Annotated in this window: 53 protein-coding genes, 3 tRNA genes and 1 riboswitch (1 of these 57 cut by a window edge); of the genes, 19 read left to right on the forward strand and 37 right to left on the reverse strand. The window is 61.5% G+C overall.

Going from position 1 to position 56,523, the window contains the following annotated elements; all coding sequences use genetic code 11:
* A protein-coding gene (locus D460_RS0119000) for a metal-dependent hydrolase (RefSeq protein ID WP_018900165.1) crosses the window boundary here: on the reverse strand, positions 1 to 14 show its 5' end (the start). The gene continues 691 nt to the left of window position 1, outside the view; the window shows 14 of its 705 coding nt (coding positions 1-14); it begins with the start codon at positions 12 to 14; the stop codon falls past the left edge of the window.
* Between the two features lie 119 nt (positions 15 to 133).
* Between D460_RS0119000 and ruvX the strand changes: the two genes are divergently transcribed.
* Positions 134 to 628, forward strand: a complete 495-nt coding sequence (ruvX, locus tag D460_RS0119005; RefSeq protein WP_018900166.1) for a Holliday junction resolvase RuvX — start codon at positions 134 to 136, stop codon at positions 626 to 628.
* Here ruvX and D460_RS0119010 read toward each other — a convergent pair.
* The 5 genes from D460_RS0119010 to D460_RS0119030 all read right to left on the reverse strand — a co-directional run bounded on the left by D460_RS0119010 (position 565) and on the right by D460_RS0119030 (position 4,266).
* Positions 565 to 897, reverse strand: a complete 333-nt coding sequence (locus tag D460_RS0119010) for a DUF6105 family protein (RefSeq protein ID WP_018900167.1) — start codon at positions 895 to 897, stop codon at positions 565 to 567. The genes ruvX and D460_RS0119010 overlap by 64 nt on opposite strands.
* Positions 894 to 1,067, reverse strand: a complete 174-nt coding sequence (locus tag D460_RS36440; RefSeq protein ID WP_210162758.1) for a hypothetical protein — start codon at positions 1,065 to 1,067, stop codon at positions 894 to 896. The genes D460_RS0119010 and D460_RS36440 overlap by 4 nt, the downstream gene beginning before the upstream one ends.
* Before the next feature lie 124 nt (positions 1,068 to 1,191).
* Positions 1,192 to 1,854: a TetR/AcrR family transcriptional regulator gene (locus D460_RS0119020; protein ID WP_026283304.1), complete on the reverse strand. Its 663-nt coding sequence runs from the start codon at positions 1,852 to 1,854 to the stop codon at positions 1,192 to 1,194.
* A gap of 142 nt (positions 1,855 to 1,996) precedes the next feature.
* Complete coding sequence (locus D460_RS0119025; RefSeq protein WP_018900170.1) at positions 1,997 to 2,617, reverse strand: GNAT family N-acetyltransferase; 621 nt, start codon at positions 2,615 to 2,617, stop codon at positions 1,997 to 1,999.
* A complete protein-coding gene (locus D460_RS0119030) occupies positions 2,617 to 4,266 on the reverse strand; it encodes an acyl-CoA dehydrogenase family protein (RefSeq protein ID WP_018900171.1) in 1,650 nt (549 codons plus the stop codon). The genes D460_RS0119025 and D460_RS0119030 overlap by 1 nt, the downstream gene beginning before the upstream one ends.
* A gap of 176 nt (positions 4,267 to 4,442) precedes the next feature.
* On the opposite strand from D460_RS0119030, the gene D460_RS0119035 reads away from it, so the two are divergent.
* The 4 genes from D460_RS0119035 to dprA are packed head-to-tail and all read left to right on the forward strand — an operon-like array spanning position 4,443 to position 8,498.
* Positions 4,443 to 5,399, forward strand: coding sequence for an aspartate carbamoyltransferase catalytic subunit (locus D460_RS0119035; RefSeq protein WP_018900172.1), 957 nt, complete (start codon positions 4,443 to 4,445; stop codon positions 5,397 to 5,399).
* The gene (locus D460_RS0119040) at positions 5,396 to 6,685 is read left to right on the forward strand and encodes a dihydroorotase (RefSeq protein WP_018900173.1); all 1,290 of its coding nucleotides are present in this window, start codon (positions 5,396 to 5,398) and stop codon (positions 6,683 to 6,685) included. Before D460_RS0119035 ends, D460_RS0119040 begins: the two co-directional genes overlap by 4 nt.
* Positions 6,686 to 6,723: 38 nt before the next feature.
* A complete protein-coding gene (plsY, locus tag D460_RS0119045) occupies positions 6,724 to 7,344 on the forward strand; it encodes a glycerol-3-phosphate 1-O-acyltransferase PlsY (protein WP_018900174.1) in 621 nt (206 codons plus the stop codon).
* A gap of 5 nt (positions 7,345 to 7,349) precedes the next feature.
* Positions 7,350 to 8,498, forward strand: coding sequence for a DNA-processing protein DprA (gene dprA, locus D460_RS0119050; protein WP_026283305.1), 1,149 nt, complete (start codon positions 7,350 to 7,352; stop codon positions 8,496 to 8,498).
* 38 nt (positions 8,499 to 8,536) lie between these two features.
* On the opposite strand, the gene D460_RS0119055 is transcribed toward dprA, so the two are convergent.
* Positions 8,537 to 8,716, reverse strand: a complete 180-nt coding sequence (locus D460_RS0119055; RefSeq protein ID WP_018900176.1) for a hypothetical protein — start codon at positions 8,714 to 8,716, stop codon at positions 8,537 to 8,539.
* Between the two features lie 257 nt (positions 8,717 to 8,973).
* On the opposite strand from D460_RS0119055, the gene topA reads away from it, so the two are divergent.
* The 5 genes from topA to rpmG all read left to right on the forward strand — a co-directional run bounded on the left by topA (position 8,974) and on the right by rpmG (position 16,245).
* The gene (topA, locus tag D460_RS0119060; RefSeq protein ID WP_026283306.1) at positions 8,974 to 11,661 is read left to right on the forward strand and encodes a type I DNA topoisomerase; all 2,688 of its coding nucleotides are present in this window, start codon (positions 8,974 to 8,976) and stop codon (positions 11,659 to 11,661) included.
* The gene (gene rnr / locus D460_RS0119065; RefSeq protein ID WP_026283307.1) at positions 11,658 to 14,027 is read left to right on the forward strand and encodes a ribonuclease R; all 2,370 of its coding nucleotides are present in this window, start codon (positions 11,658 to 11,660) and stop codon (positions 14,025 to 14,027) included. The genes topA and rnr overlap by 4 nt, the downstream gene beginning before the upstream one ends.
* A 32-nt stretch (positions 14,028 to 14,059) precedes the next feature.
* Positions 14,060 to 14,521, forward strand: a complete 462-nt coding sequence (locus tag D460_RS0119070) for a DUF983 domain-containing protein (protein WP_018900179.1) — start codon at positions 14,060 to 14,062, stop codon at positions 14,519 to 14,521.
* 278 nt (positions 14,522 to 14,799) lie between these two features.
* Positions 14,800 to 15,984, forward strand: a complete 1,185-nt coding sequence (locus tag D460_RS0119080; protein WP_018900181.1) for an MFS transporter — start codon at positions 14,800 to 14,802, stop codon at positions 15,982 to 15,984.
* Between the two features lie 93 nt (positions 15,985 to 16,077).
* Positions 16,078 to 16,245, forward strand: a complete 168-nt coding sequence (gene rpmG / locus D460_RS0119085) for a 50S ribosomal protein L33 (RefSeq protein ID WP_018900182.1) — start codon at positions 16,078 to 16,080, stop codon at positions 16,243 to 16,245.
* Between the two features lie 739 nt (positions 16,246 to 16,984).
* Here the strand turns inward: rpmG and D460_RS0119090 are convergent.
* Together D460_RS0119090 and D460_RS0119095 are read right to left on the reverse strand one after the other, a co-directional pair.
* Positions 16,985 to 18,352, reverse strand: a complete 1,368-nt coding sequence (locus tag D460_RS0119090; RefSeq protein WP_018900183.1) for a PleD family two-component system response regulator — start codon at positions 18,350 to 18,352, stop codon at positions 16,985 to 16,987.
* Positions 18,353 to 18,370: 18 nt separating this feature from the next.
* Complete coding sequence (locus tag D460_RS0119095; protein ID WP_018900184.1) at positions 18,371 to 18,742, reverse strand: response regulator; 372 nt, start codon at positions 18,740 to 18,742, stop codon at positions 18,371 to 18,373.
* Between the two features lie 135 nt (positions 18,743 to 18,877).
* Between D460_RS0119095 and D460_RS0119100 the strand changes: the two genes are divergently transcribed.
* From D460_RS0119100 to D460_RS0119115, 4 genes are all read left to right on the forward strand, one after another.
* Positions 18,878 to 19,186 (forward strand): DUF3572 domain-containing protein, encoded by a 309-nt coding sequence (locus tag D460_RS0119100; RefSeq protein ID WP_018900185.1) that lies wholly within the window; start codon positions 18,878 to 18,880, stop codon positions 19,184 to 19,186.
* Between the two features lie 2 nt (positions 19,187 to 19,188).
* On the forward strand, positions 19,189 to 19,857 hold the full coding sequence (locus tag D460_RS0119105) for a hypothetical protein (protein ID WP_026283308.1): 669 nt from the start codon (positions 19,189 to 19,191) through the stop codon (positions 19,855 to 19,857).
* A gap of 70 nt (positions 19,858 to 19,927) precedes the next feature.
* Positions 19,928 to 21,217 (forward strand): DNA polymerase IV, encoded by a 1,290-nt coding sequence (locus tag D460_RS0119110; protein WP_026283309.1) that lies wholly within the window; start codon positions 19,928 to 19,930, stop codon positions 21,215 to 21,217.
* Between the two features lie 95 nt (positions 21,218 to 21,312).
* On the forward strand, positions 21,313 to 22,548 hold the full coding sequence (locus D460_RS0119115) for a L,D-transpeptidase family protein (protein WP_018900188.1): 1,236 nt from the start codon (positions 21,313 to 21,315) through the stop codon (positions 22,546 to 22,548).
* On the opposite strand, the gene dnaE is transcribed toward D460_RS0119115, so the two are convergent.
* Complete coding sequence (gene dnaE / locus D460_RS0119120) at positions 22,545 to 26,042, reverse strand: DNA polymerase III subunit alpha (protein ID WP_018900189.1); 3,498 nt, start codon at positions 26,040 to 26,042, stop codon at positions 22,545 to 22,547. The genes D460_RS0119115 and dnaE overlap by 4 nt on opposite strands.
* A gap of 302 nt (positions 26,043 to 26,344) precedes the next feature.
* Between dnaE and D460_RS0119125 the strand changes: the two genes are divergently transcribed.
* Complete coding sequence (locus D460_RS0119125) at positions 26,345 to 26,920, forward strand: hypothetical protein (RefSeq protein ID WP_018900191.1); 576 nt, start codon at positions 26,345 to 26,347, stop codon at positions 26,918 to 26,920.
* Between the two features lie 26 nt (positions 26,921 to 26,946).
* On the opposite strand, the gene D460_RS0119130 is transcribed toward D460_RS0119125, so the two are convergent.
* From D460_RS0119130 to D460_RS0119250, 25 genes are all read right to left on the reverse strand, one after another.
* Complete coding sequence (locus D460_RS0119130; RefSeq protein WP_018900192.1) at positions 26,947 to 27,630, reverse strand: ABC transporter ATP-binding protein; 684 nt, start codon at positions 27,628 to 27,630, stop codon at positions 26,947 to 26,949.
* A gap of 14 nt (positions 27,631 to 27,644) precedes the next feature.
* Complete coding sequence (locus tag D460_RS0119135) at positions 27,645 to 28,952, reverse strand: lipoprotein-releasing ABC transporter permease subunit (protein ID WP_018900193.1); 1,308 nt, start codon at positions 28,950 to 28,952, stop codon at positions 27,645 to 27,647.
* 19 nt (positions 28,953 to 28,971) lie between these two features.
* Complete coding sequence (proS, locus tag D460_RS0119140) at positions 28,972 to 30,294, reverse strand: proline--tRNA ligase (protein ID WP_018900194.1); 1,323 nt, start codon at positions 30,292 to 30,294, stop codon at positions 28,972 to 28,974.
* Positions 30,295 to 30,870: 576 nt separating this feature from the next.
* Entirely contained in the window at positions 30,871 to 31,152 is a 282-nt protein-coding gene (locus D460_RS0119145; RefSeq protein WP_018900195.1) for a DUF1467 family protein, read from the reverse strand.
* Between the two features lie 124 nt (positions 31,153 to 31,276).
* On the reverse strand, positions 31,277 to 31,681 hold the full coding sequence (mce, locus tag D460_RS0119150; protein WP_018900196.1) for a methylmalonyl-CoA epimerase: 405 nt from the start codon (positions 31,679 to 31,681) through the stop codon (positions 31,277 to 31,279).
* 4 nt (positions 31,682 to 31,685) lie between these two features.
* Complete coding sequence (locus tag D460_RS0119155; RefSeq protein WP_018900197.1) at positions 31,686 to 33,356, reverse strand: ribonuclease J; 1,671 nt, start codon at positions 33,354 to 33,356, stop codon at positions 31,686 to 31,688.
* A 17-nt stretch (positions 33,357 to 33,373) separates the two neighbouring features.
* The gene (locus D460_RS0119160) at positions 33,374 to 34,138 is read right to left on the reverse strand and encodes a biotin--[acetyl-CoA-carboxylase] ligase (protein WP_018900198.1); all 765 of its coding nucleotides are present in this window, start codon (positions 34,136 to 34,138) and stop codon (positions 33,374 to 33,376) included.
* Positions 34,138 to 35,583, reverse strand: a complete 1,446-nt coding sequence (gene nuoN, locus D460_RS0119165) for an NADH-quinone oxidoreductase subunit NuoN (RefSeq protein ID WP_018900199.1) — start codon at positions 35,581 to 35,583, stop codon at positions 34,138 to 34,140. The genes D460_RS0119160 and nuoN overlap by 1 nt, the downstream gene beginning before the upstream one ends.
* An 18-nt stretch (positions 35,584 to 35,601) precedes the next feature.
* Positions 35,602 to 37,113, reverse strand: coding sequence for an NADH-quinone oxidoreductase subunit M (locus D460_RS0119170; protein WP_018900200.1), 1,512 nt, complete (start codon positions 37,111 to 37,113; stop codon positions 35,602 to 35,604).
* Positions 37,113 to 39,107: an NADH-quinone oxidoreductase subunit L gene (gene nuoL, locus D460_RS0119175; protein ID WP_018900201.1), complete on the reverse strand. Its 1,995-nt coding sequence runs from the start codon at positions 39,105 to 39,107 to the stop codon at positions 37,113 to 37,115. The genes D460_RS0119170 and nuoL overlap by 1 nt, the downstream gene beginning before the upstream one ends.
* A 7-nt stretch (positions 39,108 to 39,114) precedes the next feature.
* Entirely contained in the window at positions 39,115 to 39,423 is a 309-nt protein-coding gene (gene nuoK, locus D460_RS0119180; RefSeq protein ID WP_018900202.1) for an NADH-quinone oxidoreductase subunit NuoK, read from the reverse strand.
* Positions 39,424 to 39,452: 29 nt separating this feature from the next.
* Positions 39,453 to 40,067 carry an NADH-quinone oxidoreductase subunit J gene (locus D460_RS0119185; protein ID WP_018900203.1) on the reverse strand — a complete coding sequence of 205 codons (615 nt, stop codon included), beginning with the start codon at positions 40,065 to 40,067 and terminating at the stop codon, positions 39,453 to 39,455.
* 136 nt (positions 40,068 to 40,203) lie between these two features.
* Complete coding sequence (gene nuoI / locus D460_RS0119190; RefSeq protein ID WP_018900204.1) at positions 40,204 to 40,695, reverse strand: NADH-quinone oxidoreductase subunit NuoI; 492 nt, start codon at positions 40,693 to 40,695, stop codon at positions 40,204 to 40,206.
* A 40-nt stretch (positions 40,696 to 40,735) separates the two neighbouring features.
* On the reverse strand, positions 40,736 to 41,779 hold the full coding sequence (gene nuoH, locus D460_RS0119195; protein ID WP_018900205.1) for an NADH-quinone oxidoreductase subunit NuoH: 1,044 nt from the start codon (positions 41,777 to 41,779) through the stop codon (positions 40,736 to 40,738).
* A gap of 12 nt (positions 41,780 to 41,791) precedes the next feature.
* Positions 41,792 to 43,873, reverse strand: a complete 2,082-nt coding sequence (nuoG, locus tag D460_RS0119200; RefSeq protein WP_018900206.1) for an NADH-quinone oxidoreductase subunit NuoG — start codon at positions 43,871 to 43,873, stop codon at positions 41,792 to 41,794.
* Positions 43,874 to 44,099: 226 nt separating this feature from the next.
* A complete protein-coding gene (locus D460_RS0119205) occupies positions 44,100 to 44,741 on the reverse strand; it encodes a 5' DNA nuclease (protein WP_018900207.1) in 642 nt (213 codons plus the stop codon).
* A 4-nt stretch (positions 44,742 to 44,745) separates the two neighbouring features.
* Positions 44,746 to 46,050: an NADH-quinone oxidoreductase subunit NuoF gene (gene nuoF / locus D460_RS0119210; RefSeq protein WP_018900208.1), complete on the reverse strand. Its 1,305-nt coding sequence runs from the start codon at positions 46,048 to 46,050 to the stop codon at positions 44,746 to 44,748.
* A gap of 10 nt (positions 46,051 to 46,060) precedes the next feature.
* On the reverse strand, positions 46,061 to 47,188 hold the full coding sequence (locus D460_RS0119215; protein ID WP_018900209.1) for an NADH-quinone oxidoreductase subunit E: 1,128 nt from the start codon (positions 47,186 to 47,188) through the stop codon (positions 46,061 to 46,063).
* Between the two features lie 16 nt (positions 47,189 to 47,204).
* On the reverse strand, positions 47,205 to 47,480 hold the full coding sequence (locus tag D460_RS0119220; protein ID WP_018900210.1) for a hypothetical protein: 276 nt from the start codon (positions 47,478 to 47,480) through the stop codon (positions 47,205 to 47,207).
* The gene (locus tag D460_RS0119225; RefSeq protein ID WP_018900211.1) at positions 47,480 to 48,670 is read right to left on the reverse strand and encodes an NADH-quinone oxidoreductase subunit D; all 1,191 of its coding nucleotides are present in this window, start codon (positions 48,668 to 48,670) and stop codon (positions 47,480 to 47,482) included. Before D460_RS0119225 ends, D460_RS0119220 begins: the two co-directional genes overlap by 1 nt.
* Before the next feature lie 72 nt (positions 48,671 to 48,742).
* Positions 48,743 to 49,345, reverse strand: coding sequence for an NADH-quinone oxidoreductase subunit C (locus D460_RS0119230; RefSeq protein ID WP_018900212.1), 603 nt, complete (start codon positions 49,343 to 49,345; stop codon positions 48,743 to 48,745).
* 15 nt (positions 49,346 to 49,360) lie between these two features.
* Positions 49,361 to 49,945: an NADH-quinone oxidoreductase subunit B gene (locus D460_RS0119235; RefSeq protein WP_018900213.1), complete on the reverse strand. Its 585-nt coding sequence runs from the start codon at positions 49,943 to 49,945 to the stop codon at positions 49,361 to 49,363.
* Positions 49,936 to 50,301 (reverse strand): NADH-quinone oxidoreductase subunit A, encoded by a 366-nt coding sequence (locus D460_RS0119240; protein WP_026283310.1) that lies wholly within the window; start codon positions 50,299 to 50,301, stop codon positions 49,936 to 49,938. Before D460_RS0119240 ends, D460_RS0119235 begins: the two co-directional genes overlap by 10 nt.
* 1,092 nt (positions 50,302 to 51,393) lie before the next feature.
* Positions 51,394 to 51,470: transfer RNA gene (locus D460_RS0119245), tRNA-Asp, on the reverse strand.
* Between the two features lie 52 nt (positions 51,471 to 51,522).
* Positions 51,523 to 51,599, reverse strand: a tRNA-Asp gene (locus D460_RS0119250).
* Positions 51,600 to 52,013: 414 nt separating this feature from the next.
* On the opposite strand from D460_RS0119250, the gene D460_RS0119255 reads away from it, so the two are divergent.
* The 4 genes from D460_RS0119255 (at position 52,014) to D460_RS0119270 (ending at position 54,509) form a co-directional block, all read left to right on the forward strand.
* Positions 52,014 to 52,089, forward strand: a tRNA-Val gene (locus tag D460_RS0119255).
* 130 nt (positions 52,090 to 52,219) lie between these two features.
* Entirely contained in the window at positions 52,220 to 52,825 is a 606-nt protein-coding gene (locus D460_RS0119260; RefSeq protein WP_018900215.1) for a class I SAM-dependent methyltransferase, read from the forward strand.
* Positions 52,826 to 52,915: 90 nt separating this feature from the next.
* Positions 52,916 to 53,422 carry a DUF3833 family protein gene (locus D460_RS0119265; protein WP_018900216.1) on the forward strand — a complete coding sequence of 169 codons (507 nt, stop codon included), beginning with the start codon at positions 52,916 to 52,918 and terminating at the stop codon, positions 53,420 to 53,422.
* 100 nt (positions 53,423 to 53,522) lie between these two features.
* Complete coding sequence (locus D460_RS0119270; RefSeq protein ID WP_018900217.1) at positions 53,523 to 54,509, forward strand: aldo/keto reductase; 987 nt, start codon at positions 53,523 to 53,525, stop codon at positions 54,507 to 54,509.
* Positions 54,510 to 54,584: 75 nt separating this feature from the next.
* Here D460_RS0119270 and D460_RS0119275 read toward each other — a convergent pair whose 3' ends face one another.
* Complete coding sequence (locus D460_RS0119275; protein WP_018900218.1) at positions 54,585 to 55,187, reverse strand: inorganic diphosphatase; 603 nt, start codon at positions 55,185 to 55,187, stop codon at positions 54,585 to 54,587.
* A 131-nt stretch (positions 55,188 to 55,318) separates the two neighbouring features.
* Entirely contained in the window at positions 55,319 to 56,221 is a 903-nt protein-coding gene (locus tag D460_RS0119280) for a DMT family transporter (RefSeq protein ID WP_018900219.1), read from the reverse strand.
* Between the two features lie 87 nt (positions 56,222 to 56,308).
* Positions 56,309 to 56,458: riboswitch (FMN riboswitch) on the reverse strand.
* Positions 56,459 to 56,523 lie beyond the last annotated feature (65 nt).

The following is a 56,523-nucleotide window of genomic DNA, read 5'->3' on the forward strand; positions in this document are numbered from 1 at the left end:
CAAGTGATCTTCATGAAATCTGTCCTTTTATTAAGTGATGCAAAAGCCTGTTTCGATGGGTATGGAGATAACCGATAGCGCCGCAAAGAAAAGCGGTCGAGGCTTCAATTTCTTTTGACGGGATGAAACGACGATGACGGTGCTGACGATCGAGGAACTGGCGGCCGCACTTCAGCCGGGACAGGCAATCGCCGGACTCGATCTCGGCACCAAGACGATCGGACTTTCCATGTCGGATCTCGGCCGGCGATTCTCGACGCCGCGGCCGGTCATCAAACGCGAGAAATTCACGATCGACGCCGAGGTGCTTCTGAGCTTCGCGGAGAAGGAAAAGGTCGCGGCCTTCGTCATCGGCCTGCCCATGAATATGGACGGGTCGGCCGGCCCGCGCGTCCAGGCCACACGGGCCTTCGTGCGCAACATGGAGCAGAAAACGACCCTGCCCTTCGTCTATTGGGATGAGCGGCTGTCGACGGTTGCCGCCGAGCGGGCGCTTCTGGAGATGGACGTGTCGCGCGCCAAGCGGGCCGAACGCATCGATTCGGCAGCCGCGAGCTTCATTCTTCAAGGCGCTCTGGACAGGCTGTCCTTGCTTGGAAGGGCAGCACTCGACGAACCGGACGCCTGACGTCCCCGCCACCAGGCGGCGATCTTCTTGCGTCGGCGGAAGGCCATGATGGCGAAGACGACGAGACTGTCGACCACGACGGCGCGAGCCACCAGGGGCGGAATGGTTTCGGCGGGGATGCCGAGAATATTGGCGTAGACCTGGAAGGTCAGGTCATGGGCCTGGCGCGTGAGCATGAAGATGCCGAAGCTCATGTCGTAGTAGGAAAGCCAGTACCAGCCTGCCAGAAACACGATCGGACCGGCCCAGAAGATCAGGAACCACTTCATGCGGTCGCCCCTCTTTGTCGCTTTGCGAATGGCAGATCAAGCGAGACCAGCCATGTCGATAATGCCATCAAACCCAGCACCAGGGCCGGCACCGCGATATCGAGCGCGAGCACGGCAAAGAACATCATCGCGGCAACGAGGAACATGATTCTCGCGATTTTGGTTCGCATGGTTCCAGACAACTCAAACTTTGAAACTGTCTGGTAACCTGACTTCTTAAACACTCTGGCGCAACGTAAACCATTTGTTAAGGTTAACAGGCGAGCGGGAGGCTGTGGGAAAGTCTAGCGCCGATCAGCCGTAAACGCCGCGAACGATGCGTTTCAGGGCCTGCTCCGCCTTTTCCCAATCCTTCGATGCCTTCAGCGCCAGACCGGCGCACTGCCCACCGGCCGACGCCGAAAGGACGATATGCTGGATGGCGGCGATCAGAATCGCGTTGACGGCGACGGCGTCGACGCCCTTGGGTGGCGTCAGCGAGCCGCGCATGCGCTCAAGCCATGTGGCCAGTGCTTTCGAGCGCGCCTCCGAGAGGCGGCGGACCTGTTCGGTGTTTTCGGACACCTCCCAGGCGACGATGCGGCGCATCAGCGGATCGTCGCGCAGCGCCTGGAGGAAGAGCAGCGACAGGCGTTCCATCAGGTCGCCATAGGTCAGCAGGAACATGCCACCGGTGTCCTCGGGAATGCGGTCCTTGACCCACGTGCCGAGATCGGCGCCGATCGCGTCGACCAGGCCATTCAGGCCGCCGTAGTAGCGGTAGATCAGTTGCTTGTCGCAGCCGGCCTTACGCGCCACCGCGTTGATGCCGAAGTTCTGGAACCCCTCTTCCGCGAGCAGCGCCTTGGCGGCGTTGAGGATCGCCTTTTCCGTCGCGCCACGGTCACGCACACGCTTTTCCGGTTCGGCCTGCGGCGCGCTCGCGATGGGGGTCAAAGGCATGGGGTCATTCAGCATCAGGGACTCGGATTTCATGTGTCACTCATCGGTGAGTAACAACACCGCCCCCAACCGGCAACGGCGAACCCCTTGAAAGATTGTGGATTGTTTTCAGGCCATTCGCGGCGGGCAATCAAATGTCGCCGAGCGGCGACATCGATCAGAGCGTCTGGCCGAACCAGACGGTGCGCTCGGATGGCTCGACGAGCGGCGGCCCGAGGCGCGTGAAGCCGCGCGAGCCCCAGAAGCTGATACCATTGGCATTCGTTGTGCTGGCGCCGAGATGCACGGACTTCACGCCGGCATCCCTTGCCTGCGAGAGCCACATGTCGAGGAGCTTCGTTCCCATCCCCTGCCCGCGCAGACGCGATAGCAGGTTCATATGGATATGAGCCGGAAACGCCTCGATGATGGCCGATGGCGCCGACGAGGGATGATGGATCGCGGCGATGCGTTTCTCGTCGGCATTCCAGAGGTCGGGATCGCCTTGCGGGTCTGGGTAGGCGCTGCGCAGCGCCGGCCACCAGTCGCGCTCAAGCTGGGCCTGAAACGCAAGCGTATCGTATACACCGACGATATAGCCGGCAACGCCTTCGGCATCCTCGGCCACGAAGGCCGTGTCAGGGCTGAGCGTCACGTAAGGCGCGGAATAGATGTGGCCGATGAGCTTTCCGTCACCATGCAGTGATGTTGCATCCTGGCCGGCGTCACCCGTGACCAGTGAGATGTTGTATATCTGATCGAGATCGTCGAGCCGTGCACGGCGCAGCGTTGTCGTCATCAGGATGCCGGCGGATAGAGGAGGTCGACGATGTAGCTGGCGTCGAAGCGGCTATCGAGCATGCCGTAGGTGGAGCGCCAGCCGCCGGCGAGACGGGTTTCGATGAAGGCATCGGCGATACGCCCTGCCCCCAGACGATAAAGTTCGGCAGCACCCGCCGCGAGCGCCAGCTGCTCGACGAGCAGGCGGGCAGCGCCCTCATCGCGTTCGCAGAGCGCCATGGCGGCGCGGAGCACGTCGATGGTCTTCTTGCCGGCCGGGCCGAGATCCCTCGCAAGGCCTGCGAAGACGGTCTCGAAGAGATCCTTGCCACGGTTCAGGATACGCAAGACGTCGAGCGCCATGACGTTGCCCGAGCCTTCCCAGATCGCATTGACAGGCGCTTCGCGGTAATGGCGGGCGATCGGGCGTTCCTCGATATAGCCGCTGCCGCCGATGCACTCCATCGCTTCATAGATGAGCGCGGGCGCGATCTTGCAGCACCAGTATTTGGCGACCGGCGTCATAACGCGGGCGTAGGCGGCCTCCTCGGCGCTGCCGCGCGCGCGGTCGAAGGCGTCGGCGAGACGGAAAGAGAGCGCTGTGGCGGCGGCGACGTCGAGCGCCATATCGGCAAGCACGCGGGTCATGATCGGCTGGCTGACCAGCATCTTGCCGAAGACACTGCGGCCACGCGTGTGGTGCACGGCCTCGGCCAGCGAGGCGCGCATGATGCCAGAGGATGCCAGCGCGCAATCGAGGCGCGTCAGCGTGACCATGTCGAGGATGGTGCGAACGCCGGCATCCGGGCCGCCAAGCAGGAAGCCGAAGGTATCGCTGAACTCGACCTCGGACGAGGCGTTCGAGCGGTTGCCGACCTTGTCCTTCAGCCGCTGGAACTGCAGTCCGTTGGCGGATCCGTCCTCGAGCAGGCGCGGCACCAGGAAGCAGCCCATGCCCTCCTTGGTCTGCGCCAGCATGATGAAGGCATCGCTCATCGGCGCCGACATGAACCACTTGTGGCCAGACAGACGGTAGATGCCCTCGCTAACCTTTTCGGCGGACGTCGTGTTGGAGCGGACATCGGTGCCGCCCTGCTTCTCGGTCATGCCCATGCCGATGGTCACGGCGGATTTCTGCATGGCCGGCTTGTTCGCCGAATCGTATTTGCGCGACAGGATCCTCGGCGCCCAGTCCTTCTGGACGGCGGGCGATGCGGAGAGAGCTGCGACGGACGCGCTCGTCATGGTGATCGGGCAGAGATGGCCGGTCTCGAGCTGCGAGGACAGATAGAAGCGTGCGGCGCGGATCTTGTGCGCCTGGTCCTTCGCCTCGGCATCGGCCTGCGGATCCCAGACGGACGAGTGAAGACCGACGGACATGGAGCGGCGCATCAGCGCGTGCCAGGCCGGGTGAAATTCCACAACATCGAGCCGTTCGCCGCGCGGTCCGTGAGTGCGCAGCTGCGGCACGCCCTGGTTTGCCATGCGCGCCAGCTCCTGCGCTTCCGGCGAGGTGACATAGCGGCCCATATTGTCGAGATCATCGCGAATGCCGCGCGGCAACGCACCAGTGAGGTCGACGATCAGCGGATCGGACCTGTAGGCGTTGATGCCGGACCACAGGCTCGGCTGGTTGAGTTCGGCGAGTTTTTCTTCAGCGGGTGTCATGAATCGCTTCTAGAGTATGAGGCGGGCAAAGGGAAACCGGAAGTTTGGCACTCCTTGTGCTTTAGCCCAATTGCGACAAAATTGCAGGGGGAGAGCGCGGTTTGCCCACAGCGCATGCTTGCCGCCGCCGCACGCACTCTTTATAGAGCCGCTGACGACAGCATAGAGGCAGGTTCATGGTCTTCTTTCCCCACCGCCACCTCATCGGTATCAAAGGGCTCACAGAGCAGGATATCACCTTTCTCCTCGACAAGGCCGACGAGGCCGTCAAGATCAGTCGACAGCGAGAGAAAAAGACGTCGACCCTGAGGGGACTGACGCAGATCAATCTGTTTTTCGAAGCATCCACCCGCACGCAGGCCTCCTTCGAGCTTGCCGGCAAGCGCCTCGGCGCCGACGTGATGAACATGTCGGTCGGCAATTCCTCGGTGAAGAAGGGCGAAACGCTGATCGATACGGCGATGACGCTGAACGCGATGCGCCCCGACGTGCTGGTCATCCGGCACTCCAGCGCGGGCGCCGCGGCACTTCTCGCGCAGAAGGTTTCCTGCTCCGTGGTCAATGCCGGCGACGGCCAGCACGAGCATCCGACGCAGGCGCTGCTCGACGCGCTGACCATTCGCCGCGCCAAGGGCAAGCTGTCGCGCATCATCGTCGCCATCTGCGGTGACGTGCTGCACTCGCGTGTGGCGCGCTCGAACATCCTGCTTCTCAACGCCATGGGTGCCAGGGTTCGCGTCGTGGCGCCGGCGACGCTGCTTCCGGCGGGGATCGCCGACATGGGCGTCGAGGTCTTCCATTCGATGAAGGAAGGCCTGAAGGACGCCGACGTCGTGATGATGCTCCGTCTGCAGCGCGAGCGCATGTCCGGCGCCTTCGTGCCGTCGGTGCGCGAATATTTCCACTTCTATGGCCTCGACGCGGAAACGCTGAAGGCGGCGAAGGAGGATGCGCTGGTCATGCACCCCGGGCCGATGAACCGCGGGGTGGAAATCGCCTCGGAGGTCGCGGACGGGCCGCAGAGCGTGATCGCCGAACAGGTCGAAATGGGTGTCGCTGTACGCATGGCTGTCATGGAAACGCTGCTGATCTCGCAGAACCAGGGTCCCCGCAGCGAAGGAGCCGGCGCATGAGCAACTCGATCGTCTTCAAGAACGTTCGCATCATCGACCCCTCTCGCAATCTGGACGAGCTCGGTGCGATCGTCGTCAAGGACGGCGTGATCGTCGCTTCCGGCAAGGATGCGCTGAACGAAGCTGTGCCCGCAGGCGCGACGGTGCGCGATTGCAACGGGCTTGTCGCGGCACCCGGTCTCGTGGATGCGCGCGTCCATATCGGCGAACCTGGAGCCGAGCATCGCGAGACGATCGAATCCGCCAGCCGGGCTGCGGCCGCGGGCGGCGTGACCTCGATCATCATGATGCCCGATACCGATCCGGTGATCGACGACATCGCGCTGGTGGAGTTCGTGAAGAAGACCGCGCGCGACAAGGCGCTGGTCAACGTTTATCCGGCAGCGGCGATCACCAAGGGTCTCGCCGGCGAGGAGATGAGCGAGATCGGCATGCTGATGGAAGCGGGCGCGGTCGCCTTCACCGACGGCCGCTCCAGCATCCACGACGCGCAGGTTCTGCGCCGGGTGATGACCTATGCGCGCGAATTCGGCGCTGTGATCTCCTGCGAGACGCGCGACCAGCATCTGGCCGCCGGCGGCGTCATGAACGAGGGGCTGTTTGCAAGCTGGCTCGGCCTCAGCGGCATTCCGCGCGAAACCGAACTGATCCCGCTGGAGCGCGACCTGCGCATCGCCAAGCTGACACGCGGCAAATACCACGCGGCGATGATCTCGGTGCCCGAATCCGTCGAGGCGATCGAGCTGGCCAAGAGCCGTGGCGCAACCGTTACCTGCGGCATCTCGATCAACAATCTGGCGCTCAACGAAAACGACATCGGCGAGTACCGCACCTTCTTCAAGCTCTATCCGCCGCTGCGCTCGGAAGACGATCGCGTGGCGATGGTGGATGCGCTGGCGCGCGGGGCGATCGACATCATCGTCTCCTCGCACGACCCGCAGGACGTCGACACCAAGCGCCTGCCCTTCGGCGAAGCCGCCGACGGTGCCGTCGGGCTCGAGACCATGCTGGCGGCAGCCCTTCGCCTCCACCACAGCGGGCATGTGACGCTGATGCGCCTGATCGATGCCATGTCGACGCGTCCGGCGCAGATCTTTGGCCTCGATGCCGGTACGCTGAAGCCCGGCGCCAAGGCGGATATCGTGCTGATCGATCTCGAAGAGCCTTGGATTGTCGCCAAGGACATGCTTCTCTCGCGCTCGAAGAACACGCCTTTCGAAGACGCGCGCTTCAGCGGACGTGCGGTCGCGACCTATGTCGCGGGCCAGTGCGTGCATACGTCATAAACTGCGTGCATACATTATAAGAAGACAAGTGGGGGAACATGGGCGCTGATCTCATGACGTGGCAGATCACCTGGCAAATCGCGCTGGCGGCCGCCGCCATCGGCTATCTGCTGGGCTCCATTCCGTTCGGGCTGATTTTGACGCGTGCGGCCGGCCTCGGCGACGTGCGCAGCATCGGCTCCGGCAATATCGGCGCGACCAATGTTCTTCGAACCGGCAACAAGAAGCTGGCGGCGGCGACGCTGCTCCTTGATGCGCTGAAGGCATCGGCGGCGGCGTGGATCGTCTCCTACTTCTTCGGCCCGGAAGCAGCCGTCATCGCCGGCTTCTTCGCCTTCATCGGTCACCTCTTCCCGGTCTGGATCGGCTTCAAGGGCGGCAAGGGCGTCGCCACCTATATCGGCACGCTGCTTGGCGTTGCACCGCTGATGGTTCTCGCCTTCGCTGCGGTCTGGCTCGGCGTTGCCTTCATCACCCGCTATTCTTCTCTTTCCGCACTGGTTGCAATGCTTGTCATTCCGGTTGCATTGTGGATACTGGGTGCAGAGAAGGTTGCAGCGATCATGGCGATCATGACCGTGATCTCCTACTGGAAGCACAAGGCCAATATCAGCCGCCTCATCAGCGGCACTGAAAGCAAGATCGGGGCAAAGGGATAGGATAGATGGACGCACGCAGCGCAAGGCCAAAAGGAATTGCGCTGACGGACAGGCAAAGGATTGCCTGGTTGCGTCTCATCCGCTCCGACAATGTCGGCCCCGCCACCTTTCGCGATCTCATCAATCATTTCGGCTCTGCGGAAGCAGCGCTTGCTGCCCTGCCCGGCCTTTCGGTACGTGGCGGCGCAACCCGCGCGATCCGGATCGCCACAGAGAGTGAAGCGCTGAAAGAGCTCGACGCGGCGCACAGGTTCGGCGCCCGCTTTGTCGGCATCGGCGAGCCGGAATATCCGCAGGTGCTGAAGCAGATCGATGGGGCGCCGCCACTGCTCGCAGTGAAGGGAAATCTCGCGGCGACCGCGCAGCCGACCGTCGGCATCGTCGGCTCGCGCAATGCCTCGATATCAGGCGCGAAGTTTGCAGCGATGATCGCGCGCGAATGCGGACGTGTCGGCTATGCTGTTATCTCCGGTCTTGCCCGTGGCATCGATACCGCCGCCCACCGCGCCAGCCTCGACACTGGCACGATCGCCGCCATGGCCGGTGGGCTCGATCAGCCCTACCCTCCCGAAAACGCCGGACTGCTTGAGGAAATCTGGAACGGCAACGGCCTGGCCGTCAGTGAAATGCCGTTCGGCTGGGAACCGCGAGCGCGTGATTTTCCGAGGCGCAACAGACTGATCGCCGGCATTTCGCTTGGGACGGTGGTGGTGGAAGCGGCGACGCGATCGGGCTCGCTGATCACAGCGCGGCTCGCCGGCGAGTTCGGCAGGCTGGTCTTTGCGGTGCCAGGCTCACCGCTCGATCCGCGATGCCACGGCACCAACGGGTTGCTGAAGGACGGCGCGATGATCGTCACCGCGGCTGATGACGTGATCAGCGCGCTTGCGCCGCTATCGCAACTCGACGTGTTTACGGCACCGCTTGCCGAGGAGCCGGAACGCGGCGGCGGATCGTCGCTGCTGCCCCCTGATGAGACAGACAGGGCGCGTATCGTCGATGCGCTCGGGCCGACACCCGTGGAGATCGACGATATCATCCGGCACACGGGGCTCAGCGCCTCGGCCGTCTATCTCGTCCTTTTGGAGCTCGACATCGCCGGGCGGCTGCACCGACATCCCGGCGGCATGGTGTCCATTGCAATGGAGGTGTGACGACTTACATATGGGCGAGTTACATCCGGGCCAGCCAATTACATACGAGCCTGGAGATCGCCGGCTTCGACATATGCCATCTCGATCAGATAGCAGAGCATGTCGGCCTTTTCCTTTTCCGCCACCTGACGCAACTCGGCGAGCATCTGGCGGATGAAGGCAATGTTCTCGCGGGAGCCGGATCGGCCGGTATCCTTCTTTGCGTACTTAGCCGTCATGAAAGCACTCGCGCCCCAATTGGGAAGGGTTGATCGTCGCAGCCTGAACCACACGCGAAAAACGATATCGCAATAATCAGAAATTGCAATATGCGCTATATCGTCTTTTGGTTGCAACGCGTTGCAATGCGTAAAAATGCACTCAAAGTACTTGACCGAAACGAATTCCCTGTCCATGTCGGAGAACCGGCGACCGTGACACGGCAGGTCCTCTGCCCTGATATAGGCCGGCTGGCATCCATTTTTAGAGAATCATCATGAATGTTGTAGTGGTGGAATCGCCCTCGAAGGCCAAGACGATCAACAAGTATCTGGGACCCGGATACAAGGTGCTCGCCTCCTTTGGCCACGTCCGCGATCTCCCCGCCAAGGACGGCTCCGTGCTGCCCGACCAGGATTTCGAAATGCTGTGGGAGGTCGATGGGGCCTCGGCCAAGCGTATGAAGGACATCGCCGACGCGGTGAAGTCCTCCGACGGCCTGTTCCTCGCAACCGACCCTGATCGCGAAGGCGAAGCGATCTCCTGGCATGTGCTCGATATGCTGAACAAGAAGCGCGTGCTCGGCGGCAAGACCGTCAAGCGTGTCGTCTTCAACGCGATTACCAAGAAGGCCGTGCTTGATGCGATGGCCGAGCCGCGCGATATCGACGTGCCGCTGGTCGACGCCTATCTGGCGCGCCGCGCTCTTGACTATCTCGTCGGCTTCAATCTTTCGCCGGTGCTCTGGCGCAAGCTGCCCGGCGCCCGCTCGGCGGGACGTGTTCAGTCTGTGGCGCTACGCCTCGTCTGCGACCGCGAATCCGAGATCGAGCGTTTCGTCTCCGAGGAATACTGGAACATCTCGGCGCTGCTGAAAACACCGCGTGGCGACGAATTCGAAGCCAAGCTGGTTGCGGCGAATGGCAAGCGGTTGCAGGCGCGCGCGATCGGCAACGGCGACGAGGCCGGCAAGCTGAAGGCGCTGCTCGAAGGCGCGTCCTATGTCGTCGATACCGTCGAGGCCAAGCCCGTAAAGCGCAACCCGGGACCACCCTTCACAACCTCCACGCTGCAGCAGGCCGCTTCCTCGAAGCTCGGCTTCTCGGCATCGCGCACCATGCAGGTGGCGCAGAAGCTTTATGAAGGCTTCGACATCGGCGGCGAGACGGTCGGTCTGATCACCTATATGCGTACCGACGGCGTGCAGATGGCGCCCGAGGCGATCGATGCGGCGCGTGGCGCCATCGTCGATCAGTTCGGCCAGCGCTACCTGCCGGAGAAGGCACGCTTCTATTCGACCAAGGCGAAGAACGCCCAGGAAGCGCACGAAGCCATCCGCCCGACGGACTTCAACCGTTCGCCTGACAAGGTTCGCCAGTACCTCGACGCCGACCAGATCAAGCTCTACGACCTGATCTGGAAGCGCGGTATCGCCAGCCAGATGGCCTCGGCCGAGATCGAGCGTACGACCGCCGAGATCATCGCCGACAACAATGGCGAGAAGGCCGGACTGCGCGCAGTTGGTTCCGTCATCCGCTTCGACGGCTTCATCGCCGCCTATACGGACCAGAAGGAAGACGGCGAGCAGAGCGACGACGGCGACGAGGATGGTCGCCTGCCGGAGATCAATGCGCGCGAAAACCTCGCCAAGCAGAAGATCAATTCCAGCCAGCACTTCACCGAACCGCCGCCGCGCTATTCGGAAGCTTCGCTGATCAAGAAGATGGAAGAGCTCGGCATCGGCCGCCCTTCCACCTACGCAGCAACGCTCGCGACCCTTCGCGACCGCGAATACGTCATCATAGACAAGCGCAAGCTGATCCCGCATTCCAAGGGCCGGCTGGTGACGGCGTTCCTCGAAGGCTTCTTCACCAAGTATGTCGAATACGACTTCACGGCTGATCTCGAAGAGAAGCTCGACCGGATTTCGGCCGGCGAGCTGAACTGGAAGCAGGTTCTGCGCGACTTCTGGAAGGATTTCTTCGCGCAGATCGAAGATACCAAGGAGCTGCGTGTCACCAACGTTCTCGATTCGCTGAACGAATCGCTCGCGCCGCTGGTGTTTCCGAAGCGCGAGGACGGCAGCGATCCAAGGATCTGCCAGGTCTGCGGCACGGGCAACCTGTCGCTGAAGCTCGGCAAATACGGCGCCTTCGTCGGCTGCTCGAACTATCCCGAGTGCAATTACACGCGCCAGCTGTCTTCTGAAGGCGGCGCGGAGGCCGAGGGTGCTGCGCTCAACGAGCCGAAGGCGCTCGGCACCGATCCCGTCACCGGCGAAGAACTGACGCTGCGTTCCGGCCGCTTCGGGCCTTACGTCCAGCGTGGCGACGGCAAGGAGGCCAAGCGCTCCTCGCTGCCGAAAGGCTGGAAGCCCGAGGATATCGATTACGAAAAGGCGATGGCGCTGATTTCGCTGCCGCGCGATATCGGCAAGCATCCGGAATCGGGCAAGATGATCTCGGCCGGCATCGGCCGTTATGGACCGTTCCTGCTGCATGATGGCGGCTACGCCAATCTCGAGACAGTCGAGGACGTCTTCAGCATCGGCCTCAACCGCGCGGTCACCGTGATCGCCGAGAAGGCCGCGAAAGGTCCCGGCGGGCGTGGTCGCACGGCAGCGGCTGCACTGAAGGAGCTCGGCGAGCATCCCGATGGCGGCGGCGCAATCACCGTGCGTGACGGCAAGTACGGCCCCTACGTCAACTGGGGCAAGGTCAACGCGACGCTGCCCAAGGGCACCGATCCGCAGGCGCTGACCGTCGAGGAAGCCGTGGCGCTGATCACCGCCAAGGCCGGCAAGGCGCCGGCGGCCAAGAGCAAGGCGAAGCCGAAAGCGAAGGCCAAGGCTGCGGCGAGCGATGACGCGAAGCCGGCAAAGGCAGCAGCCAAGCCGAAGGCAAAAGCCAAGGCGCCCGCCAAGAAAGCTGCGACATCCGCAAAGACGAAAAAGAGCGAAGAGTGACCAGAATTCCGCGGGAACCAAAGGGCATGGGCAAGCGTCCCGACAAGACGGGACGCTCCAGCAGGGCGCCCGCCGTCGAGCCACTCAACATCCAACACGGCGCGCTTCCCTCGCGCGAAGTGATCCTGCGCTTCATCGCCGATCATCCGCAGAAGGCCTCCAAGCGCGAGCTCGCCAAGGCCTTCGGGCTGAAGGGCGATAGCCGGGTCGAACTCAAGCACCTGCTGCGCGATCTAGAGCAGGAAGGCATGCTTCAGAAGACGCGCAAGTCGCTGATCCGCCCTGGTGCTTTGCCGCCGGTCACCGTGCTCGACATCACCACGCGCGACAAGGACGGCGGACTGATCGGCCGTCCGGCGGAATGGTCGGACGAGATGGGCGTCGCGCCTGCCGTCTCCATCCGGCAGTCCTCCTCGCCTGCCGGCCGCAACGGCAAGGGCAAGGCGCCGGTCGCCGGCATGGGCGACCGCATTCTCGCGAAGATTTTTGCCGCCACCGATCGCGGCGGCCCAGCCTACACGGCCCGCATCATCAAGATCCTCGACAAACGCCGCGGCGCACTGCTTGGCGTCTTCAAGGACGCGCCTGGCGGCGGCGGACGGCTGTTGCCGATCGAGCGGCGCGGCGAGGAAATGCTGATCGACCCTGATGACAAGGGCGACGCCAAGGACGGCGATCTGGTCGAGGTCGAAGTCGCGCGCCTGCGCAGCTTCGGGCTGCCGCGCGCCAAGGTGCTCTCGATCGTTGGTTCGGTCGCTTCGGAAAAGGCGATCTCGATGATCGCCATCCATGCCCATGGCATCCCCTATATCTTCCCGCCGGCCGTGGTTGCCGAGGCGGACGACGCCAAGCCCGCGACCATGTCGCACCGCGAGGACTGGCGCGACGTACCGCTGATCACCATCGATCCGGCCGACGCCAAGGACCATGACGACGCCGTCTATGCCGAGCACGACCCCTCGCCCGACAACGAGGGCGGCGTGATCGTTACCGTGGCGATTGCAGATGTCTCCTATTATGTGCGCCCGAACTCGCCGCTCGACCGCGAGGCGCTGAAGCGCGGCAACTCGGTCTACTTCCCCGACCGCGTCGTCCCGATGCTGCCGGAGCGGATTTCGAACGATCTCTGCTCGCTGCGCGAGGGACAGGACCGCCCGGCGCTGGCCGTGCGCATGACGTTCTCGAAAGAAGGCCGCAAGGCCGGGCATACCTTCCACCGCGTGATGATGAAGAGTGCTGCCAAGCTCTCCTACCAGCAGGCGCAGGCTGCGATCGACGGCAATCCTGATGACAAGGCCGGGCCGCTGCTGGAACCGATCCTGAAGCCGCTGTGGCATGCTTATGAAGTGATGAAGCGTGGCCGAGAGCGCCGGCAGCCGCTGGAACTCGACATGCCCGAGCGCAAGATCCAGCTGAAGCCCGACGGCACCGTCGACCGCGTCGTCGTGCCGCCGCGCCTCGATGCGCACAAGCTGATCGAAGAAATGATGATCCAGGCCAACGTCGCGGCCGCCGAGACGCTGGAAAAGAAGAAACAGCCGCTGATCTATCGCGTGCATGACGGCCCGTCGCTCTCCAAGCAGGAAATCCTGCGCGAGTTCCTGGCGACGCTCGGCATTACGCTCGCCAAGGGCGGCAACATGCGCGCCAACAACTTCAACGGCATTCTCGCCAAAGCCGAGGACACGCCGCACCAGACGATGGTCAACGAGATGGTGCTGCGCTCGCAGAGCCAGGCGATCTACAGCCCCGAGAATATCGGGCACTTCGGCCTGAACCTGATGAAGTACGCGCACTTCACCTCGCCGATCCGCCGCTATGCCGACTTGATCGTGCATCGCGCGCTCGTCGGCTCGCTCGGCTTCGGCGAAGGTGGGATCACGCCGGACGAGGAAGCGGCGCTGGACGATATCGCGGCCGAGATCTCCACCTTCGAGCGCCGCGCCATGGCCGCCGAACGCGAGACGGTCGACCGCCTCATCGCCCATCACCTTGCCGGCCGTATCGGCGAGGAATTCGATGGACGCGTGGGAGGTGTGACGAAATCGGGACTATTTGTCGCCCTGCCGGACTATGGAGCGGACGGCTTCGTTCCTATATCTACACTGGGAATGGACTACTTCATCTATGATGAGGCGCATCAGGCACTGTCAGGTGAAAAGACCGGCCTCGGTTACCGCCTGGGAGACAGTGTCACGGTCAAGCTGGTGGAAGCCATTCCGCTAGCCGGCGCGCTTCGGTTCGAGATGGTAAGCGAGGGGCGCAAGATGCCCACTGCGGTGCGTTCATTCCACAAGGGCGGCCGACGCGACGCAAGCCGCGCGCGCAAGCAGGCCGGGACAAGACCCCCGAGAGGGCGTCGATAGGCGTTTTGGGACGCCGGGAAGGAAGTGCAGTCATGACGACCACCTCGAACGGCCAGGCGATCCAATACGGCGATGTCGATGAAGCCAAGCGTCCGCTCGGTCAATCGATCAAGCGCGGCCTTCTCGGCCGTTGCCCGGCTTGCGGCAGCGGCAAGCTGTTCCGCGCCTACCTGAAGCCGGTGGACAATTGCGCCGCCTGTGGCGAAGCCATGCACCACCATCGCGCCGACGACCTGCCGCCCTACATCACCATCGTCATCGTCGGCCACGTGATCATCGCGGGCTACATGATGACCGATCTCATCTGGCCGATGCCGCTCTGGCTCACCTTTGCCATCTGGACGCCGCTGACGCTGCTCGCCACCCTGTTGATCATCCAGCCGATCAAGGGCGGGGTCATCGGGCTGCAATGGGCGCTGAAGATGCATGGTTTCGGCGGGCACAGCGACGAGCAGGATCAGTACGAAATCCCCGGCCGCCGGCATCAAGGCTGAAGACTTTCCTTGAACCTTCACCGTCACGACATATTTGGCGTGTAGCAGCGCCGGATGTGCTGCGAACTCGTTTCAGGCACGATGTCAACGCGCGCGATGGTAGGCTTATTTGACTGAATCTCGTCCACCGCAATCAGATCATTGCAGCCAACCTTGTTCATCTAGTAAAGCACACACGTCATCTGGGTCTGGCCCGTCATCTGAGGCTGGTATGACCATGGTGGCAGATGTGGCTTTCGGGTCGCGTTTGTGCGCAGCAGTTCTGTAGGGGTGGATATATGTCTCAGCCGCGAAACGGCACACCGGGCGATGTCGAAGAGATCCATTGGCCGTCTCTGGTAGCCGCCGTTTCGTCGATCTCAGCGGTCGGCATTGCGATCGGGCTGGGATTGCCGCTTCTGAGCATCATCCTTGAGAAGCGCGGCATACCCTCGACCCTGATCGGCCTCAATACGGCGATGGCCGGTGTCGCGGCGATGGTGGCCGCTCCGATCACGACGAAGCTCGCCCATGCGTACGGCGTGGCGCAGACGATGCTTTGGGCAGTGGTGGTGTCGGCAATCAGCGCCGTCAGCTTCTACTATGCGCAGGACTTCTGGATGTGGTTCCCGCTGCGCTTTGCCTTTCATGGGGCCACGACCACGCTCTTCATTCTCTCCGAGTTCTGGATCAACGCCGCATCACCGCCATCGAAACGCGGCTTCGTGCTCGGCATCTATGCGACCGTGCTCTCGCTCGGCTTCGCGGCGGGTCCCCTGCTCTTCTCCGTTCTCGGCAGCGACGGCATCCTGCCCTTTGCCGTCGGCGCCTGCGCCATTTTGATGGCGGCCATTCCGATCTTTGTCGCGCGCCATGAAAGCCCGGTGCTCGAAGAGAAGCCAGAGCTGCATTTCATGCGCTACGTCTTCCTGGTTCCGAGCGCCACGGCCGCCGTTTTCATCTTCGGCGCGGTGGAAGCCGGCGGGCTGGCGCTGTTTCCGATCTACGCGGTGCGCGCTGCCTTCACCGAGACGCAGGCAGCCCTGCTGTTGACGGTCATGGGGATCGGCAACATGATCTTCCAGATCCCGGTGGGGATGCTGTCCGACAAGATGAAGGACAAGCGCCCCCTGCTCGCCGGCATGGCTTTCATGGGCCTGATCGGCTCACTGATGCTACCCGTGCTCTCGCACAGCTGGGTGCTGATGGCAGGCGTCCTGCTTTTCTGGGGCGGCTGCGTGGCCGGGCTCTATACGGTCGGATTGAGCCATCTGGGCTCGCGTCTCACCGGATCGGACCTTGCCGCCGCCAATGCCGCCTTCGTCTTCTGTTACGCCGTTGGCACCGTTGCAGGCCCGCAGGTCATCGGCGCGGCTATCGATGTGGCCGGAAACAACGGCTTTGCCTGGGCGATTGCCGGCTTCTTCGGCGTTTATGCAGTGCTTTCGGCGGGCAGACTGCTTTTCATTCGAAAGCGGGGTTGACTTTTCAAGCTAGATTCGTAGTTTCGCGCCAGAATTAGCCGAGGCGCCTAGACGGATTCCAACGGCTTTCATTTCATTAAAGGCAGGACGACCATGGCCAAGGCTACAACAATCAAGATCAAGCTGCTGTCGACAGCCGACACAGGTTCTTTCTACGTCACGACGAAGAACAGCCGTACGATGACGGACAAGATGACGAAGACCAAGTACGACCCGATTGCTCGCAAGCACGTCGAGTTCAAGGAAACCAAGATCAAGTAATTTCTTGATCCTGTAGACCGCTTAAAAGCGCGCGCCACCAGGCTGCGCGCTTTTTTGTTGTCTGCGATACGGCCCGCGCTCAACTCGTTCAAAGAGCACCAAATGAAAACGCCGCCCTGCCCGTTTCAACGGAGAGGACGGCGTTTTGCGAAAGGGGGTCGGTCAACAGGCAACGCGGCACGAGGAACCGCAGGTGTTGCTTGCCGACCGACCGACCCCACGACCCAGGAGATGCGGCGGACCTGAGCATCATGGGGTATCGGTGCACCCCACATAGGGAGTGCTTTATTTCTATGTATTGATCATTCGCGCGAAAATGAAAGAAAATCAACAAATTCTTAATGATGAGATTTATTAGCTTGATTTTATGGTTAAAAGTCCCGATTTGGGACGCCGTTTCGCATAATTTTCGGCCACCTCGCGCTAGAATAAGATCCGACACCAAGAATAGACGGACAATATAAGCGAGTAGTCTTCGCGCTTGCAGACCGACGAAACCGCCTGAAAACCATCAAAATCCGCCAATCAAATCAAGAAAAGCGACGAAGTCTCACATTTTCTTCTGAGGTCGACGGCGTCTCTGCTGGCTCAGATCGGCTGTCGCACGCAGCCGCGAGCTCAAAACCCGGCACTACTACTTGCGGCTAATCCGCGCACAGGGCCGGACAGAGCCCTGTTCAACTTTCTGTGGATGATCAATGCGCGGCGGGTCTTGGGCGCTAAACGGCCAGTTCCGGCATCAGGCCGCGGCGACGACTCGGTTGCGACCGCCGTTCTTCGCTTCATAGAGCGCAACGTCGGCCTGCTTCAGCAGATGACCCGGCGTGATGACCTGCGGCGTGCGCGAGGCGATGCCGAAGGACGCCGTCACCTGCAGCTCCTGCCCCGTGCCCTTCACCACGAAGGGTACGCTCTCGATGACACCGCGCAAGCGCTCGGCCACCGAGGCCGCGATTTCCGGCGAGGTGTCCGGCATGACGACGACGAATTCCTCGCCGCCATAGCGGCAGGCAAGATCGGCGCCGCGAACCGTGGAGCGGACGCGGTTGGCGAACTCGCGCAGAATATCGTCGCCGGCATCATGGCCGTGCGTGTCGTTGATCTGCTTGAAGCGATCGATATCGGCGATCAGCACCGACAGCGGGCGACCGCGCGCCATCGAGCGGTTGAAGAGCGTGCTGATATGATTGTCGAGATAGCGGCGATTGCTCAGGCCCGTCAGCGGATCGGTGACCGCGAATTCGATCGTCTGCTGCACATTGGCGCGCAGGCGGTCATTGTAGTTCTTGCGGCGGATCTGCGTGAGGCTGCGGGCGACCAGCTCGTTCGGATCGACGGGGCGGACAATATAGTCGTTGACGCCGAGATCGAGCGCACGCACCACCATCTCGTCATCACCCTGCTCGGTGATGATCAGGATCGGCAGGAAACGGGTGCGCTCCAGCGAGCGGAGCTGCGAGCAAAGCCTGAGCGGGTCGTAGTCGTCGATATTGGAATTGACTATCACGAGATCGAACGGATTTTCGGATGCTTCGAAGACAGCGGCCTGGGCATCGGAAATGGCAAACACATTACCGATCGGCTTCAGCGCCTTGATGATCCGCTCCTGCGAATTGGCGCGGCCATCCACCAGCATGATCTGGCCGCCCTCCTCGCCGCGCTGATCGGCGCGCAGCAATTCGTCGATGCCCATCGTGTGCGCCGTCTGGGCGCGGATGCGCAATTCGTCGCTTAGCGTCTTCAGGCGCAGCAGGCTCTTGACGCGGGCGATCAGCTGCAGGTCGTTGACCGGCTTGGTCAGAAAGTCGTCGGCGCCGGCCTTCAGGCCGCGCACGCGGTCGGCCGGCTGATCGAGCGCGGTGACCATGACGACGGGAATATGGGATGTCTTCGGGTTGGACTTCAGCCGCTCGCAAACTTCGAAGCCGTCCATGCCCGGCATCATGATATCGAGCAGGATGAAATCGACCTGGTTGCGTTCGCAGATCGCCAGAGCCTGATAACCGTCGGACGCGGTCAGCACGTCGAAATACTCGGCGATCAGCCGCGCTTCGAGCAGCTTCACGTTTGCCGGGATATCATCAACGACGAGAATGCGCGCGGTCATAAGCTTCTTTCCGATCTATCAGGCGTCGCCCAGGTAGGTCTTGATCGTCTCGATGAATTTCGGAACGGAGATCGGCTTGGAGACATAAGCCTCGCAGCCGCCCTGGCGGATACGCTCCTCGTCGCCCTTCATCGCGAAGGCGGTGACGGCGATGACGGGAATGACGTGGAGCTCGTCGTCCTCTTTCAGCCACTTGGTGACTTCGAGCCCGGAAACTTCTGGGAGCTGGATGTCCATGAGGATCAGATCGGGGCGATGCTTGCGGGCAAGATCCAGCGCCTCCATACCGTTGCGGGTCTGGATGGTTCTGTAGCCGGACGCCTCTATGAGGTCGCGAAAGAGCTTCATGTTGAGCTCGTTATCCTCTACAATCATCACTTGTTTGGGCATCGAACGCGATCCTAAGTCCGTCATGAAAACCGTTTCGCCGTGCGGAAATAAACCCGCGCGCGCACCGGCCGCCATGAAACCGATTGCGGCACGCTATCGGTATTTGGTTGAAAAATAGGTAATTTACCGCAAGAAATGCAGAGCAACTTCAAGACTTCAAAGCAACACGCCGCCGACCCGCAAGAGACGGCCATCGCAGTTCTCGCCTGGCTCGCAAACGAACCCGATCTGTTCGGCCGATTCTTGGCGCTGACCGGCGTCGAGCCGGCGCAAGTCCGCAATGCGATCAATGACCCAGGGTTCCTATCGGGGATGATGGACTTCCTGATGCAGCATGAGCCGACGGCGCTGGCGTTTTGCCAGGCAAGCGGAACGCCGCCGGAGGTGCTGAATGCAGCCTGGCAGCATTTCTCTCCGGCCGGCCTCGGCTCGGGCGAGTATTGATCATGAGCGTGGTCACCGATCCCTCCCAGGTGCGCCTCGGTGATCGCCCGCTGATCGTCTGCGATATAGACGAGGTGGTGCTGGAATTTCTTTCGCCCCTCACCCGTTTCTTGCGCTCGCATGATTACGATCTCCTGCCGCGCTCCTTTAGGCTGCACGGCAATATCGTGTCGCGTCTTGACGGCGCGGAGATGGACCGGGAGGCGTTCGACCGCTTCCACGAGATATTCTTCGAGACCCAGGACCTGTGGCAGGCGCCGGCGGAGCGTGCCGTCGAGACGCTGCATGCGCTGGCCGCCGATGCCGACATCGTCTTTCTCACGGCCATGCCGCCGCGCCACCACGAGGTGCGCCGCAAGCTTCTCGACCGGTTCGATCTGTGCTTCGACATGATCGCCTCGGAACAGGCCAAAGGGCCGATCGTGGCGGCGCTGCACGACCGCCGGGAGCTGCCCGTCGCCTTTGTCGACGATATCCAACGCAACCTCCTTTCAGTTGCCGACCATGTGCCGGATTGCCTGCTGCTCAACATGATGGCGAATGCCGATTTCAAGCCATTCGCGCCGCCGCCCACCGGCACAATCGTACAGGCGTCCGACTGGACGCATGCGGCCGAGCTGATGCGGCGGCATTTCTCGACCACGACGACGCCCAGCAAAACCAGCGCATAAGCGCCGACATCCTCTTGAGACTCTCGAACTTAGAGCGTAATGTCGCGATGTTCAACCTTTGTTCCCGTCGATGACCGCCAATCCTGCCAAGACACCCGGCTTCTGTCGCGACTGCCTTGCCGAGCAGAAGGCGGAGGGGCGACGCTGTGCCGCCTGCGGCAGCCCTCGCCTCGTGCGCCACGATGAGCTCTATGGCCTGACGCTCGCACATATCGACTGCGATGCCTTCTATGCCTCCGTCGAGAAGCGCGACAATCCCGAACTTGCCGACAAGCCCGTCATTATCGGCGGGGGAAAGCGCGGCGTGGTATCGACCGCCTGCTATGTCGCGCGGATCTACGGCGTGCGTTCGGCAATGCCGATGTTCAAGGCGCTGGAGGCCTGCCCGCAGGCCGTGGTGATCCCTCCCAACATGGAGAAATACGTCAAGGTCGGCCGCGAGGTGCGGGCGATGATGCAAGAGCTGACACCGCTCGTTCAGCCGCTGTCGATCGACGAGGCGTTTCTGGAACTCGGGGGTACCGAGCGGCTGCACAACGACCCGCCGGCGCGCACGCTGGCGAAGTTCGCCCGCCGCGTCGAGAAGGAGATCGGCATCACCGTTTCGATCGGGCTGTCCTACTGCAAGTTCTTGGCCAAGGTGGCCTCCGACCTGCAGAAGCCGCGCGGATTCTCGGTGATCGGCCGCGAGGAAGCGGTTTCATTCCTCGCGCCGCGTCCGGTGACGACGATCTGGGGTGTGGGAAAGGCATTCGCCGCAACGCTTGAGGCTGATGGCATCCGCACCATAGGCCAGCTGCAAACCATGGACGAGACCGACCTGATGCGTCGCTATGGCACCATGGGGCAGCGGCTGTCGCGGCTGTCGCGCGGAATCGATGACCGCGGCGTGCATCTCAACGATCCCGCCAAGAGCGTTTCGGCCGAGACGACCTTCTTCGACGACATTTCGCGATATGAGGAGCTCGTTCCAGTGTTGCGCAATCTCTCCGAGAAGGTCGCCTGGCGGCTGAAGAAGGGCGATATCGCCGGCCACACGGTCGTTCTGAAGATGAAGACGGCGGACTTCAAGTCGCGCACGCGCAACCGCAAGCTCGAGGATCCGACACAGCTTGCCGACCGTATCTTCCGCACCGGCATCGAATTGCTGCAGAAGGAGACCGACGGCACCAAGTTCCGACTGATCGGCATCGGCGTGACCGACCTTTGCGACCCCACGCGCGCCGATCCGCCCGACCTGATCGACGTTCAATCCGGACGCCGAGCGGCGGCCGAAGCCGCAATGGACAAGCTGCGCGACAAGTTCGGCAAGGGCACGGTCGAGACCGGCTATACGTTCGGAAGCAAGCGCAATCAATAATATGTGAGCCCTACTCAAGATCGCTCATTTCAAATCTTCCTTAAGTTTCGAGCATTACCCTCCGGCCCGTAGTATTGCGTATCGGTTGGGTTCAAATGTTCTCGCGTCTCGTCTTCGGGCTCGGCTTGCTGTCGGCCACCGCCCTCGTGCATCCCGCGTTCGCCACGGACGCGCGGGCGCTGCAGATCTTCGTTTCCAAGAGCAAGCAGTCGTTGGCCGTCTATGACGGCGCCGATGTCATCGCCACGTCGAAGATATCGAGCGGGAAATCCGGCCACACCACGCCAAGCGGCATCTTCTCGGTGATCGAGAAGCAGACCTACCACGAATCCAACATCTATTCGGGCGCGCCGATGCCGTTCATGCAGCGGCTGACATGGTCGGGCATCGCGCTCCACCAGTCGAACTCCGTGCCGCGCTATCCCGCCTCGCACGGCTGCGTGCGCATGCCCGATGCATTCGCAAAGCAACTCTACAAGATGACCGAGATGGGCGTGCCCGTGATCATCACCGACGCGCAGCTTGCGCCGGAGCCGGTCGACCATCCGCTGCTGTTCAGCCCGCACGCGCCGGCTCCGGCGCCGCTTTTATCCGATGTCGAACTCAGGCCGGCGATCGGCTCGCTGCCGGTGCAAGTGGCGATGAACGAGGTGGCGATGCCGCGGCTGCAGGTGCAGCCGATCGTGGCGCCCGTCAACGACCAACCGGTGAAGATCCTGATCACCCGCCGGGCGCAGCGCGAAACCATCATCGATCTGCAGACCTATCTCGCGGAGCTTGGATTTGCTGTCGGTAACGCCGACGGCTATCTCGGGCCGGCGACGGTGCAGGCGATCGGCGAGTTCAAGAAGCAGCATCCGATGAGCCCTGATGCCGCCAAGTCACTCATCAGTGACGATCTCTTGCGCGCAGTCTACAGCGCCGCTGGCAAGGGTGAGCCGCCGAACGGCGTGATCATGGTGCGGCAGGGATTCCAGCAGGTGTTCGAGGCGCCGGTGACAATCGCCCAACCGGAACTGGCGCTCGGGACCCATTTCTTCAGCGCGCACGAGGTGAACTTCGAAGACGGCACCACCGAGTGGCTGGGCGTGACGCTGCCCAACACCTTGACCAGCCAGACGATGAAGCGGCTGGGCATCAGCACGATGGAAAGCTCGATCATCTCGGGCACGCCGATCTTGAACGCGCTCGGCCGGATCACCATTCCGGATGACACGAGACAGCGGATCGACTCGATGCTGACGCCAGGATCGACACTGACGATCTCCGACACCGGCGTCGGCCCGGAGACCGGTCAGGGCACCGACTTCATCACGCTGACGCGCGGCTAGACGAGTTCCACATCGATCACGCCGGGTGCCGAGCGCATGGCGGCGGCGATTTCGGGCGTGATCCGGTATTTCTGCGCCAGCTCCACCTCGATCTCGCGCTTGCCATCCTCCTTGATGACGATGAAGGAGACGAGGCCGTCGCCCCTGGCGTTCAGGTGGGCGGCAACCGCGCGCAGCGGGCCGGAATCGCGGACATAGACACGCAGCGCCTTCTGCATCTGCAGCGACTTTTCCTCCAGCGACTGGATCGTCTGGATGCGCAGGCCGATGCCCTCCGGCCGCTCTTCGCCGGTGGCGGTGATGACGAATGACTTTCCCGATTCCAGCATGTCGCGATACTGGTTCAGCATCTCCGAGAAGAGCACCGCTTCGAACTGGCCGGATGAATCCGAGAAGACGATGATGCCCATCTTGTTGCCGGTGCGCGTCTTGCGCTCCTGCTTGGAGATGACCGTTCCGGCAAGGCGCGCATTGCTGGCACCCTGCTTCACGGCTGCCGCGAAATCGCCGAAGGTCTGGACGCGCATCTTCTCCAGCACGCTGCTGTAGCTATCGAGCGGGTGGGCCGTCAGATAGAAGCCGAGGACCTGGAATTCCTTGAGCAGGCGCTCGGAAGGCAGCCAGGGCGAGAAAGGCGGCATCGAGATCTTTTCCGGACCCGATGACAACACGCCGCCGAAGATATCCGACTGGCCGCTCAGCTTGTTTTCCTGGGCGCGCTGGGCATAGCCCATGATGCGATCGATGCCGCCCGAGAGCTGGGCGCGATCGAGCTCGAAGCAATCGAAGGCGCCGGCGAAGATCAGGCTTTCCAGCACGCGCCGGTTGACCTGCTTGGGATCGATGCGCAGGCAGAAATCCTCGAGGCTGGCGAATGGCGTGTCGCCGCGCACCTCGACGATATGATCGACGGCCGATTCGCCGACGCCCTTCAGGGCCGCCAGCGCGTAATAGATGCGGTTGTCTCCGGTCTGGAAGTGGCGGAACGAGGTCTGCACGGAGGGCGCGATGACCTCGATACCGAGGCGCTTGGCATCCTGGCGGAAGTCGTTGACCTTTTCGGTGTTCGACATGTCGAGCGTCATCGAGGCGGCGAGGAACTCGACCGGATAATGCGCCTTCATGTAGGCGGTCTGGTAGGAGACGATGGCGTAGGCTGCGGCGTGCGACTTGTTGAAGCCGTAGTTGGCGAATTTCGCCAGAAGCTCGAAGATGTTGTCTGCCTGCGGCTTCGACACGCCGTTCTTGACGGCGCCGACGACGAAGCGCTCGCGCTGCTGGTCCATCTCCGCCTTGATCTTCTTACCCATGGCGCGGCGCAGAAGATCGGCCTCGCCGAGCGAATAGCCCGACAGCACCTGAGCGATCTGCATGACCTGCTCCTGGTAGACGATAACGCCCTGTGTTTCCTTCAAGAGGTAATCGATGGTCGGATGGATCGACTCGAGCTCTTCTTCGCCATGCTTGCGGGCATTGTAGGTCGGGATGTTTTCCATCGGACCCGGACGATACAGCGCCACGAGCGCGATGATGTCCTCGATGCAGTCGGGCCGCATGCCGATCAGCGCCTTGCGCATGCCGGCACTTTCCACCTGGAACACGCCGACCGTTTCGCCGCGCGAGAGCATCTCGTAGGTCAGCTTGTCATCCAGCGGTATCGCGGCCAGATCAACCTTGATGCCGCGCTTGGCGACGAAGTCGACAGCCACCTTCAGCGTCGTCAACGTCTTCAGGCCGAGGAAGTCGAACTTGACGAGACCAGCCTGCTCGACCCACTTCATGTTGAACTGGGTGACCGGCATGTCGGAGCGCGGATCGCGATACATCGGCACCAGCTTCGACAGCGGGCGGTCGCCGATGACGATGCCGGCGGCGTGGGTCGAGGCGTGGCGGTAGAGGCCTTCAATCTTCTGCGCGATATCGAGCAGGCGGGCGACGACGGGCTCCTTGTCAGCCTCTTCCTGCAGCTTCGGCTCCTCCTCGATCGCCTTCGACAGAGGCGTCGGGTTGGCCGGATTGTTGGGCACCAGCTTGCAGATCTTGTCGACCTGGCCGTAGGGCATTTCAAGCACACGACCGACGTCGCGAAGAGCCGCGCGCGCCTGCAGCGAACCGAAGGTGATGATCTGCGCCACCTGCTCGCGGCCATATTTCTTCTGCACGTAGCGGATCACCTCTTCGCGGCGGTCCTGGCAGAAGTCGATATCGAAGTCGGGCATCGAGACGCGTTCCGGATTGAGGAAGCGTTCGAAAAGCAGCGAGAAGCGCAGCGGATCGACGTCGGTGATCGTCAGCGCATAAGCAACCAGCGAGCCCGCGCCGGATCCACGGCCGGGGCCGACAGGAATATCCTGCAGCTTCGCCCACTTGATGAAGTCGGCAACGATCAGGAAGTAGCCGGGGAATTTCATGCGCTCGATAACGCTGAGTTCGAATTCCAGCCGGTCGCGGTAATCCTTCTCCTCGTAGCCCGCCGACATGCCGAGCGTCTGTAGGCGCATATCCAAACCTTCGACGGCCTGGCGGCGAAGCTCCAGCGATTCGGCGCGCTCCGCCTCCTCGGGGTCCGCCGTGGCACCGGTGAAGCGCGGCAGGATCGGTTTGCGGGTCTTCAGGACGAAGGAGCAGCGGCGGGCGATCTCCACCGTATTTTCAAGCGCTTCGGGCAGATCGGCGAAAAGCTTCACCATCTCGGCGCGGCTCTTCAGATAGTGATCCGGCGTCAGGCGAAAACGCGTGTCGTCGGAGACGATGGCGTTGTGCGCCACGGCCATCAGCGCATCGTGCGCGTCATAATCGTCGCGGGTCGGGAAGAAGGCCTCGTTGGTCGCGACCAGCGGGATCTCGTGTTCATAGGCAAGGCCGATCACGCGTTGCTCATGGCGCTTGTCGTAGGTGCCCTGTCGCTGAAGCTCCATATAGAGCCGATCGCCGAACTTGTCCTTCAGAGACAGCAAGCGCGCGGTCGCCGGCGCGATGTGCCCCTCTTTCAGCGGCATGTCGATCGGGCCGGTCGATGCGCCTGACAGCGCGATCAGGCCCTCGGTGCCGAGTTCATCCAGCCACGACGCCTTGATGTGGACCGCCTGCCCGGCGCCCTCGCCGCTGAGATAGGCACGGCTGACGAGATCCACCAGCCGTTCATAGCCGGCATCGGTGGCGGACAGAAGCACGATCGACGGCAGCTTCGCCAGCTGCTGCTGGCCGCCGCGACGGTCGGTCTCAAGGCCGTCTTCCATATCGATGGAGACCTGGCAGCCGATGATCGGCTGCAGACCTTCGTCCATCGATTTCTGCGCAAATTCCAGTGCGACGAATAGATTGTTGGTGTCGGTGATGGCGATCGCCGGCTGGCTATCGCCCGATGCCTTGTAGAGAATCTTCTTGAGAGGCAACGCCCCCTCAAGCAGCGAGAAGGCGGAGTGCACACGCAGGTGAACGAAGCCCGGCGTACCGCCGATGAAGTCGCTCGCGCCGTTTTCAGTGCCCGCCATGATATGCCTTTCCGCGCATCCGTATGAATCGGATGCATTGTCGGATTTGGGGACGTCGATGTCCAGAGAGGCGGGTACCATCGGACCGCATGACAGCCATGCGGTCCCCGTTATTCTTACATTGCCATGCAGATCAAAGAGAAGCTGGCAATGAACATTGCGATGGAGGTGAATGCTGCGATATCGCGGATCATGTCAGTCATTTGGCTCTCCTGTGCTCTTATGTTTTTATTTTGTTCCGCTCTTGTTCCGTTGTCAACAGGATTGTTTTCTGTTTGGTTAACGGCAAACGGGAGACGAGCATGCGTCGATTCATCTTTGTGGCAGTCCTGTTTTCAGCCAACGCGGCCTTCGGCGCGGATCCTGATCCGGCGCGCATCGTCGATGTGGCGGTCGGCGACTGGAACGGCGATGGCAAGCCGGACCTGGCGTTGCTCGCCGAGGCTCCCGACGATGCCGCCGACGACCAACTCGGCGTCTACATCTATCTGCGGGATGACCACGACCTGTTGCGGCTCGCGACCAGCGCACCCGGCAAGATCTGGGGAACCACCGTGGCTGAGGGGATTTACGGCCAGGAGCCGTCGATCAAGGCGGCCGGCAAGAGCTCGATCGCCATCCGTTCGCAAAACAGCGCCATCGGCCGCGACCGCTGGGAGCAGACGCTGACGCTTGCCTACCGCAACAACCAGTTCGTCGTCGCCGGCTACACCTACAGCCACTACGATACGCTGGATCCGGATGGCGGCGGCTCATGCGATTACAATGCGCTCACCGGCAAGCTGCAGCGCGACGGCAAGGATGCGAAGGCCGAGGCACGCATGATCACGATTGCCGACTGGAAGGACGAAACTGGGCAGTCGATCTGCGGCGGCTAGAGTGGTCCTGACCCGGCCGGGAAATCTCAGAAATCCACGACCTTGCCGTCGGCGATGGTGACACGGCGGTCCATGCGGGCCGCGAGTTCGTGGTTGTGGGTGGCGATCAGGGCCGCGAGGCCGGACTGGCGCACCAAGGCCTCTAGGGCTTCGAAGACGTAGATGGCGGTCTCGGGGTCGAGGTTGCCTGTCGGTTCGTCGGCGAGCAGAAGGCTCGGCGCATTGGCGACGGCGCGGGCGATCGCCACGCGCTGCTGTTCACCGCCAGAGAGTTCGCCGGGGCGGTGGGCGCCGCGGTGGCCGATGCGCATGTAGTCGAGCAGCTGCCCTGCCCGCACCTTGGCTTCGTTGCGCGGCAGGCCGGCGATCATCTGCGGCATCATGATGTTTTCGAGCGCCGAGAACTCGGGAAGCAGGTGGTGGAACTGGTAGACGAAGCCGATCTCGCTGCGGCGGATCGCCGTGCGCTTGTCGTCAGAGAGGCCATTGCAGGCATTGCCGCTGATGGTGACTTCGCCGCCATCGGGATGCTCGAGCAGGCCCGCCAGATGCAGCAGGGTCGACTTGCCGGTGCCTGATGGAGCCACAAGCGCGACGATCTCGCCGCTATTGATCGTCAGGTCAGCTTTCTTCAGGATCGAAAGCTGGGTCTCTCCCTGGCCATAGTGACGCTCGACGCCGGAAAGCTTGAGAACGGTATTCCGCTTCATGTAATCAGCATTCCTTATTCGTAGCGCAGGGCCTGCACGGGATCGAGCTTGGAAGCGCGCCATGCGGGGAAGATTGTCGCGAAGAAAGACAGCGTCAGCGCCATGACCACGACAGAGACCGTTTCGCCGACCTCCATCTTGGCCGGCAGCTGGCTGAGGAAGTAGAGCTGCGGGTCAAACAGCACCGTACCCGACAGCCAGGAGAAGAACGCGCGGATTTTCTCGATGTTGATGCAGACGATAACGCCGAGCAGCACGCCGGCGAAGGTGCCGACCAGGCCGATCGCGGCACCCGTCATGAAGAAAATCCGCATGATGGCGCCGGAACTCGCGCCCATGGTTCTCAGGATCGCGATATCGCTGCCCTTGTCCTTCACCAGCATGATGAGGCCGGAGATGATGTTCAGCGCGGCGACGAGAACGATCAGCGTCAGGATCATGAACATGACGTTGCGCTCGACCTGCAGCGCCGAGAAGAAGGTCTGGTTGCGCTGGCGCCAGTCGGTAATCGCGATCTGGCGGCCGGCTGCCTGCTCCACCTTGGGGCGCAGCTCGTCGATATTGTCGGGATTATCGACATAGAGCTCGATCGATTGCACCAGCCCTTCGGCGTTGAAATAGAGCTGTGCTTCCTCGAGCGGCATGTAGATGATCGTCGCATCATATTCCGACATGCCGATCTCGAAGATGCCCGAGACCTTGTAGGATTTGACGCGCGGATTGATGCCCATCGGCGTCACGTCACCTTCCGGTGATATCAGCGTAATCGTATCGCCTGCCTGCAGTCCGAGCTGGTCGGCCATGCGCGAGCCGATGAGAACGCCCTGGCCGGCCGCAAAGCCGACGAGGTCGCCGGACTTGATGTTGTCGGAGACGGTTTTCACCTTGCTCAGGTCTTCGGCGCGGATGCCGCGAACCAGCGCGCCGGTGCCAGCGCCGCCGGCACCCGAGGCCAGCGTCTGGCCTTCGACGAGCGGCAGCGCCACCTTGATGCCGGGAACGGCGCCCAGGCGATCGGTCAGCGCCGGATAATCCGTGAACGGACCATCGACCGGCTGCACGATCATGTGGCCGTTGATGCCGAGGATGCGCGAGATCAGTTCGGTTCGGAAACCGTTCATCACGGCCATGACGATGATCAGCGTCGCGACGCCGAGCATGATGCCGATGAACGAGAAGCCTGCGATCACCGAGATGAAGGCTTCCTTGCGGCGTGCGCGCAGATAGCGCCACGCCACAAGTCGCTCGAAAGCGGAAAATGGCCTGCTGGCCGCAGCCGAGCCGGATTTGGATCCCTGCTGGCTCACCGCTGCGTCTGCCATTTCGCCTCCCGCCTTCTTCTTAGCCCAAGAGCTTATTGATTGCCGCGTCGATGGTCATCGTTTCGCGGGCACCGGTCTTGCGGTCCTTGACTTCCACTTCGCCGTTCGCGACCGCGCGCGGGCCGGCGATGATCTGTACGGGCACACCGATCAGGTCCGCGGTTGCGAACTTGGTGCCGGCGCGATCGTCGGTATCGTCATAGAGAACATCGACGCCGGCCTTGGAGAGCTCCGCGTAGATCTTCTCGCAGGCAGCGTCGCAAGCGGCGTCGCCGGCCTTCATGTTGATCACGACGACATCGAAAGGCGCGACAGAGGCCGGCCAGATGATTCCGTTCTCGTCATGCGATGCTTCGATGATGGCGGGAACAAGGCGTGTCGGGCCAATACCGTAGGAACCCATGTGGACGGCGTGTTCCTTGCCATCAGGTCCCTGCACCTTAGCACCCATCGGCTCGGAATATTTCGTGCCGAAGTAGAAGATATGGCCGACTTCAATTCCGCGTGCGGACAAGCGATCGCTCTCGGGGATGGCGTCGAAAGCGGCTTCGTCGTGCATCTCGGAGGTGGCGGCGTAGACCGAGGTCCACTTCTTGAAGATCGCGTCTAGGCCGGCGACATCGTCGAAGTTGGTGTCGACCGAGGGGATATCGAAATTCACGAAATCCTTGTGGCTGTAGACTTCCGATTCACCGGTGTCGGCAAGGATGATGAACTCGTGGCTAAGATCGCCGCCGATCGGGCCGGTATCGGCGCGCATGGGAATGGCGCGCAGGCCGAGACGATCGAAGGTCCGCAGATAAGCCGCGAACATCTTCTTGTAGGAATGCTCGGCGCCTTCGCGGGTCATGTCGAAGGAATAGGCGTCCTTCATCATGAATTCGCGCGAGCGCATGGTGCCGAAGCGCGGACGGATCTCGTCGCGGAACTTCAGCTGGATGTGATAGAGGTTCAGCGGCAAGTCTTTGTAAGACTTGACCGAAGACCGGAAAATATCGGTAACCATCTCTTCGTTGGTCGGGCCGTACAGCATCGGACGGTCCTGACGGTCCTTGATGCGCAGCATCTCCTTGCCGTAGGCGTCGTAGCGCCCGCTTTCCTGCCAGAGCTCGGCCGACTGCAGGGTCGGCATCGACAGCTCGATGGCGCCGGAGCGGTTCTGCTCCTCGCGGATGATGTTGTTGACCTTATCGAGCACGCGCTTGCCCAGCGGCAGCCAGGAGTAGATCCCCTGCGACTGCTGCCGGATCATGCCGGCGCGCAGCATCAACCGGTGGGAGACAATTTCAGCCTCCTTGGGGTTTTCCTTGAGGATGGGCATGAAGTAGCGAGACAGACGCATGGCGAATTCCAGAGCTGTTGAGACGCCGCCAAATAGCGGAATCGAAGGCAATCACAATGTTGGCAGCGTTCATAACCGCTTCGCGGCAGGAAGGAAACCCGCGAGGGATTTCCACAGGCTTCTCTTAGAGCAAGTTGGAGCCCGCAAACCGAAGAAACCAAGAAAGCGGCGAAATTATAATGACTTGCGCGAAACTCTTATCAACAGAAAAAATTTACTCGAGTGTAGCAAAAATGCAAAAAAATCTGATGACAAAGCACAATCTTTGAGCTAGCTTTAGCCCACAAAACAGGCAGGGAGTTCAAATCCCTACCATTTTCGCGGTCAAGTCTTGGGAGGATCAGATCTTAGGCGCGCTTGTCGCAGCCCCGGTAACGGTTAAGGATCACGCGATACTTAAAACAAGGCTTTTAGCCTTGTTTTTTTTTGGCTTTTCGACACCGCGTCGGTAGCTCGAAACACTCATCTTCCGCAACGTAAGCTGCCCATTCCGTTACGGCACCTCCATGCCGCAACTTGATGACACGCGTATGACGCCCCTTCTCTCGCATCTGCTCAATTGCTGAGCAAACGCCCTCAGACGTTCGAGAATGACGGGCCGATCTGCGGAAGGGCATCGAAGCCCCAGCCGAAATAGGTCGAAGAGACATACCAGAGGGTGTAGATGACGGCCGAGACCAGCGTCGTCAGCGAGAAGGTGAAGAGCGGCCGGAAACGCGTTGGCGCGCTGTGCACGGTGCCGAGCACGATATCGTCGTCCTCCGCCTGCGTCCGCAAGCCGATCGGCAAGACGGCAAAGAGCGTCATCCACCAGACGATGAAGTAGACGGCAAAGCCCTGTAGAAATGTCTGTAGCATAAGATCTCCCACCCAAGCGGCCGCATCGGGCCACCGCCCTTATAAGACGGAACAGCGACGATACAAAGCGGTGTTGAGAGGCTTGTGCAGTCTTGGCAGCGTTTGGGTCACTCTGCCGCAGCGATCAGACCTGCTCGAGCTCGATCAGCGTGCCGAAGAAATCCTTGGGGTGCAGGAAGAGCACGGGCTTGCCGTGGGCGCCGATCTTCGGCTCGCCATTGCCAAGCACCCTCGCCCCGGCGGCCAGCATCTGGTCGCGGGCCGCGATGATATCGGCCACCTCATAACAGATGTGATGCATGCCGCCGGATGGGTTCTTCTCCAGGAAGGCCGTTATCGGGGATTGCGGGCCGAGCGGCTCAAGCAGTTCGACCTTGGTATTCGGCAGTTCGACAAAAACGACGGTGACGCCGTGTTCCGGCAATGCCTCGGCCGCAGATACCGCGGCGCCAAGCGTGTCTCGATATGCGGCCGTGGCGGCTGCGAGATCGGGAACGGCTATGGCGACGTGGTTGACGCGGCCGAGCATCGGATCAGACCTTAGTGACGAAGACAGTGACCAGCGGCTTCTTGCCCCAGATCTGGTTGGCCGTCGAGCGAACCGCGCGACGCATCGATTCCTGCAGCAGGTCCAGATCCTTGCGGCGCGCGCGCGGAATGCTCTCGAAGGCGCTCAGCGCGGCGTCATAGAGCGTGTCTTCGAACTCGTCGCCTTCATCGTCGTAGACAGGCAGGCCGATCGCCACCATGTCGGGTTCGCCGATGATATCGAAACGGGCGTCGATCACGACGTTCAGCGCGACATGGCCGACATAGGAGAGCTTCTTGCGATCGCCGATGCCCATTTCGTCGAAATCGCCGATCAGCGTGCCGTCCTTGAAGATACGGCCATGCGGGGCTTCGTCGATCACTTCCACCGTACCGGGCGCCAGGCGCAGGACATCGCCGTTGCGCACGCGCGGAACGGTGGAGATGCCGGATTGCTCCGCGAGTTCCTTGTGGGCGGTCAGATGCGTGGCTTCGCCGTGCACCGGGACAACGACGGTCGGCCGCGTCAGCTCGTACATCTTCTGCAGTTCGTTGCGGCGTGGGTGTCCGGAGACGTGAACAAGCGCTTCGCTGTCGGTGATGATGTGAACGCCCTGCTCGACGAGGCCGTTCTTGATGTCCTGAATGGCTTTCTCGTTGCCCGGGATGGCGCGCGAGGAGAAGACGACCGTATCGCCCGCCGCCAGCGCCACGTTGCGCATCTCGTCACGCGAGAGCTTGGCAAGGGCTGCGCGCGGCTCGCCCTGGCTGCCGGTCAGGATGACGACGACGTTTTCGCGCGGAATATAGCCGTATTCCTCTTCGGCGATGAACGGCTTGATTCCATCGAGCAGGCCGAGGTCACGGGAGACGTTGACGACCCGCTTCAGCGAGCTGCCGAGCAACAGGACTTCGCGTCCGGCGGCTTCGGCAGCTTCAGCCACGGTGCGTATACGGCCGACATTCGAGGAGAAGGTGGTAATGGCGACACGACCTTCGGCGTTCTCGATGATCTTGCGCAGGCTTTCCGAAACGTCCTTCTCGGACGGCGAGACACCGTCGCGCAGCGCATTGGTCGAATCGCACATCAGAGCGAGCACGCCTTCATCGCCGAGCTGGCGGAAGCGTGCTTCATCGGTCAGCGGGCCGAGCGACGGTTCGTGGTCGATCTTCCAGTCGCCGGTGTGGATGACGTTGCCCAAGGGCGTGCGGATCATCAGCGACATCGGCTCGGGGATCGAGTGGTTGACGGCCACGCCCTCGACGCTGAAGGGGCCGACATTGACCACGGTGCCCGCCGTGAACGGCGTGATCGGGATTTCGACCATCGTCGACTTCTCGTAGTTACGCTTGGCTTCCAGAAGCCCGGCCGTGAAGCCCGATGCGTAGACGGGAACATTGAGACCCGGCCATAGATCGGCCAGCGCGCCATAGTGATCCTCATGCGCGTGGGTGATGAAGATCGCCTTCAGGTTCTTGCGTTCCTTGGCGAGGAAGCGAATATCGGGCAGAACCAGATCGACGCCTGGCAAATCCGGACCCGGGAAGGTCACGCCGCAGTCGACCATGATCCACTGGCGATGCGCGGACGGGCCATAGCCGTAAAGGGCGAGATTCATACCGATCTCGCCAACGCCGCCCAAAGGCAGAAATACCAGTTCGTCCTGCTTCGCCATACTGCTTGTTTTTCCAATCATCCAAAGAAGACGTCGCCGGCGGCGATCGTCATCATCCTGCCTGCCCCCGTATCGAGCAGCAACAGGCCATTATCATCAATTCCGCTGAAGTGGCCGGAAATCGAACGGTCCGGCAGATTCACGGTTATCTTTTCGCCAATACCGCAAGCGACATCGCGCCAACGGGCGGTGATATCGCGAATACCGCGGCCGCGGTCCCACGCTGATAGCACATCGGCCATGGATGCGAACAGATGCGCGAAGAGTTCCTGTGGAGAGGCGGAACTTCCCTGTTCTCGCAGGCAGGTAACGGGATAGAGCGGATTGTCGGGCATGAAGGCGACATTGATGCCGATGCCGATAACAAGGGCGTAGCGGCCATCGGCGAGCGCCTCGCCTTCCATCAGAATGCCGCATGTCTTCTTGCGGCCGATCAGGATGTCGTTCGGCCACTTCACCTCGAGCGGCTCTGCGCTTGGAGGCAGCACCATCCACACCGCCTCGTGCACGGCAACCGCGATCGCCAGCGGCAGGGACGAGATGCGCTCCATCGGCGCGGGGTCGATCAAGAGAAGAGAGGCGTAGAGGTTGCCGGGCTCAGACACCCAGGGACGACCACGGCGGCCGCGGCCGCCGGTCTGTCTTTCCGCAGTCACCCAGAGGCGACCGGCATCCCCTGCCCGAGCACGGGCAAGGCATTCGCTATTGGTGGACAATGTCTCTGACAGAGCCTCGTGCCTGAAGTCATCGAGAGACTTCAGGCGCCGTGGGTCGAAGCTCATCAGAACAGCGTCGCGGCTGCGAGTTCGGCCGCACCGCCGATCGGACCGCCGATGAGGACATAGGCGAGAACGAACAGGCCGGAGACGCCGAAGACGAGGCGCAGCGAGCCGGAGACACGGGCGAATTCGCCGGTGGCTTCATCGAACCACATCAGCTTGATGACGCGCAGGTAGTAGTAGGCGCCGACAACCGATGCGAGGACGCCGATGATGGCAAGCGCATAGAGCTTGGCTTCGATGGCGGCGACGAAGACGAAGTACTTCCCGAAGAAGCCTGCCAGCGGCGGAATACCGGCCAGCGAGAACATCAGGATGGTGAGGACCGTCGCCATCATCGGATTGGTGGTCGAAAGGCCTGCGAGATCGGCCACGTTTTCGACGACGGTGCCATCCTTGCGGCGCATCGACATGATGATCGCGAAGGAGCCCAGCGTCATGACCATGTAGATGAGCATATAGAGCATGACGCCCGAGACGCCCGTCTGCGAGCCGGCGGCAAGACCGACCAGCGCGTAGCCCATGTGACCGATCGACGAATAGGCCATCAGTCGCTTGATGTTCTTCTGGCCGATCGCGGCAAACGAGCCGAGCAGCATCGAGGCGATCGAGATGAAGACGACGACCTGCTGCCAGTCCGCCATGACGGGCTGGAAGGCGGTGATGACGATACGCGTCATCATGGCCATGGCGGCGATCTTAGGCGCACTGGCCAGGAAGGCCGTGACCGGGGTCGGCGCACCTTCGTAGACGTCCGGCGTCCACATGTGGAACGGAACGGCCGAGATCTTGAAGGCGATGCCGGCGAGGATGAAGACCAGACCGAAGATCAGGCCGAGCGAACGCGCACCATCCACCGTCAGCGCCTGGGCGATATCGGCGAAGTGGGTGTGGCCGGTGAAGCCATAGACCAGCGACATCCCGTAGAGCAGCATGCCGGAGGAGAGAGCGCCGAGTACGAAATACTTCAGGCCGGCTTCCGTCGACTTGACGCTGTCGCGGTTGATCGCGGCGATGACGTAGATCGCCAGCGACTGCAGCTCGAGGCCGAGGTAGAGCGAGATCAGGTCGTTGGCCGAAATCATCAGCAGGATGCCGAGCGTGCAGAGCACGATGAGAACCGGGAACTCGAACTTGTCGAGCTGGTTTTCCTTGGCAAGGCCGAGCGACATGAACAGCGCCACGATGGAGCCGACCAGAGCCGTCACCTTCATGAAGCGGCCGAAGCCATCAGCCAGGAAGACGCCGCCGTAGGCAAGGCCTTCGCTCGGAGCGAAGACCAGCCAGAGGGCCGCGACCGCCAACAGGATGATCGCGAGAACGCTGACCATGCGGCCGGAGCGCTCTCCCGAGAATACGCCGATCATCAGCAGGACCAGAGACCCGATCGCGAGGATCAGTTCCGGTATCGAAAGATGCAGGCTTGCGAGTAGTGTTTCAGAGGTCATATCACAAAAGTCCCGTCATCATTTCATCGACAGCGCGACGTCATGCGCTGCCTGGACTGCGGCCGAATAGCTGTTGATCAGATGGTCGACGGAGGCAGCGGTCACATCGAAGACCGGAGCCGGATAGACGCCGAAGAAGATCGTCAGAGCAATCAGCGGGTAGAGGATCAGCTGCTCACGCGGCGACAGGTCGAGGAGAGCCTTGAGCTTTTCCTTGTCCAGCGTGCCGAAGATCACCCGGCGATAGAGCCAGAGTGCGTAAGCGGCCGAGAGGATCACGCCGGTGGCGGCAAAGAGCGCAACCCAGCTGTTGACCCGGAAGACACCGATCAGCGTCAGGAATTCGCCGATGAAGCCCGACGTGCCGGGGAGCCCGACGTTCGCCATGGTGAAGACCATCATCGCCACAGCATATTTCGGCATGTTGTTGACGAGGCCACCATAGGCCGCGATCTCGCGGGTGTGGGTGCGGTCATAGACCACGCCGACGCAGAGGAAGAGCGCGCCCGAGACGATACCGTGCGACAGCATCTGGAAGATCGAGCCCTGCAGACCCTGCGCGTTTGCCGCGAAGATACCCATCGTCACGTAGCCCATGTGGGCAACCGAGGAGTAGGCGATCAGCTTCTTGATGTCTTCCTGCATCAGCGCCACCAGCGAGGTGTAGATGATGGCGATGACGGACATGGCGAAGACCATGGGCGCGAAGAAATCGGAAGCAACAGGGAACATGCCGAGCGAGAAGCGGATGAGGCCGTAGCCGCCGAGCTTCAGCAGCACGCCTGCCAGGATGACGGAACCAGCCGTCGGCGCCTGAACGTGGGCGTCGGGAAGCCAGGTGTGGACCGGCCACATCGGCATCTTCACCGCGAACGAGGCGAAGAAGGCCAGCCATAGCCAGGTCTGCATGTGCGGCGGGAACTTGTAGGCGAGCAGCGCCGAAATATCGGTCGTGCCGGCCTGCCAGTACATGGCCATGATGGCCAGCAGCATCAGCACGGAGCCGAGCAGCGTGTAGAGGAAGAACTTGTAGCTGGCGTAGACGCGATCCTTGCCACCCCAGACGCCGATGATCAGGAACATCGGGATCAGGCCGGCTTCGAAGAACACGTAGAAGAGAACGATATCGAGCGACACGAAGACGCCGACCATCATGACTTCCAGCATCAGGAAGGCGATCATGTATTCCTTCAGGCGCTTCTCCACCGAGAACCAGCTGGCGAGCACGCAGAAGGGCATGAGGAAGGTCGAGAGGATGACGAACAGCATGGAGATGCCGTCGACACCGAGATGGTAGCTGATGCCCGTGCCGAGCCAGCCGTGCTTCTCGATCATCTGGAAGCCCGGGTTCGCATTGTCGAAACCGATCCAGATGAAGAGCGACAGGATGAAGGTCACGACCGTCGTCAACAGGGCAATGTTGAGGACGTTGCGGCGGCCGTTCGGGCCGTTCTCATTCATCAAAAGCAGGAGCACCACGCCGACGAACGGCAGGAAGGTGACCGTGGAAAGAATAGGCCAATCGGTCATCAGAGGGCACTCCCGAGCATCATCCAGGTAACGAGCGCTGCAACGCCGATCAGCATGGCGAACGCGTAGTGATAGAGGTAACCGCTCTGCAGGCGCACGACGCGGTTGGTGACATCGACGACACGGGCGGCAATGCCGTTCGGGCCGTAGGTGTCGATGACGCCGACGTCACCCTTCTTCCACAGGAACCGGCCAAGGGCCTTTGCCGAACGGACGAAGAGGAGGTCGTAGAGCTCGTCGAAGTACCACTTGTTCAAGAGGAACTGGTAGAGCACCCGATGCTGGCGTGCGAGCACGGCCGGCGTCGACGGCGACTTGATGTACATGTACCAGGCGGTCACGAAACCGATCACCATGGCGATGAAGGGGCTGAGGGCTACGAGCGCCGGAACGTGGTGGAACTCGTGGACCAGCTCGTTGTGCTCCGAGGTGAAGAGCGCGCCCTTCCAGAACTCGGCATATTCCTCGCCGTAGAAGTGTCCTTCGAAGAACCAGCCCGCGAAGACCGCGCCGATCGCCAGCAGATAGAGCGGGATCAGCATGACCTGCGGCGATTCGTGCACGTGGTGCATGACCTCGTGCGAAGCGCGCGGCTTGTTGAAGAAAGTGAGGAACATCAGGCGCCAGGAATAGAAGCTCGTGAACAGAGCCGCGATAACCAGCATGGCGAAGGCGAAGCCAGCGACCGGCGAATGCGATGCGTATGTCGCCTCGATGATCACGTCCTTAGAGAAGAAGCCGGCGAAGCCGAACGGCGTGAACGGAATGCCGACGCCGGTAATGGCGAGGGTACCAATCAGCATCATCAAGAACGTGACCTTGATGTGCGGACGCAGGCCACCCATGTTTCTCATGTCCTGCTCACCATCAACGGCATGGATGACCGAGCCGGCGCAAAGGAAGAGCAGTGCCTTGAAGAAAGCGTGCGTGAAGAGGTGGAAGATGGCCGCGCCATAGGCGCCGACACCGAGAGCGACGAACATGTAGCCGAGCTGCGAGCAGGTCGAGTAGGCGATGACGCGCTTGATGTCGTTCTGCACGAGGCCGACGGTGGCCGCGAAGAAGGCGGTGATCGCACCGATGATGGTGACGACGGTCAGCGCATCCGGCGACAGTTCGAACAACGGCGACATGCGGGCGACGAGGAAGACGCCGGCGGTAACCATGGTTGCGGCATGGATGAGCGCCGACACGGGCGTCGGGCCTTCCATGGCGTCAGGCAGCCAGGTGTGCAGCAGGAACTGCGCCGACTTACCCATTGCGCCCATGAAGAGCAGCAGGCAGGCGCCGGTCAGCGCGTGTGCCTTGTCGAGGTGCATGCCGAAGAGGTTCAGGACCACTTCGCCGCCCTCGCCGCCTTCATGCGCGAAGCTCGCAGCATTGGCGAAGATGGTGTCGAAGTTGATGGCGCCGAAGAGAACGAAAACGCTCGAGATGCCGAGGATGAAGCCGAAGTCGCCAACGCGGTTGACGATGAAGGCCTTCATGGCGGCGGCGTTCGCCGACGGCTTCTTGAACCAGAAGCCGATCAGCAGGTAGGACGCCAGACCCACGCCTTCCCAGCCGAAGAACATCTGAGCAAGGTTGTCGGAGGTGATCAGCATCAACATCGCGAAAGTGAAGAGCGACAGGTAGGCGAAGAAGCGCGGGCGATGCGGGTCATGGTGCATGTACCCGATCGAATAGAGATGGACGAGCGTCGAAACCGAGTTGACGACGATCAGCATGACCGAGGTCAGCGTGTCGATGCGCAGCGACCAGGAGACGTCGATGCCGCCGGACTGGATCCAGCGCAGGACTTCGACCTTGATCGGGCCGCCTTCGACATGGCCCATGCCGACGGTGATGAAGACGTACCACGACAGAACCGCAGTGATGATCATCAGACCCGTCGTGACGAATTCCGACGCCTTGGCGCCGATCGCGCGGCCGAAAAGGCCGGCTATGATCGCGCCGATCAGGGGAAGAAAGACGATAGCCTTATATAAAAACATAGCCTTATCAGCCCTTCATCATATTGACGTCTTCCACGGCGATGGAGCCGCGGTTGCGGTAGAAGACGACGAGAATTGCGAGACCGATGGCCGCTTCAGCAGCAGCGACGGTCAGAATGAACAATGCAAAGACCTGGCCGACGATGTCGTTCAGGAACGACGAGAAGGCGACCATGTTGATGTTGACGGCGAGCAGAATGAGCTCGATCGACATCAGGATGACGATGATGTTCTTCCGGTTGAGGAAGATGCCGAAGACGCCGAGCGTGAAGAGGATGGCGCTGACCGTCAGGTAATGGGAAAGTCCGATGACCATTGTGTTGTTTCCTTAAGCTCGCGCCTGCCTCAAAGCCCCTGCCCCGGCTTCACCGAGATCACCTCGACGGCGGTCTTCGGGTTGCGGGCAACCTGGTTTGCGATGTTCTGACGCTTGACCGTCGTGCGATGCTTGAGCGTGAGCACGATTGCCCCGATCATCGCGACCAGCAGGACGAGAGCGGCGATTTCGAAGAAGTAGACGTAATTCGTATAGAGCACGTCGCCGAGGGCGGCGGTGTTGGTGCGCTCGGTGATCGCGGGGATCGGCATGGCGACCGTCTTGGCGATCTCCGGCGAGATCACGCTGCCGCCGACCACGACGATCAGCTCGGCCGCGAGGATCACCCCGATCAGCGCGCCGATCGGCGCGTATTCCAGAACACCCGCCCGCAGCTCCGTGAAGTCGATGTCGAGCATCATGACCACGAAGAGGAAGAGAACCGCCACGGCGCCGACATAAACGACGAGCAGGATCATCGCGAGGAATTCAGCCCCGAGCAGCAGGAAGAGACCGGCCGCGTTGAAGAAAACCAGGATCAGGAACAGAACCGAGTGAACCGGGTTCTTCGACCAGATGACCATGAACGCCGACGCTATCGCGATAAAGGCGAAAATATAGAAAAATAGAGCCTGCAGACCCATGTTCGTGCCTTCTTCATCTTCCCACGGGCTGCCGGGTACTCCCCCCGCCCGATGAAGCTTCGCATTGGTTGCCGCGAAGCTCTGGTGCATGTTGACTGGGCGATACTTCAAGCACCGCCCGGCATTTCAATTTCAATCAACGGTACGGAGCGTCGAGTGCGAGGTTGCGAGCGATTTCACGCTCCCAACGGTCGCCGTTCTCGAGGAGCTTCTGCTTGTCGAAATAGAGCTCTTCGCGCGTTTCCGTCGCAAATTCGAAATTCGGGCCCTCGACGATCGCATCGACCGGGCAAGCCTCCTGGCAGAAGCCGCAATAGATGCACTTCACCATGTCGATATCGTAACGGACCGTGCGGCGGGTGCCATCGTTGCGGCGCGGGCCGGCTTCGATGGTGATCGCCTGAGCAGGACAGATAGCCTCACACAGCTTGCAGGCGATGCAACGCTCTTCGCCGTTGGGATAACGACGCAGGGCATGTTCGCCACGGAAGCGCGGGCTGACCGGTCCCTTTTCGAACGGATAGTTCACCGTTGCCTTCTGCTTGAAAATGTAACGGAACGTCAGCCAGAAAGCGCTGATGAATTCCTTCAGGAACAACGAGCTGACAGCGTTGGACAAGCCTGCCATCTTCAACCTCCAATATTGCTGGAAACCAGGGCCGGCATGATCATGCCCCTGCCGTCAGCTTCAGCACGAATGCAACAATGATGACCATGGCGAGCGACAGCGGAAGGAAGACCTTCCAGCCGAGGCGCATCAGCTGGTCGTAGCGGTAGCGCGGCACGAATGCCTTGACCATCGCGAACATGAAGAACACCAGGCACGACTTCAGCATGAACCAGATGATGCCGGGAACCCAATTCAGGAACCAGACGTCGACCGGCGGCAGCCAGCCTCCGAGGAACAGGATCGTCGTCAGCGAGCACATCAGAACGATGGCCGCGTATTCGCCGAGCATGAACATCATGTAGAGGGCCGAACCATACTCGACCATGAAGCCGGCGACGAGTTCGGATTCAGCTTCCGGAAGGTCGAAGGGCGGACGGTTGGTTTCAGCCAGTGCCGAGATGAAGAAGATGATGAACATCGGGAACAGGGCGAGCCAGTGCCAGTCCAGGAAGGACGACGGCATGCCGAGGCGCGTACCGATGCCGCTCTGCTGAGCGTGAACGATATCCGTCAGGTTCAGCGAACCTACGCAGAGAAGGACGGTGACGATAACGAAGCCGATCGAGACTTCGTAGGACACCATCTGTGCCGCCGAGCGCAGCGCGCCGAGGAACGGATACTTCGAGTTCGAAGCCCAGCCGCCCATGATGACGCCGTACACTTCAAGCGACGAGATCGCGAAGATGTAGAGGATGCCGACGTTGATGTTGGCGATGACCCAGCCATCAGCGAAGGGAACCACGGCCCAGGTCGACAGCGCCAGAAGCACGGTGACCAGCGGGGCCAGAAGGAAGACCGCCTTGTCGGCGCCGGCCGGAATGATCGGCTCCTTGAAGACGAACTTCAAAAGGTCGGCGAAGGACTGGAAAAGGCCGAAAGGACCCACCACATTCGGTCCGCGACGCAGCTGTACGGCCGCCCAGATCTTGCGGTCGGCCAACAGGATGTAGGCGATGAAGACGAGCAAGCAGACGAGGACGAGAAGCGACTGACCGACCATGAGGAGGCCTGGCCAGACATATGTTGAAAGAAACGATTCCATAGTCCCCTGCCCTTACTCTGCCGCGACTTTGAAGTTGTTGCGGGCCAATGCCGAGCACTCAGCCATGACAGCCGATGCGCGCGCGATTGGGTTCGTCAAATAGAAGTCTTTCACCGGCGATGCGAAGCCGGCCTTGTTCATCTTGCCGGCTTTCTTGGCGACGGCAGCAATCTTGGCGCTATCGCTTTCGGCAATCTCGTCGGCGGCCGCGAAGTGCGGGAACGCCTGGTAAAGCTTGGCGCGCAGCTGGCTCAGCGAGTCGAACGGCAGCTTCTTGCCGAGAACGTCGGAGAGCGCGCGGATGATCGCCCAGTCCTCGCGGGCATCGCCCGGTGCGAAGCCTGCGCGGTTACCGATCTGAACGCGGCCCTCGGTGTTGACCCAGGTGCCCGACTTTTCCGTGTAGGCTGCGGCCGGCAGGATGACGTCGGCGTTCTGTGCGCCCTGGTCGCCGTGCGAGCCGATGTAGACGGTGAACTTCGCCTTCTTGGCTTCGAAGTTCATTTCGTCGGCGCCGAGCAGGAAGAGAACGTCCATCGAGGTCAGCATCTCGGCGGCATTGACGCCCTTGGCGCCCGGTACGAAGCCGAGATCGAGACCACCGACGCGGGCAGCAGCCGTGTGCAGGACGGCGAAACCGTTCCAGCCATCGACGACAGCGCCGACAGTGCCGGCGAGCTTGGCAGCGCTGGCGAGAACGCCTGCGCCGTCAGCGCGCGAGAGAGCGCCCTGGCCGATGATGATCAGCGGCTTCTTGGCGTCGGTCAGAACCTTGGCGAAGCTGTGCGTGCCGTCGACCAGATCCTTCAGCGTATCCGGACCCGAGCCGAGATATTCGTAGTCGTAGCGCAGTTCGCCGGCTTCGCCGATCACGCCGATCGGGAAGTTGCCGCGGCGCCAGCGCTTGCGGATGCGGGCGTTGAGAACTGCGGCTTCGAAGCGCGGGTTGGCGCCGATGATGAGCAGCGCGTCGGCCTGTTCGATGCCTTCGATCGTCGGGTTGAAGAGGTAGCTTGCGCGGCCGAGCGACGGATCGAGTGCCGTCCCATCCTGGCGACAGTCGAGGTTCTCGGAACCGAGCGACTTTACCAGTTCAGACAGGGCATACATCTCTTCGACGGAAGCGAGGTCGCCGGCGATGGCGCCGATCTTGTCGCCAGCGGTCGAGGCAACAGCCGACTTGATCGCTGCGAACGCGTCCGGCCAGCTTGCGACCTGCAGGCGGCCGTCCTTGCGAACGTAAGGCTTGTCGAGGCGCTGCGTCTTCAGGCCGTCCCAGATGAAGCGGCTCTTGTCGGAGATCCACTCTTCGTTGATCTGGTCGTTGACGCGCGGCATGACGCGCATGACTTCGCGGCCACGGGTATCGACGCGGATCGCCGAGCCGAGCGCGTCCATGACGTCGATCGTTTCGGTCTTGTTCAGTTCCCACGGACGGGCCGTGAAGGCGAAGGGCTTGGAGGTCAGCGCGCCGACCGGGCAAAGGTCAACGACGTTGCCCTGCAGCTCGGAGGTCATCGCCTGCTCGAGATAGGTGGTGATTTCCGCGTCTTCGCCACGACCGATCAGGCCGAGCTCGGCAATGCCGGCGACCTCGGTGGTGAAGCGAACGCAGCGCGTGCAGTGAATGCAGCGGTTCATGACCGTCTTGACGAGCGGTCCGATGTACTTGTCCTCGACGGCGCGCTTGTCTTCCTGATAGCGCGAGCCGGCGATACCGAAGGCCATGGCCTGGTCCTGCAGGTCGCATTCGCCACCCTGGTCGCAGATCGGGCAATCCAGCGGATGGTTGATCAGGAGGAATTCCATCACGCCTTCGCGGGCCTTCTTGACCATCGGCGTGTTGGTGAAGACCTCGGGCAGTTCGCCGTTCGGGCCGCCGCGGATATCGCGCACGCCCATGGCGCAAGATGCCTGCGGCTTCGGCGGGCCACCCTTTACCTCGACGAGGCACATGCGGCAGTTGCCGGCAACCGAAAGGCGTTCGTGGAAGCAGAAGCGCGGAACTTCAGCACCGGCTTCCTCACACGCCTGAATGAGGGTGTAATGATCCGGGACCTCGATCTCGTTACCGTCAATCTTCAGTTTTGCCATCGTCACTCAGTCCTGTTTCCCGTTCACCGGAAGCCGGTAAACAAACCTATTCTGCAACGTTTCCACTGCCAGGCCGGATTTTTATCCCGCTGACACTGGTGTCGTCCAAATTTTCGTCTCCGCCCCCCGAGGCCCGGGAACCGGCCTGCGACGTCGCGGCATTGGGACCCTCCCCGCGCCGCTCAGTCTTGTCTCTCCTCCGATCGCGATCCGCGACCGGACATCATCACGTCCGCTTCCGGCCCTTTGCCGTGAGCAGCTTTGCCTGCGCCACCCAGCCATCGCGGGCGATGCGGCCGTCGAAGCCAAGCTCCGCGTCCAGGCGGGCCACGTCGGCATCCGACCAGCCAGCGATCTCACCGAGCGTGCGAACACCCTTGGCGTTCAGCACCTGCTCGAGCTTCGGGCCGACGCCGGAGATCTGCTTCAGATCATCAGCCTTCTTGCCACGCGCCGCCGGCTTGGTGGCTACAACAGTCTTCGTCTTCGCCACCGGCTCGGCCTTGTCGGCAACCGCGGCCAGCTTGACGCGGGCCGCCGTCTTCTTCGGTGCGGCCGGGCGAATGTTTTCCGGCTTCACGTCGATCTCGGGCTTCGGCTCTTCCGGCGGCGTCTCGTCGAGAACTGCCGCCAGCTTGTTCGATGCTTCCATCGCTCCCTGGAGAGCGCCGAAGAAGGCGCCGGCCATCTGCGTGGAGAAGCCGAAGCCGATTGCGGTCGCGGCAGCCATGGCGGCTGCCGGATTGACCATCATCGGCGCGATCGGCAAGGCGCGGGCATTTTCCAGCATCTCGGCAGCAAGACGGCCGAAGTCGGCCGAGAAATCGGCGACCCCTTCCTTGTTCTTGCTGTCGGATGCGTTTGCCATCGTCTTACTCAGCAGCCTCAAGAACCGCGCCATGGTCCATGGCGCTTGCCGTATACTGATCGATGCGCGCTTCGATCTCATGACGGAAGTTACGGATCAGACCCTGCACCGGCCATGCGGCAGCATCGCCGAGCGCACAGATGGTGTGGCCTTCGATCTGCTTGGTGACGGCGAAGAGCATGTCGATTTCGCGCTTCTGGGCGTTGCCCTTGGCCATGCGCTCCATGACGCGCCACATCCAGCCGGTGCCTTCGCGGCACGGCGTGCACTGGCCGCAGCTCTCGTGCTTGAAGAAGGCCGAGATACGGGCGATCGCCTTGATGACGTCGGTGGACTTGTCCATGACGATCGAAGCGGCCGTACCGAAGGAGGAGCCGACCGAGCGCAGGCCGTCGAAGTCCATCGGCACGTCGATCATGTCCTTGGCGGGAACGATCGGGCACGATGCACCGCCCGGAATGACCGCGAGCAGGTTGTCCCAGCCGCCACGGATACCGCCGGCGTGCTTGTCGACGAGCTCACGGAAGGTGATGCCCATTTCTTCTTCTACGGTGCACGGCTTGTTGACGTGACCAGAGAGCATGAACAGCTTGGTGCCAACGTTGTTCGGACGGCCGAGTGCCGAGAACCAGCCGGCTCCGCGACGAAGAATCGTCGGAGCAACGGCGATCGACTCGACGTTGTTGACCGTGGTCGGGCAGCCGTAGAGACCCATGTTGGCCGGGAATGGCGGCTTCAGGCGCGGCTGGCCCTTCTTGCCTTCCAGGCTTTCGAGCAGCGCGGTTTCTTCGCCGCAGATGTAGGCGCCGGCGCCGTGGTGGACGAAGATGTCCATCGGGTAGCCAAGCTTGTTGTTCTTGCCGAGCAGACCGAAATCGTAGCACTCGTCGATCGCCGCCTGCAGCGCCTCGCGTTCACGGATGTATTCGCCGCGAACGTAGATGTAGGCGGTATTGGCGCCCATGGCGAACGAGGCGATGACACAGCCTTCGATCAGCGTATGGGGATCGTGACGCATGATGTCACGGTCCTTGCAGGTGCCGGGCTCGGATTCGTCGGCGTTGACGACGAGGTAGTGCGGACGGCCGTCGTTTTCCTTCGGCATGAAGGACCACTTGAGACCGGTCGGGAAGCCTGCGCCGCCACGACCGCGAAGACCGGAAGCCTTCATCTCATTGATGATCCAGTCGCGACCCTTTTCGAGGATCTGCTTGGTGCCGTCCCAGTGGCCGCGGCTCATCGCGCCCTTCAGGGACTTGTCCTTAAGGCCGTAGATATTGGTAAAGATGCGATCTTTATCTTGTAACATGCTTCACCTCTTACCGCGGCTTCTTGCCGAAGACTTTAATGTATTCGGCTTCGCCGCCCTTGGCGAGCGCCTTGGCCTGCTTGACCCAGTCGTCGCGATCGATGCGGCCCTTGAAATTCAGGTAGCCATCAACCCACTCGCGCTCGGCCTTCTTCCAGCCCGCGACCTGCGCGAAGGTGAAGATGCCCAGTTCGTGCAGCGTGCCTTCGATCTTCGGGCCAACGCCCGAGATCAGCTTCAGATCGTCAGGGGTGGCAGGCTTCTCGATGCCGGCAGGACGGTTCTTGTCTGTCAGCGACGGCTTTGCCGTTGCCGGAACCGGTGCCGCGACGCCCGGCTGCTCTTCAACGGCCTTGGCGTTTTTTGCAGCGGCCTTCGGCGCCGTTACGGGCGTCTTCAGCGCGGCATTGGTCTCGGCGTCCGTGCTCTTGGCGCGGGCTGCTTCCGACGGGGGAACCGGTGCGGCGTCGACCGTTGCGGTCGCGGCGTCGGCGACGACCTTCTTGGCGGAGGCCTTCTTCTTCGGCTCTTCGTCGGTCAGCGACGTCGGGCCACCCTCAGGAGAGGAGAAGTGACGGTCGATCTGCGGGCCGGGTGTTACGCTTGCGCCGTTGCCGGCATCGAAGGTGTCGATGATCTCGGCCAGGCGCTCCGGCGTCAGGTCTTCGTAGGTGTCCTTGCCGATCATGACCATGGGCGCGTTGACGCAAGCCCCGAGACATTCGACTTCTTCCCAGGACAGCGTGCCTTCGGCGTTACGCTCGAACGGATGGTGATGGATCTTGCTCTTGCAGACCGACATCAGGCCTTCCGAACCGCGCAGCATGCAGGGCGTCGTGCCACACACCTGAATGTGGGCGCGCGTGCCGACCGGGCCGAGCTGGAACTGCGTGTAGAAGGTCGCGACCTCGAGAACGCGGATGTAGGCCATGTCGAGCATGTTGGCGACCTTTTCGATCGCCGCGCGCGTGACCCAGCCGTCCTGTTCCTGCGCTCGCATCAACAGCGGAATGACCGCGGATTGCTGACGGCCCGCAGGGTATTTCTGGATCGTCTTATCCGCCCAGGCCGCGTTCTCGTCATTGAAGGCGAACGCGGCAGGCTGGAATTGATCTTCGGCTAATCGACGAACGGACATTCTTCCTCACGCCTTGTCAGTTTAGGGCGCCACACTGCGACGAGGTCAGAGACTTCATCTCGCAAGCGTAGGCCGACTGGTCTTTCTGCAGGAACACAACGAAGAACTTTCCACCGTTGGGGACTGCAGCCTTGATTTGATAGCCCCTGGACAAAAGTTCGCCCATGGACGCCTTGTTTGCCGGCGGCGCCACGTCGTCCTGGCCCAGCTTGGGGCCAAGTCCATCGGCTTGCTGGGCGTATACGCCAGAAGCCAGGAGGAGGACGACGGTAACGAGCGACGGCAGCTTCATTAGCGGTCGACCTCGCCGAAGACGATGTCGAGCGAGCCGAGAACGGCTGTCACGTCGGCAAGCATGTGGCCCTTGCAGAGGAAATCCATCGCCTGCAGGTGGGCATAGCCCGGGGCGCGGATCTTGCAACGGTAGGGCTTGTTGCTGCCGTCGGCGACGACGTAGACGCCGAACTCGCCCTTCGGCGCTTCGACGGCCGCGTACACTTCGCCGGCCGGAACGTGATAGCCTTCGGTGTAGAGCTTGAAGTGGTGGATCAGCGCTTCCATCGAACGCTTCATCTCGCCACGCTTCGGCGGAACGACCTTGCCGTCGATCGAAGAGACCGGGCCGACCTTGGCATCGCCAAGCAGACGGTTGACGCACTGCTTCATGATACGGACGGACTGGCGCATTTCGATCATGCGGATCAGGTAGCGATCGTAGCAGTCGCCGTTCTTGCCGATGGCGATGTCGAATTCGAGATCGTTGTAGCACTCGTAGGGCTGCGAGCGGCGCAGGTCCCAGGCAGCACCCGAACCGCGAACCATGACGCCCGAGAAGCCCCAGGACCATGCGTCTTCCAGCGATACGACGCCGATATCGACGTTACGCTGCTTGAAGATGCGGTTGTCGGTCAGGAGGCCTTCGATATCGTCGAGAACCTTCAGGAATGGGTCGCACCACTTGCCGATATCCTCGACCAGTTCCTGCGGGATGTCCTGGTGGACGCCGCCCGGACGGAAATAGGCCGAGTGCATACGGGCGCCACAGGCGCGCTCGTAAAACACCATAAGCTTTTCGCGCTCTTCGAAGCCCCAGACCGGCGGCGTCATCGCGCCGACGTCCATGGCCTGCGTCGTCACGTTCATGATGTGCGACAAGATTCGGCCAATTTCGGAGTAGAGAACACGGATCAGCTGACCGCGAATCGGAATTTCCAGCTTCAGCATCTTTTCGACGGCGAGCGCGAAAGCATGCTCCTGGTTCATCGGCGCGACGTAGTCGAGGCGATCGAAATAGGGAACGGCCTGAAGGTAGGTCTTCGATTCGATCAGTTTTTCGGTGCCGCGGTGAAGGAGGCCGATATGCGGATCGACGCGCTCGATGATTTCGCCATCGAGCTCAAGCACCAGACGCAGAACGCCGTGCGCGGACGGATGCTCCGGTCCGAAGTTGATCGTAAAGTTGCGAACGTTATGTTCAGTCATAGCGACGCGCTCCGCGCTGGCAATTGGCATGAGACGGCGAACGGAGAGGCTTCAAGACAGTCGAGCCTCATCTCAATTCGCAGCCTTCTCGTCTCCCGGAAGTACGTAATCGGTGCCTTCCCACGGGGACGTGAAATCGAAATTGCGGAATTCCTGCTTCAGTTCGACGGGCTCGTAGACGACACGCTTGGCGGCATCATCATAACGCACCTCGACATAACCTGTCGTCGGGAAGTCCTTGCGCAGCGGATGGCCTTCGAAGCCATAGTCCGTCAGCAGACGGCGCAGGTCGGCATGACCGGAGAACGGAATGCCGTACATGTCCCAGGCTTCGCGCTCGAACCATTCGGCGCCCATGTAGACCGACGTGGCCGACGGAACCGATACGCCATCGGCAACGGCGAGCTTGACGCGGATGCGCAGGTTCTGCTTCGGCGACAGGAGATGGTAGACGACATCGAAACGCTTTTCGCGCTGCGGCCAGTCGACGCCGCAAATGTCGATCATGCTGACGAAACCGCAACGCGGATCGTCGCGCAGGAACGTCAGCAGCGCGACGATCGTTTCCGGCGTCGTGGTTACGTTCAATTCGCCATAGCTGATCGATGCATCGACAATCAGATCGCCGCGCATCTCGCGGAGATACGACGACAGTTCGCTCAAGGCTTCACTCATGACAGTCCTCCGCCCTTAGCGCTCAATCGTTCCGGTGCGCCGTATCTTCTTCTGCAGAAGCAAGACCCCGTAGAGCAGCGCTTCTGCCGTGGGGGGACAGCCCGGCACGTAGATATCGACAGGAACGACACGATCGCAGCCACGCACGACCGAGTAGGAATAGTGATAATAGCCACCGCCGTTTGCGCAGGAGCCCATCGAGATGACGTAACGCGGCTCCGGCATCTGGTCATAGACCTTGCGGAGCGCCGGCGCCATCTTGTTGGTCAGCGTACCAGCGACGATCATGACATCCGACTGGCGCGGCGAAGCGCGCGGAGCAACACCGAAGCGCTCCATGTCGTAACGCGGACCGGAAACCTGCATCAGGCCTTCGACGGCGCAGCAGGCAAGGCCGAACTGCATCCACATAAGCGAGCCGGTGCGGGCCCAGGTGATCAGATCGCGAGTGGACGTGACCAGGAAGCCCTTGTCTGCCAGCTCGTCATTGATCTCGCCGAAAAACGCAGTGTCGCTGCCAACAGGCTTGCCCGTTGCCGGGTCGATGATGCCTTTCGGATGCGGCGCGACGAGCGCCTTGTCGCTTGGGGCTACTCCCATTCCAGGGCTCCCTTTTTCCACTCATAAATAAAGCCGATGGTCAGCACGAGAAGGAAGACCATCATGGACCAGAAGCCGAACCAGCCGATCGCGCCGAAAGAAACGGCCCACGGGAACAGGAAGGCGACTTCGAGGTCGAAGATGATGAAGAGAATCGACACCAGATAGAAGCGGATATCGAATTTCATGCGGGCGTCGTCGAACGCGTTGAAGCCGCATTCGAAAGCCGAAAGCTTTTCAGCATCAGGCGCCTTGTAGGCAACGGCGAACGGCGCAATGAGCAGCGACAAGCCGATTACAAGGGCGATGGCAATGAAAATGGCGATCGGAATATAGGAACTGAGAAGTCCAGTCATCAGGTTCATCCCTGCTTGCCGCCTGCGCCGGGAGGCGCGGCCTGAGCATTTGCCCGGCAAGCGAACGTGCGTTGCAACAAGCCGTGGTTAGCGCAGCCACAGCCAATGCGCAAGAGTTTTAGCGTGTCAATTCCAATTGCATACGTGCGACATTATTAGCCACGCATATTGTTTTTGCGACAAATCAACGCACAGCCCGCGATCTTGCATGCCAGCCCAGCATTTATTGCATGACTGACGGGCTTTCATGAGTGGAAAACGCAGGATTTGACAGGACCAAGCCGCGAACTCAGGCTGCCGAACACATTGAGAAGTATGGCATATCCGCTGTGCGCGCCACATTCGCCCGCGCAGACAACCTCGAACCGGCTCATGTCTATGTATTTGATATACAATACTCATTTTCGAGCAACGGTCGAACAACGCGTGCGACGCACCGGGCCGCAGCATGGAGCGGACGGGCAAAATCGGTGATTTTGCGGCGGCTAAGTGCGCATTTCCTCATCTAAAGTCGGTGAATTGTCGGCAAGGCGGAGTATCCGCTCCGATTCGACTGAAAAACTGCGCCAATCGGGTCGCTATGTCGCAGGCTCAACGGCTAAATAAAGGGCATTTCGGCCAGTGGGTATTGCGCATGTCCGAGCCCCGGAACGGGCCGCGCGGGGTGATCGGGCGGGTGCGCGGCGGCCTCATCAGACGCACTCTAAAGACCCGCGATTCCGGACATGCGCGAACGCTACTTAAATCCATAAGTTGCGCGAAATAACCTCGCTGGGGAGGCCCATTCCGACACTTCATTATAAGGACAAAGCAGCTCAAGCACGGCAGCGATAGGTGGCTTTATCGGCAACCGAGGACGCGGCAGGTCGATTGAGTATCGAGAGGCACTGAAGAGGCGTCTGAGCGCGACTGTCGCGGCTCCTGGCAGGCCACGCGGCGGCGCCTGCCCTCTTGGCGGCGACGGCCCATGCCGAAGGCATAGCGAAACGCGCAGGACCGCAACAGCGATGCGCATGAGACGCGCATCAAGTACAGAAAGGCGCAAGCGCACCTTGTAGGTGATGTATATTATGGAGACATTCTGGAAGAGAATGGCGCGAGTGACGGGGCTCGAACCCGCGACCTCCGGCGTGACAGGCCGGCACTCTAACCGACTGAGCTACACCCGCGCATTTTCAGACTGCGTCGTTCCGGACCATGCTTTTCAGCACTTACATGAAATGGCGCGAGTGACGGGGCTCGAACCCGCGACCTCCGGCGTGACAGGCCGGCACTCTAACCGACTGAGCTACACCCGCATTCATTTCAAGCGATCCGGATGCTTTCGCGTCCGTGTCAAAGCAGCTTGCCGCTTCGATGAGCGGCTAACTACGGGGTTCGCATTTGAGTGTCAAGCAGGTTTGGAGACAAAACGATGACAGCCTGCGATTTGTTTGTGGGTGAATGAAATCACATCCGAAATCGCCCACATATAAGGGGCCATTCCAGCGCCGACGCTCCAGATATCCGCCAGCGAACGATCCTGGCTCTGCCCTCCCCTTGGCCTCCCGTTGTCGATTTTTCTTTTCCACAGACGGAATTACCGGGAAACCGGGGCATTGGTGGAGGTCGATCGAAAAAAATCAAAAAATCTTCACAAACGCTCTTGCGGTTTGTCCGCGATCCGCATAGATCACGGCCATCGACGCGGCGGACATGATCCGCACCGCGGAGGGCGATTAGCTCAGTTGGTAGAGCGCCTCGTTTACACCGAGGATGTCGGGAGTTCGAGTCTCTCATCGCCCACCATCTTCTCTCCCCTTTATGTGATTGATCGGCCCGCAGCTTTGATTTTGCTGCGGTTGCTAATCCCGTGTCCGGCGATTAGGTTCCGGCCAAATCGAACGGCACCTCATGTGCTTCAGGCGGAGATAGAATCATGAAAACACGCGAAGATCGCCAGGCACAGCGGGCAGCCATGCCGCGCACGCAGCTCAGCGCCCATCACATGGAAAACGCGCGCCTGCTGCCCGATCGCGGCGAATTGCTCTATCGTATTCCCAATGGCGGCGTCGGCGTCGAGATCGGCGCGGCATTCGGGGAATACACGGCGGAGATTCTCGAAAAGAATCGCCCGGCTCAGCTTTATCTCATCGATCCCTGGAGCATGGACCGCTACAGCTCCGGCCTCGACCAGATCCACACGCAGTTCGGCAAGCAGATCGAAAGCGGGCAGCTGCACCTGATGCAGGGTACCTCGCTGGAGAAACTCGCCGAGTTCGAGGACGATTTTCTCGATTGGGCCTATATCGACACCGATCACTCATTCGAACTCACCTGGCAGGAACTGCTGCTCTGCGACCGCAAGGTCAAGCGGACCGGCCGCATCGCCGGCCACGACTTCTGCACCGGCAATACGGTGAAGCCGATCGTCTATGGCGTCGTCGAGGCCGTCACCAAGTTCTGCAAGGATTATGGCTGGCAGTTCGAATTCCTGACCGTCGAATCGCATGCGCACTTCTCCTTCTGCCTGAAGCGGCTCTGAGTCGCCCGGCGCGTCGCCGCAATTGATCCGTTCCCCTCGCGCAGGCGTAAGCGCTGACAGGCCGATTTGCGGCCAGCGAAGGGATCGATCATGCGCAACGCCCCTCTTCTTGCCGCCCTCCTCACTCTGGCGAGCCTGCCCGCAACCGGCGCCGCGGCCCGGGACTTTCGGCTGGAGGACTTCTTTGCCGGCAAGAGCATTGCCGTTGGCCGTTTCCAGGCGATCAACGGTGTCGATCGCAGCTTCAAGGTCAGGCTGACCGGTCGCTGGAACGGCAAAACTCTGATGCTTCGCGAAGATTTCGCCTATACCGATGGTGAGCGCGATCGGAAGAACTGGCGCTTTCTCAAAACCGCGCCGGGCGCCTATACGGGCACCCGGGAGGACGTCGTTGGAGAAGCGATCGTCAAGATCGATGGCAATGTGGCGCGTTACAGCTATCTGGTCGATATCGATCCAAGCGCCAAAGAGAATATCGTGAGGTTCCACGACACTTTGCGGCTGATGCCTGATGGAACATTGCTCAACACGGCGTGGGTGAGCAAGTTCGGATTTCCGGTCGCCAAGGTGCGGGTCGACTTTACCCGGCAGCGGTAGCGGCAGGCGCCGCATGCTGCCCTATCTGTTCCTCTTGGCGCTTGTCGCCGCTTTTGTCCCCTGCTAGTGCCGTGGGCGGCAATCACGAGGAGGATTTTTCATGAAGCAGCATTCTTTCGGCCACCTGCCGCACACGGTGAGCAATATCGGTTTTGGCGCATGGCAGATCGGCGGTGCCTGGGGCGACGTCAGCGAAGCTGATGGACGCGCAGCACTCAATGCGGCGCTCGATGCCGGGATCACCTTCATTGACACCGCCGACGTCTATGGCGACGGCCGTTCGGAGAAGATCATCGCCGATGTGCTTGAGAGCCGTGGCGGCGAGCGCCCGATGGTCGCCACCAAGGCCGGTCGGCGGTTGAACCCGCATGTGGCGGGTGGTTACACCAAGGCCAATCTCGAGGGCTTTATCGACCGCAGCCTGAAGAACCTCAAGGTCGACAGCCTCGACCTCGTGCAGCTGCACTGCCCGCCGACGGAGGTGCTTTATCGCCCTGAGGTGTTCGAGGGGCTGAACGAGCTGCAGAAGGCCGGCAAGATTCGCGGCTATGGCGTCAGCGTCGAGAAGGTCGAGGAAGCGCTGAAGGCGATCGAGTTCCCCGGCGTGGTGAGCATCCAGATCATCTACAATCTCTTCCGCCAGCGCCCGAGCCATCTGTTTTTCCGCGAGGCGCGGGAGAAGAACATTGCCGTCATCGCTCGCGTGCCGCTGGCAAGCGGCCTGCTCTCCGGCAAGATCAGCCGCGAGACGACGTTCGCGAGCGACGACCATCGCAACTTCAATCGCCACGGCGAAGCATTCGATGTCGGCGAGACCTTCGCGGGCGTTCCCTTCGAGGTTGGACTGCAGGCGGTCGAAGAGGTTCGCAAGCTGGTTCCCGAGGGCGCCACGATGGCGGCGTTTGCGCTGCGCTGGATTCTGATGAACGACGCCGTCACTGTGGTCATTCCCGGCGCCCGCAATGCCGAGCAGGCGAAAGCCAATGCGGCGGCCGCCAGCCTGGCGCCGCTGACGCATGAGGTGATGGCCGCGAGCCACGAGATCTACGACCGGCTGATCGCGCCGCATGTGCATCAGCGCTGGTAACAGCCGTAACTATTTCGCCAAACAGAAATGGCCGGGCATCGACCCGGCCATTTCCTTATCTGGGCTTTGCCCGGATTACTTCTTTTCAGCGTAAGCCTTGATGGCGGCGGCGACTTCGCCCTGTGCCTTCTCGGCGTTTTCGAAGCCGTTCAGCTCGACAACCTTGCGCTTGGCCGGCAGCTGCTTGTAGACGCGGAAGAAAGCCTGCAGGCGCTCTTGCTCGATCTCCGGAAGATCGGTGATTTCCTTGATCTTGTCGTAGCTCGGATCGATGTCGCTGGCCGGAACGGCAACGACCTTGTCGTCCTGCTCGCCGCCGTCGATCATCTTCAGGAGGCCGATGGCACGAACCTTGATGATGGCGCCCGGAACGACCGGCTCGCGGGTGTAGACAAGCGCGTCGAGCGGATCGCCGTCACCGCCGAGCGAGCTGGTGATGGAACCGTAGTTGGCCGGGTAGATGACCGGCATCGACTGGAAGCGGTCCACGACGATGTGGCCGGTCTTGGCGTCGATTTCGTACTTGGTGAAGCTTCCCTGCGGAATTTCGATCGCCGTGAAGAACTCCTTGCTGTCGTCCTTCGGCTGCGGATAGTCGAGATAGGAAACATAGTCGGAAGCGGCGGCGACGCCGGCCGTGAAGAGAACGGCAGCGGCCGCGGAAATAATGGTCTTCATAAGAGATACCCCCAATTGGCATTGCGAAGAAACGCCCCCCGCCTATGGGGTTTGCATTACAGCGATGTGACATATGCCGGGCGCTCGGGACCATCCACATGACAATCTCGTGAGCGCCCGGAGCAGCTATGTTATGCGGTTCCGCGCTCGCGCTTCATCTCGTGGCGCATGAGGAACAGCGAGGCGCAGAGAATCAGGCCGGCACCGAGCCACAAATAACCAGCCGGCGCATAGCCGAAGACCAGCCAGCCGGCGAGAACGTTGAGCGGCAGCTTCAGATCGTCGAAGGGCTGGACATAGGCGGCATCGGCGGCACTGTAGGCGAGCGTGAGGAGGTACTGGGCGATCGCCGTCAACAGGCCGGCTGCGACGAGCAGCATCAACACCGTGCCTATTGGCATTGCGAAGCCTGCCGCAGCGGCGAGACCGCCGTTGACGGGCGTTAGGAGCACGAGCAGCCACACGGTGATCGTCTCAGGCTTCTCGATCCCCGTCAGGCTCTTGGTGATCAGCGACGAGGCGCCCCAGAGCAGTGCCGACAGGATCGGCAACAGTGCCGCCCAGCTGAAACTGTCCGACCAGGGCTGCAGGATGATCATGGCGCCGGCGAAGCCACAGGCCGTGGCGCCCCAGCGCACTGCCCCTACCCGTTCACCGAGGAACAGGCGGGCGCCGAGGATGATGAAGAAGGGCGAGGTCATGACGAGCGCGATCGCCTGCCAGATCGGCACGCTCGCAAGACCAGCGACCCAGGTCTGGACACCGAGCGCGGCCAACACGACGCGGAGGATGTGGCGCGAGGGGTATTGGGTGCGCATCGCGCCAAGGCCGGTCTTCCACAGGAAGGGCAGCGAGAAGACGAGCGCGAAGGCATATTGCCAGAAGGCGACCGAGGCGGATGGGAAGGCCAAGGTCATCGTCAGCCACTGGGTGACGACGTTGAGAATGGCAAAGGCGATGCCGGCGAGCACCATCCAGCTTGCGCCGGCGAGTGCACGCGATGCGGATATGGAAACCTGGGTAGTCTGATTCATGTTATTCATCCGAACAAAAGGACCAACATAAATCAGGACGCATGAACGCGGGTGCCGACGCGGCGGACGACCCGCCCCGCGTACCCTGCTCATTCTCTTTCATCCGGACTATGACCGTCGGCTCCGGAATTCAACCGGATCTGCTGACCCTTCCCACCTGAGGTGAAAAGGCGCTCGCGGGCTCAAGCTTGCGCTCTTACCGCCGGTGGGGAATTGCACCCCGCCCTGAGAATGATCCATGCGTAGTTGAAAGCCGCGATCGCGGCAAGTCTCGCAAATGCGAAAAGGGTCCGGCTTTCGCC

The sequence above is a fragment of the Rhizobium sp. 2MFCol3.1 genome (assembly GCF_000377565.1).
Classification (GTDB): Bacteria; Pseudomonadota; Alphaproteobacteria; order Rhizobiales; family Rhizobiaceae; genus Rhizobium.

Excerpts from the sequence above, each read along its gene's own strand:
- ruvX (WP_018900166.1), top strand. The coding sequence starts at position 134 with ATGACGGTGCTGACGATCGAGGAACTGGCGGCCGCACTTCAGCCGGGA.
- D460_RS0119010 (WP_018900167.1), bottom strand. The coding sequence starts at position 897 with ATGAAGTGGTTCCTGATCTTCTGGGCCGGTCCGATCGTGTTTCTGGCA.
- D460_RS36440 (WP_210162758.1), bottom strand. The coding sequence starts at position 1,067 with ATGCGAACCAAAATCGCGAGAATCATGTTCCTCGTTGCCGCGATGATG.
- D460_RS0119020 (WP_026283304.1), bottom strand. The coding sequence starts at position 1,854 with ATGCTGAATGACCCCATGCCTTTGACCCCCATCGCGAGCGCGCCGCAG.
- D460_RS0119025 (WP_018900170.1), bottom strand. The coding sequence starts at position 2,617 with ATGACGACAACGCTGCGCCGTGCACGGCTCGACGATCTCGATCAGATA.
- D460_RS0119030 (WP_018900171.1), bottom strand. The coding sequence starts at position 4,266 with ATGACACCCGCTGAAGAAAAACTCGCCGAACTCAACCAGCCGAGCCTG.
- D460_RS0119035 (WP_018900172.1), top strand. The coding sequence starts at position 4,443 with ATGGTCTTCTTTCCCCACCGCCACCTCATCGGTATCAAAGGGCTCACA.
- D460_RS0119040 (WP_018900173.1), top strand. The coding sequence starts at position 5,396 with ATGAGCAACTCGATCGTCTTCAAGAACGTTCGCATCATCGACCCCTCT.
- plsY (WP_018900174.1), top strand. The coding sequence starts at position 6,724 with ATGGGCGCTGATCTCATGACGTGGCAGATCACCTGGCAAATCGCGCTG.
- dprA (WP_026283305.1), top strand. The coding sequence starts at position 7,350 with ATGGACGCACGCAGCGCAAGGCCAAAAGGAATTGCGCTGACGGACAGG.
- D460_RS0119055 (WP_018900176.1), bottom strand. The coding sequence starts at position 8,716 with ATGACGGCTAAGTACGCAAAGAAGGATACCGGCCGATCCGGCTCCCGC.
- topA (WP_026283306.1), top strand. The coding sequence starts at position 8,974 with ATGAATGTTGTAGTGGTGGAATCGCCCTCGAAGGCCAAGACGATCAAC.
- D460_RS0119070 (WP_018900179.1), top strand. The coding sequence starts at position 14,060 with ATGACGACCACCTCGAACGGCCAGGCGATCCAATACGGCGATGTCGAT.
- D460_RS0119080 (WP_018900181.1), top strand. The coding sequence starts at position 14,800 with ATGTCTCAGCCGCGAAACGGCACACCGGGCGATGTCGAAGAGATCCAT.
- rpmG (WP_018900182.1), top strand. The coding sequence starts at position 16,078 with ATGGCCAAGGCTACAACAATCAAGATCAAGCTGCTGTCGACAGCCGAC.
- D460_RS0119090 (WP_018900183.1), bottom strand. The coding sequence starts at position 18,352 with ATGACCGCGCGCATTCTCGTCGTTGATGATATCCCGGCAAACGTGAAG.
- D460_RS0119095 (WP_018900184.1), bottom strand. The coding sequence starts at position 18,742 with ATGCCCAAACAAGTGATGATTGTAGAGGATAACGAGCTCAACATGAAG.
- D460_RS0119100 (WP_018900185.1), top strand. The coding sequence starts at position 18,878 with ATGCAGAGCAACTTCAAGACTTCAAAGCAACACGCCGCCGACCCGCAA.
- D460_RS0119105 (WP_026283308.1), top strand. The coding sequence starts at position 19,189 with ATGAGCGTGGTCACCGATCCCTCCCAGGTGCGCCTCGGTGATCGCCCG.
- D460_RS0119110 (WP_026283309.1), top strand. The coding sequence starts at position 19,928 with ATGACCGCCAATCCTGCCAAGACACCCGGCTTCTGTCGCGACTGCCTT.
- D460_RS0119115 (WP_018900188.1), top strand. The coding sequence starts at position 21,313 with ATGTTCTCGCGTCTCGTCTTCGGGCTCGGCTTGCTGTCGGCCACCGCC.
- dnaE (WP_018900189.1), bottom strand. The coding sequence starts at position 26,042 with ATGGCGGGCACTGAAAACGGCGCGAGCGACTTCATCGGCGGTACGCCG.
- D460_RS0119125 (WP_018900191.1), top strand. The coding sequence starts at position 26,345 with ATGCGTCGATTCATCTTTGTGGCAGTCCTGTTTTCAGCCAACGCGGCC.
- D460_RS0119130 (WP_018900192.1), bottom strand. The coding sequence starts at position 27,630 with ATGAAGCGGAATACCGTTCTCAAGCTTTCCGGCGTCGAGCGTCACTAT.
- D460_RS0119135 (WP_018900193.1), bottom strand. The coding sequence starts at position 28,952 with ATGGCAGACGCAGCGGTGAGCCAGCAGGGATCCAAATCCGGCTCGGCT.
- proS (WP_018900194.1), bottom strand. The coding sequence starts at position 30,294 with ATGCGTCTGTCTCGCTACTTCATGCCCATCCTCAAGGAAAACCCCAAG.
- D460_RS0119145 (WP_018900195.1), bottom strand. The coding sequence starts at position 31,152 with ATGCTACAGACATTTCTACAGGGCTTTGCCGTCTACTTCATCGTCTGG.
- mce (WP_018900196.1), bottom strand. The coding sequence starts at position 31,681 with ATGCTCGGCCGCGTCAACCACGTCGCCATAGCCGTTCCCGATCTCGCA.
- D460_RS0119155 (WP_018900197.1), bottom strand. The coding sequence starts at position 33,356 with ATGGCGAAGCAGGACGAACTGGTATTTCTGCCTTTGGGCGGCGTTGGC.
- D460_RS0119160 (WP_018900198.1), bottom strand. The coding sequence starts at position 34,138 with ATGAGCTTCGACCCACGGCGCCTGAAGTCTCTCGATGACTTCAGGCAC.
- nuoN (WP_018900199.1), bottom strand. The coding sequence starts at position 35,583 with ATGACCTCTGAAACACTACTCGCAAGCCTGCATCTTTCGATACCGGAA.
- D460_RS0119170 (WP_018900200.1), bottom strand. The coding sequence starts at position 37,113 with ATGACCGATTGGCCTATTCTTTCCACGGTCACCTTCCTGCCGTTCGTC.
- nuoL (WP_018900201.1), bottom strand. The coding sequence starts at position 39,107 with ATGTTTTTATATAAGGCTATCGTCTTTCTTCCCCTGATCGGCGCGATC.
- nuoK (WP_018900202.1), bottom strand. The coding sequence starts at position 39,423 with ATGGTCATCGGACTTTCCCATTACCTGACGGTCAGCGCCATCCTCTTC.
- D460_RS0119185 (WP_018900203.1), bottom strand. The coding sequence starts at position 40,067 with ATGGGTCTGCAGGCTCTATTTTTCTATATTTTCGCCTTTATCGCGATA.
- nuoI (WP_018900204.1), bottom strand. The coding sequence starts at position 40,695 with ATGGCAGGCTTGTCCAACGCTGTCAGCTCGTTGTTCCTGAAGGAATTC.
- nuoH (WP_018900205.1), bottom strand. The coding sequence starts at position 41,779 with ATGGAATCGTTTCTTTCAACATATGTCTGGCCAGGCCTCCTCATGGTC.
- nuoG (WP_018900206.1), bottom strand. The coding sequence starts at position 43,873 with ATGGCAAAACTGAAGATTGACGGTAACGAGATCGAGGTCCCGGATCAT.
- D460_RS0119205 (WP_018900207.1), bottom strand. The coding sequence starts at position 44,741 with ATGGCAAACGCATCCGACAGCAAGAACAAGGAAGGGGTCGCCGATTTC.
- nuoF (WP_018900208.1), bottom strand. The coding sequence starts at position 46,050 with ATGTTACAAGATAAAGATCGCATCTTTACCAATATCTACGGCCTTAAG.
- D460_RS0119215 (WP_018900209.1), bottom strand. The coding sequence starts at position 47,188 with ATGTCCGTTCGTCGATTAGCCGAAGATCAATTCCAGCCTGCCGCGTTC.
- D460_RS0119220 (WP_018900210.1), bottom strand. The coding sequence starts at position 47,480 with ATGAAGCTGCCGTCGCTCGTTACCGTCGTCCTCCTCCTGGCTTCTGGC.
- D460_RS0119225 (WP_018900211.1), bottom strand. The coding sequence starts at position 48,670 with ATGACTGAACATAACGTTCGCAACTTTACGATCAACTTCGGACCGGAG.
- D460_RS0119230 (WP_018900212.1), bottom strand. The coding sequence starts at position 49,345 with ATGAGTGAAGCCTTGAGCGAACTGTCGTCGTATCTCCGCGAGATGCGC.
- D460_RS0119235 (WP_018900213.1), bottom strand. The coding sequence starts at position 49,945 with ATGGGAGTAGCCCCAAGCGACAAGGCGCTCGTCGCGCCGCATCCGAAA.
- D460_RS0119240 (WP_026283310.1), bottom strand. The coding sequence starts at position 50,301 with ATGACTGGACTTCTCAGTTCCTATATTCCGATCGCCATTTTCATTGCC.
- D460_RS0119260 (WP_018900215.1), top strand. The coding sequence starts at position 52,220 with ATGAAAACACGCGAAGATCGCCAGGCACAGCGGGCAGCCATGCCGCGC.
- D460_RS0119265 (WP_018900216.1), top strand. The coding sequence starts at position 52,916 with ATGCGCAACGCCCCTCTTCTTGCCGCCCTCCTCACTCTGGCGAGCCTG.
- D460_RS0119270 (WP_018900217.1), top strand. The coding sequence starts at position 53,523 with ATGAAGCAGCATTCTTTCGGCCACCTGCCGCACACGGTGAGCAATATC.
- D460_RS0119275 (WP_018900218.1), bottom strand. The coding sequence starts at position 55,187 with ATGAAGACCATTATTTCCGCGGCCGCTGCCGTTCTCTTCACGGCCGGC.
- D460_RS0119280 (WP_018900219.1), bottom strand. The coding sequence starts at position 56,221 with ATGAATCAGACTACCCAGGTTTCCATATCCGCATCGCGTGCACTCGCC.